A 57,671-nucleotide genomic window follows, 5' to 3' on the forward strand; every position below is an offset into this window, starting at 1 on the left:
GAAAGCACGCCGATCCGGTCGCAGATCAACATCAGCTCGCGCAAGTCGCTGGAGACCACCACCAGCGCCTTGCCCTGGCGGGTCAATTCGCCGAGCAGGTTGTAGATATCGAACTTGGCGCCGACGTCGATGCCACGGGTCGGCTCGTCGAACAGCAACACCGAGCAATCGCGCTCCAGCCAACGGCCGATGACGACTTTCTGCTGATTGCCGCCGGACAGCTCGGACACCAACTGTGCCGGACCGGAGCTGCGAATGCGCATGGCGTCGATCTGACGCTGGGCCAAAGCGTTTTCGCCATCGTTGTCGACAAAGCCCGCGCTGGAGATGCCAGGCATGTTGCCCAAGGCGATATTGGCGCCGATCGATTGGGTCAACAAAAGGCCTTCGCCCTTGCGGTCTTCGGTGATCAAGGCAATGCCATGACCGACCGCGTCCACTGGTGAACGGATACTGACGACCTGCTCCGGCGAACCCAAGGCAATCGTGCCACTGTCGGCGATATCGGCACCGAAGATCAGACGCAGCAACTCGGTGCGCCCCGCGCCGATCAAACCGGAAATCCCGAAAATCTCTCCAGCACGGACTTCGAACGACACGTCGCGAACCTTGTCGGCACGGCTCAGGCCCTTGACCGTCAACACCGGAGCGCCAATCTTGCGCGTCCCCATATCGATGTGTTCGCCGAGCTCGCGGCCGACCATCAGCGTGACCAGTTGCTCGCTGTTGTAGTTGGCCATCGGCTCGACACAGACCAGGTTGCCGTCGCGCAGCACGGCAATGCGTTGCGCGACTCGCGCCAGTTCTTCGAGGCGATGGGAGATGTAGATGATTGATACGCCGCGAGCCTGCAGGCGGGTGATCTGCTCGAACAGCATTTCGACTTCGCGGGCAGTGAGCATCGCGGTCGGCTCGTCGAGAATCAGCACATGACAATCGCCAATCAGGTTGCGGGCGATCTCGACCATTTGCTGGTGGCCGATGCCCAGTTCGCCGACCAGTGTATCCGGGTCAATGGCGTCGAGCCCGACATGAGCCATGGCCTCGATGGCAGCCTTGCGCAACTGCTTGCGACTGATCCACCCGCCCTTGCTGGGCAGGTTGTCGAGAAACAGGTTTTCCGCCACCGACAGGGTCGGCAGCAGATTGAGCTCCTGCATGACCATGCGGATACCCAGCGCTTCAGCCTGAGCCCGGCTACCCGGACGATAATCCTGCCCCTGAAACTGCATCTGGCCGGCGGTCGGCGTGACCAGCCCGCCAATAATTTTCGATAGCGTGCTTTTGCCTGCACCGTTCTCGCCGGTCAACGCCAGCACTTCCCCGCGCATGAGCGTCAGGTCGATGCCGGCCAGGACCGGTTGGGCGTAGGTCTTGCCGATACCGCTGACCGAGAGGACAGCGTTCGGAGCGCAAACTGACATAAAAACTCTCCATGCGCTCGTCCGCTGGACGAGCGCCGTTACGTCGCCAGAAGGCTACTTGGTGACCAGCTCTACCGGCGTTTCGATCACGCCATTGGCACCGCCGTCGACCTTCTCACCCTTGAGAATCTTCAATGCAGTCTCGATGCCGAACACAGCCTGTTTGGCCGCAAACTGGTCCGCGGTGGCCAGCACGCGACCATCCTTGAGCATCGGCTGGATGGCATTGATGTTGTCGTAGCCGACCACTTGCACCTTGCCGGCCTTGCCCGCGGCGCGCACGGCAGACACCGCGCCGACCGCCATGCTGTCGTTGCCGGCCAACAGGGCCTTGGTTTGCGGGTATTCGCTGAGAATCGACGCGGCGACCTTGTTGCCCTTGTCGATCTCCCAGTCACCGGATTGCAGGGACACGACCTTGATCTGCGCCGCCTCCATCGCATCCTTGAAACCTGCGGTTCGCTGCTGGGCATTGGTGGTGGTGGACACACCTTCGATGATGCCGACTTCGTCACCGGCCTTCAGCTGTTTGGCCAGGTAATCCCCCACCAGCCGTGCGCCCTTGCGGTTGTCCGGGCCTACGAACGGAACACTGATGTTTTTGCTTTTGACGACGGCTGGGTCCAGCTGGTTGTCGATGTTGATCACGGTGATGCCGGCATCGATGGCCTTCTTGATCACCGGGACCATGGCCTTGGAGTCTGCCGGTGCAATCACCAGTGCATTGACCTTGGCCAGGATCATCTGCTCGACGATGCGCGTCTGGCCTGCGGTGTCGGTTTCATCCTTGATGCCGTTGGAGATGAGCTCGAATTCGCCGGAGTGATCTTTCTGGTAGGCCTTGGCGCCGTCCTCCATGGTCAGGAAGAACTCGTTGGCCAGAGATTTCATGACCAGTGCGACTTTCGGCTTTTCAGCGGTTTCAGAAAAAGCCGAAGAGACAGGCAATGCAGCGGATGCGGCAGCCAGCATAGCGACAGCGAGAAGACGTCCAGCGAATGGCAGCTTCATGGGTTCACTCCGTTCTTATGATTATTGTGAGCAACGCTTGCGCTGGCGTAAGCTTCACGGCCCACCACGATGAAAAGCCATCATTGGAGCCGCGCAAACGTTTGCGTGAACCAAACTATGCGAACCCTGCCGATATTTGTCAACGACCTGAAAAGCGCTTTCACAGATGCGTGGCGAAAAAACGGCATTCAAATCATGCCGTGGTGTTGACCACCGATCCCATGCCGGACCCCTTGGCCAGCTCCTTGACCAGGCTCGCACTCACTTGCAGGATGGCGCCGTTGGTGTCGGCCACCTGCCCCTGAATGGCCGCTACCGCGGTGGTCTTGGCTTCCGGCGTCGGATAGGACGCCGCCTGGGCTTGCGCCAGTTGCTGCTGTTGCTCGCGCAATTGCTGCTGCAACTCCTTCAGACGCTTGAGCAAGACCTTCACCGCAACGCTGGTGTTATCGCTGGTTTCCGATTCGGCCTGTGCGCCGGCACTCTCCCCCAAACCGACCTGGCCCGTCTTATCCTGGGTGCCGTCGCTTTTATTTGCGCCCCGCGCTTGAGCAGCCGCATCAGCTGCTGCGTCGCTCAAGGCACGAAGGGTAGCGGCCGATTTGCCACCGATGGTGATGCCGGCGGCATTGGGAATGCCAACGGATAACGACATGTGAACTCCTGAAGTAAAAGATCCCTTGAGGGAGCATCGACCGGCGCGGGCGTTTCTTTAGTCGTTAGGGATGATTTGACCCGTTGAAATCTTAAACAAGATCGCGATCCGTTTCGGAGAGCCGAACGCGAAAGCTAAACATGTTCGGCATTCCGGACGCCCCGCCCCCGAAACCGCCCTGGACACAAACAGCAATACCGTTACAAATCATTAAGTTAAGTGTGTTTTTCGATTCAGAGTATTACTGGTACAGATCCTGCTCTTCCTCTCGCACCCCCGGCGTTCAGATTCGCCCGGGGCGTATCTAGATGAACCTGCATCTGCACCGTCTCACAACTAGAAGAGAAAAATAATGACATCTGCACTTAAGACCTTTGTTCCGGGCGCCTTGGCCCTCCTGCTGCTTCTGCCTACTGCCCTTCAGGCCAAAGAAGCCGAAACACAACAGAAACTGGCCAACGTGGTGATCCTCGCCACCGGTGGCACCATTGCCGGCGCAGGGGCCAGCGCCGCCAACAGCGCAACCTATCAAGCGGCGAAAGTCGGCATTGAACAGTTGATCGCCGGCGTTCCTGAACTGAGCCAATTGGCTAACGTTCGCGGCGAACAGGTCATGCAAATCGCCTCCGAAAGCATCACCAACGAAAACCTGCTGCAACTGGGTCGCCGCGTAGCCGAACTGGCCGACAGCAAAGACGTCGATGGCATCGTGATCACCCACGGCACCGACACCCTGGAAGAAACGGCGTACTTCCTGAACCTGGTGGAAAAAACCGAGAAGCCAATCATCGTCGTGGGCTCCATGCGCCCAGGCACCGCGATGTCCGCCGATGGCATGCTGAACCTGTACAACGCAGTGGCCGTGGCCAGCAGCAAAGACGCGCGGGGCAAAGGCGTGCTGGTGACCATGAACGATGAAATCCAGTCGGGTCGCGACGTCAGCAAAATGATCAACATCAAGACCGAAGCGTTTAAAAGCGCCTGGGGTCCGCTGGGCATGGTGGTAGAAGGCAAATCCTACTGGTTCCGCCTGCCAGCCAAGCGCCACACCATGGATTCCGAGTTCGACATCAAGACCATCAAGAGCCTGCCTGACGTCGAGATCGCCTACTCCTACGGCAACGTCAGCGATACCGCCTACAAGGCCCTGGCTCAATCGGGCGCCAAAGCCATCATCCACGCAGGCACCGGCAATGGCTCGGTATCGTCGCGGGTAGTTCCTACCCTGCAAGCCCTGCGCAAGGACGGCGTGCAGATCATTCGCTCCTCCCATGTCAACGCAGGTGGCTTTGTATTGCGCAACGCCGAACAGCCTGACGATAAATACGACTGGGTCGTGGCCCACGACCTGAACCCGCAAAAGGCGCGGATCCTGGCGATGGTCGCGTTGACCAAAACCAATGACAGCAAAGAACTGCAACGGATGTTCTGGGAGTACTGATTCGCCCTCGCCCGACCGGATCCGGTCGGGCACCCCGTGCGCCATTCGCCAGCCTTGGCGAGTGGCTGCCGCTGGAACTTACATAAAAACTCCCTTCGCCTTACGCCAAACGGAACAAATCGCTGTCAGAGGATTTTCTTGATTTTTAAGCAGTTGCGAAATGGCCTACAGTTAAATACTGTATGCACGTACAGCTTAATAAGGATAATTCCGTGGACACCACCTCTGCCTCTCCTGACACCTATGTACGCATGGGCCTGCGCGTTCAGAAAATCATCAACTCTCCCACCGCACAAAAGGCCAGGGCAGCGCTGATCTTCCGCCTGCCTGACGAACCAGTGGATGAATGGGAACGCTTGCTGGAAGAAATCGACGAAAACGACAACGTCACCCTCGCCTATCGCGACGATGGCGGCGTGCAGATTTTCTGGGTTGTGCCGAAGGAAGATTGAGTCGATGAGTGTCCGCTGGTTTGCTTTGCTGTTTCTGTTTTTTGTCGTGGGTGCGCAAGCCGACGCGCCGCGCACCTTCACCGAAGCGAAAAAGGTGGCCTGGAAGCTCTACGCGCCCCAATCCACCGAGTTTTACTGTGGCTGCAAATACACCGGCAACCGGGTGAACCTTGCCACCTGCGGTTATGTGCCCCGTAAAAATGCCAAACGCGCAGCCCGCATCGAGTGGGAGCATATTGTTCCGGCCTGGCAAATCGGTCATCAACGCCAGTGCTGGCAAGCGGGCGGTCGCAAGAACTGCACCCGCTACGACCCGGTTTACCAGAAGGCCGAGGCTGATTTGCACAACCTGGTGCCCAGCATTGGCGAGGTCAATGGCGATCGCAGTAACTTCAGCTTTGGCTGGTTGCCCGAGCAGTCGGGGCAATATGGTTCCTGCCTGACCCAGGTCGACTTCAAGGCCAAGAAAGTCATGCCCCGCCCTTCCATTCGCGGCATGATCGCCCGGACCTACTTCTACATGAGCAAGCAGTATGGCTTGCGCCTGTCGAAACAGGATCGGCAACTCTACGAAGCCTGGGACAAGACCTATCCGGTACAGGCCTGGGAGCGCCAACGCAATCAGAGCGTGGGTTGCGTCATGGGGCGCGGCAACGAGTTCGTCGGCCCGGTAGACATGAAGGCCTGCAGCTGAATCCAGAACAGGACACCTGAAACGACAAAGGCCTCGGGGCTAAACACCCGAGGCCTTTTTTGTTTCTTCAACGTCTGCACTACGTTATTGAGCGACTGGACGCTCAAGCACCAGCAATTCGATGTTCTGTTTCTTCGAGCGAGTGAGCGCCGCGCGGACTTCATCCTGTTTGGCTTCGGCCTCGGCTTTCGAGTTGAACGGCCCCATCAGGATTCGGGTATTGCCATTCTCCTTGACGACGCTGGACATGAAACTGTGCTCGATCAGCCAGCCACTCAGATCGCTGACCGCCTGAGGGGTTTCACCTCGCACTTCAAGATCCCATTGCGGACCGGACACTGGAGCGGGTACAGCAGCCATGGCCGGCTTGGGCTTCGGCGCATCCACACTGCTGCCCTCACCACATCCTGCCAGTGCCAATATCGCGATGACCAAAACCATTTTGCGCACGACGCTTCCCTCTAAATGCATAAAGCGGCGATTTTAACACCCATGAATACTTCAAGAGTGCCGTAAAATGGGCTCAAAACAACGAGAATGATGGTTACGGCCTCTGTATAGTTACGCCTTGGGAATTAATGCCGCATCTGCGCGTCAGAAAGAGGCACCCAAACCGCGAGACTTCGCACTAATCTATACATAACACCGACCTCTGCACTGTCCGAATCAGGTGCCCCACAAAGCAATCAAGGAGAAGACCATGCTGATACTCACCCGCAAAGTCGGTGAAAGCATAAACATAGGTGATGACATTACGATCACCATCCTGGGCGTAAGCGGCCAGCAAGTCAGGATCGGTATCAACGCCCCGAAGGACGTTGCAGTGCATCGTGAAGAAATTTACCAGCGCATTCAGGCCGGCCTGACCGCCCCGGAAAAGCCGCAATCCTGAATCCTGTTGCAGTCAGTAGCCAGCCCGTTCAGTCCGGAATCACGGCTGGCTAAAGATTCAGCATCCCATCGCCCTGCGCATTTACCCCCCCCCACCCCCTAGGGGCCGATACTAGCGGCAAGCTTTACCCTATTGCTGTCAGACTTTTCTGGTTTACCCCAGGGAAGGATGCGTTCGCTCCGTGGTTAACCAAGCATTACGCCCCGTGCCATGCCCGTCGCCGCTACTACCATCAGCAGTACCAACAGCGCCTCGATATGACTGATCCGTGCAAACAGCTTCGCACGGCCAGTATCGATCGTCACTTTACGGGCAAGCGCTATCCGCCATTTGATCAGCGTCACCATGGGTGCGATTTCCAGCAGCAAGATCAGGACGAACAGCGTCATCTTCAGATGAAACAGCGGTTGATGCAGGTAATAGTCCGTACCCTTCTCGTACCCGCCAAACGCTCGCATCCCCCCACTGATCAATAAAACGACAGCTGAAATACCCCAGATATTGTCCGCCATCAGAACACTGCGCACCTCTGTGGCCCCGTCGGCCAAACGCCGAAAAGCCGTGCCCCGAACCAACACCGCCCAGAATCCCAAGGCAAATGCCAGAAGATGAACCGCCGCCAGAAACCAGTGAGTCAGCATCGAGAAACTCCTGCCAGGTCGAAGTTGTATGAGCCAGTCAGTAGTAGCCCATGAAATGGCTGTGTGCACGGTGTTCGTCGACAATGCTCGAAACACAACATGACAGACCAACTAGACTCCACTGCGCCGGTATTGAGCGTCCGCGGCAGTGCCCGCCCCAACAGCAACTCACTCCCACCGCATTGAACTGAGTAAACAAAATCATGTGTGAATCATGTGATTCAAGCTCTGCTTCAAACACAACAGGCCGTCGTCGTTTTCTTCAACTTGCCGGATTGAGCGCAGGCGCCCTGCTGCTGACCGGCACACTGCCCGGCAAGATCATCCAGGCAGCCGAAAAAGCGTCAGCCCCACCCAAACCACAAAACGTAATCAGTCCCGACATGGCGTTGAAAAGACTGATGGAGGGCAATGCACGATATGTAGGCGGTACTTCCACAACGCACGATTTCAAGGCAGAGCGAGAGGCCCTGGTGTCCGGCCAGAATCCGTTCGTGGCCGTGCTGAGCTGCTCCGACTCGAGGATCGCCCCGGAATATGCGTTCGACACCGCGCGCGGCGATCTTTTCGCCATCCGCGTCGCGGGCAACTTCGTTACGCCGGAAGGCTTGGCCAGTCTTGAATACGGAGTTGCCGTACTAGGCGCCCCGCTGATTCTCGTACTAGGGCATGAGAGCTGCGGCGCCATCGAGGCCGGCATCAAGGCGGTCAAGGATCAGACGATTTTCCCCGGCCATATCCCGAAACTGACTGACGCACTCAAGTCGGCAGTCGAGGCAGTACTCAAGCAGCCCGGGAACTTGATGGAAAACGCCACCGTGCAAAACGTCAAAAACTCGGTCAACAGCCTGAAACAGGCCTCGCCATTGCTGACCGATGCGCAGAGCAAAGGCATGCTTAAGATCGTGGGCGGTATCTATCGCCTGGCGAGCGGCAAGGTAGAGTTGATCGTTTGATCCGCAACGCGCACGCCCCCAGCATCGGTGCATGACCTCGCATGCAAAGAGCCCAGCGCGACGGCTGGGCTCTGGTTATCTTCGGTTTTGCATCATTTTATCCGCTAGGGTTCTGGCCCTCTCGATCAACAGGTTCTGCCTGTCCTCGTGGGTAGCTCCACCCACAATCGGAGCAGTCAGATTGCTTTCGGCAATCAATGCAGCGCAGAAATATCGATCCCAGACAGCCGAGTCCACAGGTGCCTGCTTGCTCACTTGATCGGTGTTCATAGGCGGCTCCTTTTGATGAGGTCGCTTCGCTAGTTTACGCCTGAATGACAAAAAATCCGGGCCAACACTCACAGTGGCTCGCCATTCGTCGCCTGCCAGAACACCACGATGAATTCGCCCGTATCCGTGGCTTGAGGCTTGCTAAGATCGCGCGTAGCAGCGCCGGAATGACAGGATTCTGACGCCGCAGCCATTCAATCAATGCTTAAGGACTCCAGCGATACGCTTGGTCAGTCACCGGGAGATGTAACGTGTCAACGCTCAACGAAATCGCAATGAACCACGCGAGAATGGCCAAGGAAAAAGCAGGAAAGTCGACCGAACTGAGCGAGCGCCACCTCCAGATCGTAGGGAGCTTCGAAGTACCGTCCATTGAAGAACAGCAGAACATCCCACTGCACCTGATCGCTGGAGCACAGGAAAGCCACCATGGCCTCGCAGCGACCTTTGCCCTCTGACGTCTACTGAAGCTGGCGACGACCTGAACGATTTACTCGGTAATCATCCGGTATCCGTTCAGCAATCGTCGCGCCTAGATAACCCGACACTGCTTTTCTGATCCGGGCATCTCATCTTTCAAATACAGCGAAGTGATTGCCAGCTGGATGCAAGGTTCAGCAAATAACACGCAATGACTTGTGGATTGAAAATCCATGAACTAGACATAACTCCACAGTCAGCTTCCCTGAAAATCGATAATGATTCTTGGTACTAACAAGGGTTTTATGCTCCTTGCCATACGAGCAAAAAAACGAAGTCCTTCAGCGCATCGAAATTGTTAAGCCTGGCACTACAGCAGGCGCTGTCTGTAGCAGTGAGCATCCTTGGATAAAACAAAGTGCGTTATGCGAGCTCATGCCTTGAGCAAACACTAGCGCCTGATTCGCAGTTAGTTGATCCACTCACTTATCCGGCTTGACGAATGGAGATGCATGTTCATGAAAAACCCAATACCGAGAGCCCTTGGCGGTACGGTGATATTGCTGGCGTCATTCATATCCACTTTCACACACGCAGCAGATATCACTCCCGCTGAAATGAAGGCTATCGCCACGGAAGGCTACATCTACGGCCTGCCCATCGTGATGAACTATGCGATCATGTACGACTACGCCGTAGACAAAAACTCCGGACAGTTCAAGGCGCCGTTCAACCAGATTCATAGCCTGCACCATGTCGCGACTTACAAGGACACAGCTGTTATTTCACCAAACAGCGACACGCCCTATTCGATGATATTCATGGACCTGCGCAGCGAGCCGATGGTGTTATCGGTACCGGCGGTAGAGAAACCACGGTACTACTCGGTACAACTCATCGACGGCAGCACCTACAACTACGGTTACATCGGCAGCCGCGCCACCGGCAACGAAGCCGGCGACTACATGGTAGTCGGACCCGAATGGAAGGGCGCGACCCCACCGGGCATCAAGAAGGTGTTTCGTTCCGGCACGCAATTCCCCTTCGCGCTCTTTCGCACCCAACTCTTCAACCCGGATGACCTGCCGAACGTGGTAAAGGTCCAGTCAGGCTACAAGGCACAGCCGCTATCAGCCTTTCTCAAGCAACCTGCGCCGCCTGCCGCGCCGGCGATCGACTTCCCGAAGATCAACACGGACCTCGCAAAGACCGGTTTCTTCAAGTATCTCGACTTTGCCTTGCAGTACGCCCCGGCCGCACCGGATGAAGTGGCGATCCGGGCGAAACTTGCCCGGATCGGCATTGGCGCCGGCAAGGACTTCAACTTCCAGGATATGTCCGCCGAGCAAAAGGCCGCAGTGGTTCAGGGCATGCAGGCCGGGCACGCGCAGGTCGAGGAAGGGATCAAGAATCTCGGCACGAAGATCAATGGCTGGAACATTGTCGGTGCCGGCGGCGACAGCGCCTTCTACAACGGCGACTGGCTGAAGCGTGCTGCCGTCGCGCAAGCAGGCATTTATGCCAACGATGCCGAGGAAGCCACGTATCCGCTGTCCAAGACCCTGCCCAATGGCGAGCCGCTTGACGGCAGCAAGCACAGCTACACCATCACCCTTCCCGCCGGACAATTCCCGCCGGTCAACGCCTTCTGGTCAGTGACCATGTACGACGGCAAGACGCAACTGCTCACCAAGAACCCGATCAATCGCTACCTCATCAACTCGCCCATGCTGCCCGAGATGAAGAAGAATGCGGACGGCTCGTTGACGCTGTATATCCAGAAGGATTCGCCCGGCGCAGACAAGGAAAGCAACTGGCTGCCGGCACCGAATGATCTGATCTACCTGGTGATGCGGCTGTATTGGCCGAAGACAGAAGCGCCGTCCATCCTGCCGCCTGGCAAGGGAACCTGGAGTCCGCCCGAGATCGTCAAAGCCAATTGACCGGACGCAGGGTCATACGTCAATCATGACCCTGTCTAGCCCTGAAACAGGTGCAAACCTTATTCAGGACGGGACAACGTTCTGAAGAAATCCAAGAATCGAGTAGGAGGCGGGGTTGCCCCCGCCGTCCTCTCACACCACCGTACGTACGGTTCCGTATACGGCGGTTCCTGCCTACTGACAAACAACGTCAGCGAGCTTGGTTCCGTTGATGTGTCGCCTGCGGTATCTAAGCGCCCAGACCGGCCCTCGGAGCTTCCGGCTCCTACCTCCTAATGGTCTTGACCTCCGCTACGCGGAGTTTCTGCTTTACGCTCCAACAGAGATCACACCCGACTATCCACTCATGGCAGGTTCAGCCCTTCATTACTCCGGTTTCGAGCAACTACTACGGCCTCTGCTGACTTCTGTCGCCCATCCCGTCATCTCGCGACGCCGGTAGCACATGGCAGGCTAAACAGATCTCCCAGGGTAATTCGCGCGACCTTCCTGCTTATGCCTGTCGGATCTACGTCGCAGCGTTCCGTGCAAGTATCGGGCTTTGAAGATATTGGCCTTCTTACCCCGCTGCGCCGCCTCTATCCGCTTCCTGTTCGTCAGGCCAGCATTTTGCCTCGGGCTTCCTTCAGATTCGCAGTCACCCGCGACACCCTTGCCTCTGGCTAACACTTCCCCTTGCCGGGTGTGTAGAGGACTTTCACCTCCAAGTCACCAGCGTGGCCACCACAGCCAAGCTGGTTGCGCTTACGCGCAACGCGCCATGCCTGGCGCACCAACAAAAAAAGGCCCACCTTTCGGTGAGCCCTTCTAGACCGCCCAGCAGAGCGGATTTTGTTTGGTAGGCGCGATTGGACTCGAACCAACGACCCCCACCATGTCAAGGTGGTGCTCTAACCAACTGAGCTACGTGCCTGCTGTGAGGCGGCATTCTACGGAATTCCGGAGGGGTGTCAACACCTTTTTTCGAGCTAACCCTATGAATATGCAAAATATTTAATTTTGCCGGTACAAAGAAGATTTTCCGGGTGGCTGGCGGGCGATTTTCAACTCGGGTAGGATCAACGCACTCGTAAAATATATTAAACAGAGGCTGCCGGATGGCTAACACTCCCTACCCAGAATCCTACTACGCCGCATCGGCCAATGCGGTTCCACCGCGCCCGGCGTTGCAGGATGACGTGGAGACCGATGTCTGTGTGATTGGCGCCGGTTATACGGGGCTGTCCTCTGCCCTGTTTCTGCTGGAGAACGGCTTCAAGGTCACGGTGCTCGAAGCCGCCGGAGTGGGTTTCGGGGCGTCCGGGCGTAATGGCGGCCAGATCGTTAACAGCTATAGCCGCGATATCGATGTCATCGAGCGCACGGTCGGTCCCAAGCAGGCCCAATTGCTGGGGCAGATGGCGTTCGAGGGTGGGCGAATCATTCGTGAGCGGGTCGCCAGGTACAACATTCAGTGCGACTTGAAGGACGGAGGCGTGTTCGCCGCGATGACCGCCAAGCAGATGGGGCATCTCGAATCCCAGAAGCGCCTGTGGGAGCGTTTCGGGCACACCCAGCTTGAGTTGATGGATCAACGCCGCATCCGCGAGGTGGTTGCTTGCGATCAGTACGTCGGCGGGATGCTCGACATGAGTGGCGGCCACATCCATCCGCTTAACCTGGCACTGGGTGAAGCGGCGGCGGTCGAGTCCCTGGGTGGCACGATTTACGAGCAGTCGCCCGCTGTGCGCATCGTGCGCGGCGCGAATCCGGTGGTGCACACGCCGCAGGGTAAGGTCCGGGCCAAATTCATCATCGTCGCCGGTAACGCTTATCTGGGCAACCTGGTGCCGGAACTGGCCGCCAAGTCGATGCCTTGCGGCACACAGGTGATTACCACCGAGCCACTGGGCGAAGAACTGGCCAAGACCCTGTTGCCTCAGGATTATTGTGTCGAAGACTGCAATTACTTGCTCGACTACTACCGCCTCAGCGGCGACAAGCGCCTGATTTTCGGTGGTGGCGTGGTGTATGGCGCGCGGGATCCGGCGAACATCGAAGCAATCATTCGACCGAAGATGCTCAAGGCATTCCCGCAGCTCAAGGACGTGAAGATCGATTTCGCGTGGACGGGCAATTTCCTGCTGACCCTGTCGCGCCTGCCCCAGGTCGGACGCCTGGGCGACAACATCTACTATTCCCAGGGTTGTAGCGGCCACGGCGTGACCTACACGCATCTGGCGGGCAAGGTCCTGGCCGAAGCGCTACGCGGCCAGGCCGAGCGTTTTGATGCGTTTGCCGACCTGCCACACTACCCGTTCCCTGGCGGACAAATGCTGCGTACCCCGTTCGCGGCACTGGGCGCCTGGTATTACGGATTGCGGGACAGGTTCGGGTACTAAGCGGCACGCAATACATTGTGGGAGCGAGCCTGCTCGCGATATCGGTCTAGCAGCCAACGAATATGTTGGATGTTACGACCTCATCGCGAGCAAGCACGCTCCCACAAGTTTTTGGGGGGTTAGAGACGATCCCGCGCGATACCGCTGCGAATCCGCAGGATGTCCGCCAGCACCGCCAGGGCGATCTCTGCTGGCGTCTTGCTGCCCAGGTTCAGCCCGATCGGCGCGTGAATCCGCCCCAACTCGACCTCCCCCAGACCACCAATGCGCCGCAGGCGCTCGAAGCGCTTTTGCGAGGTCTGCATGGAGCCCATCACACCGATGTAAAACGCCTCGGTGCGAACAGCCTCCATCATCGCCAGGTCATCGATACGTGGATCATGGGTCAACGCCACCACCGCCGTATCGCTGTGACAGCCGCCGTCGGCGATGAACACCGACGGCAGTTGGCGACGAATCTCCACGTTTTCCAGCACGACGCCTTCCAGCACTTCGTCCCGCGGGTCACACAAAATCACCTCGAACCCAAGCCCCACGGCAAACTCCGCACAGGCCTGGGCGACACTGGAATACCCCGCCAGCAGCAAGCGCTGTGCCGCGCCGACGCGCACGCGCACCCGGTCGATCTCACGCTCGATACGCACACCCTGCTCACGGTCATCGAACAGGCTGCGCGCACCGCTTTGCAGGTCGACTTCGCGGATCAACCGACGCCGGCCCAACAGCGCCGACTCCAGTTCCCGCAGATGCGCTTGCACCTCGCAATCGCCATCAAGCTTCTCGACCAGCACGTCCAGCACCCCGCCGCATGGCAGGCTGACGCGCGAGCGTGGGTCGTCGCCTTCGCCGTAACGAACAACGTTGACCGGATCCAGAAACGCGCCCTCGGCGACGCGCTCCAGAAAGTCTTCCTCGACACAGCCACCGGACAACGAGCCAATCCAGTGCCCCTGCGTGTTCACCGCCAGCAGCGAACCCGGTGCGCGCGGTGCCGAGCCGTAAGTGGCCAGCACCGTACACAGCCAGATGCGCTGTCCGGCCGCCGACCACTCCAGCGCCCGGCGTATCACTTGCAGATCGAGATGCTGCATGTCAGTGGGCCTTGTGCTCGAGCGGCGGCGCATCGGCCCGCAACTTTTGCACGTCGTTCACTGCCAGGTCGCTCGGCTGACCGCCCCACCCCTGACGCAGGTAGTTCAGTAGATCCGTGAGTTGCTCGTCGCTCAATTTCGCGGCGAACCCTGGCATCGGTTGCATGTGTTCGAAACCGGAGAACTTCTGCTCACCGATACCGTCGTCGATCACCCGTACCAGGTTGCGCGGATCTTCCAGGCGCAGCGTGGTGTTGCCGCGCATGGCCACCGCGATGTGCGGCTTGCCCTCACCGCCCGGCGCATGGCAACCGGCGCAGACATTCAAATATTCCTGACGGCCGCGCTGGGCGCTCGGGCTCAGCTTGTCCAGCGGCACTTCGGTGAGCACTTTCGCCGCAGGCGGCTGATCGCCGAGCAGGAAAGTCGCCATCGCCGCCAGATCCGGATCGCTGAGGCCCTGGGTGCTGTTGTGGAACACCGGGAACATCTCGTTGAACATCGTGCCCTGGGCGCTCATGCCGTGCTTGAGGAACGAGCTCAGGTCCTGATGATTCCAGCCACGGGCCGCCAGGTCAGTGGCCAGCAGGCTCGGTGCCAGATAGCCATTGAGAATGCCACCGGTCATGCGCTTGTCCTGTTGCATCGCGCCAGGCAAGCCGCGTGGGGTGTGGCACTCGCCACAGTGACCCAGCACGTCGACCATGTATTGGCCGCGCTTCCAGGCTTCGCTCTTGCCTTCGGCAGGCTCCAGCTTCACGTCCTTGCCGTACATCATGTTCCAGGCCATCAGGCCCAGGCGCACGTTGAACGGGAAGCTCAGACTGGTGACCGGCGCAGCGCGCTCGATCGGCTCGACGGTTTTCAGGTAGGCATGAATCGCGTCGGAATCTGCTCGCGGCATCAGGTGATACGAGGTGTAGGGCATCGCCGGATACAGGTTCGCGCCATCGCGGCGCTTGCCTTCGGTCAGCGCGACAAAGAACTCGTCATCGCTGTACAGGCCGATGCCGTGCTCTTTGCTCGGGGTGATGTTGGTGCCGTAGATCGTGCCGAACGGCGACACGATCGGCAGGCCGCCCGCGTACGGCGCACCACCCGGTGCGGTATGACACGCCATGCAGTCGGCGGCGCGGGCGAGGTACTCGCCTTGCTTGGCCTGTGCATCATCCGCGTGAGCCGCCACCACAGGCGCAGCCAGACCAACCGCCAACGCCAGGCGGCTAAGTAGAAGCTTCATGCTTAACCCTCCTTGACCAGGCCGAGATCGGTCAGCACGTTGCGGGTGGCGCTGTAGTAGCGCACGTACCCGGTGCAACGGCAGATGTGATGACCCAGGCTGTCCTCGATGACTTTTTCCAGCTGGCTTTTGACGATGGGCTGACGCTGCAGTTTTTCCACCAGCACGGTTGCGGCATTGACGAAGCCCGGAGCGCAGTAGCTGCACTGGAAGGCGAATTCATCGACGAAACGCTGCTGGATCGGGTTCAGCTCGGTGACCTTGCCCTGCTCGTCGCGGGTCGCATGGCCTTCGATAGTCCGAACCTTCTTGCCTTCGAAATAGTGCGCGCCGGTGATGCAGGTGCGCACTTCTTCGCTGGTGCCGTCCGGGTTGTCGACGATCACCACGCAGGCGTGGCAGATGCCCTGGCCGCAGCCCAGGCGCGAGCCGGTGAGGTTCTTGTACTCGTGCAGGTAGTCGATCATCGGCAGGTCATCAGGGATGTCCACTGGGCCGACGGATTGACCGTTGAGGGTCAGTTGAAGCGGACGGTTAGCCATTGAGGGCCTCCTTGATGCGTGCAGAAGTGATAGGCAGGTCGCGGACACGTTTACCGATGGCATGGGCCACGGCGTTGCCGATGGCACCGACCACCGGGATCATCACCACCTCGGCGATACCCTTGGATGGGTCGCTTGGCGACAGTGGCGGCAGGATGTCCGCCGTCTGTTTCCACACTGCGACGTGACGCGCCATCGGCAGGCGGTAACGGTTGAAGTTCCAGTCACCCTCCCCCGGCCCGCCTTCGTACAGCGGCATCTCTTCCATCAGCGCATGGCCGATGCCCATGGCGATACCGCCTTCGAGCTGGCCCCTGACCAGTTCTTCCACCAGCACCCGACCGCACTCGACCCACGAGTGATGGTTGAGCACCGACACTTCGTTCGAACCCTTGTTGACCTTCACTTCCACCAGCGTCGCGACCGGGCTGTAGTAAGTCACCGCCGCGTTGTTCAGCTGGGTCGCCGGGTAGGCGATGCCCTGCCGATCCAGCAGATGGAAACCGGCGCTATTCATCTGCGCCTTCTTCGCCTTCGGTGCACCGTCGCCGTACTTCACCGCCAGGCCGTCGAGCGGCAAGCGCTCACGCACGCCGTCGATGCTGAACTCGGCCTCGGCCCAGCTCCAGCGGTTGAAACCGTGCACGGTGGCGCCACTCACCAGGCCACGCTCGTGAATGCGCTTGGCCAGCATGGCGAATGGCAGTGGCTCCATCCCGTTGGCCGTGAGCTTGCCGTCGACCCAATGGGCGTCTTCGCGGCGCACTACGTAAGGGTTGGCCTGACCTCCGTAAGGGCCTTGTCGCCAGATCTCCAGCGCCGCCGGCCACAGGCCGTGGTTGAACAGCACGCGCGCCGCTTCACGGGTGGCGTGGCTGAAGTAGTACGCCGAGTTGGTGGCCGACGAAGCCGAAGCGACCTTGCCGACCCAGCGTGGGTTGCGCAGGAAATTGTCCTGCTCGGCCTGGCTCATGATGTACGGGTTACCGCCACTGACCAGCTGCAACTCTTTCCATTCGGTTTCGCCGGTCTTCACTTCGTGCGCTGGAATACCAAGGAAGTCGGCCACGACCATGGCTTGCGAGGTGGACATGCCGGTGCCGATTTCGATACCGATGTGGCGCAGGCTGATGCGACCTTCGGCAGTGAATTCAATGCTGGCCATCGGCGCTTCGGAACCGGTGCCGAAGTCTTTCTGGCAGATGGCGAACCCCACCCCGTACCAGTTGTCCGGGTCGGCGGCTTCGCGTTGCTTCTTGATCGCCTCGCGGTTTTTCCAGGTGTCGTGGACGGCCGCCTTGTCGAGAATCTCGTGCAGGCGCAAGGCACCGGCCGGGATCGCACCCTGGGTGTTTTTCATGCCCGAGCGCAGTGCGTTTTTGCGGCGCAGTTCAATGGCATCGACACCCAGGCGACCGGCGATTTCATCGACCATCATCTCGGTCGCTGCCATGCTTTGCAGGGTGCCGTAGCCACGCATCGACCCGGCTTCAACGGCGCGGGAGTGATAGGCCGTGACCTGCAGATCGTTCTGCGGCATGTAGTAGATCGACTGTGCCGCCGTGGCGCCCACCGCTGCCACCGACGGGCTGTAGTTGATTCGCCCGCCACCGTCGACGCTCATCTCGGAGCGGAAAATCTTGAAGCTGTGGTCGTTCTTGTCCACCGCCAACTGGTAGCGGATGTCGAACGGGTGACGCTTGATGCCGCTCTGGAACTGCTCGTAGCGGTCGTTGGCCAGGCGCACCGGCACACCGGCGCCGTACAACGCGGCCAACGCTGCGTAGTAGACGAAAATGTTGTGGTCCTTGGAGCCGTAACCGACGGTGTAACCCGGGTGCATGTTCAGGTTGGCCAGGCCGAAACGCGACGGCGCGATCATCTTCGCGGTTTCGGTCGCCGCTTCCAGCGGACACTGGGTGGCAACGACGAAATGCAGGGTCTTGGTGGCCGGGTCGTACCAGCCGTTGCCGTTGTCCGGCTCCAGGGCGGCCGGCTCGATCGACGGGGTCTTGTAGCGCTCGTCGAACACCAGCCAGTTGTCCGGCGGCGTATCGATCTGCTGCTTCATGCGCTCGGCGTAGAACAACCCTCGCTCGGTCAGGTTGCCGTGCAGGTTCGGCTGGGAGTTCCACACCGGACGACGGTTTTTCAGCATCGGGAACAGGATCGAATCCTTGAGGCTGGCGAACTCGTCTTCGTCCGCCGAGGTCGCGCCGCCGACGCGCACGTAGCGGAAGCTGCCGTAAGGATCGCCTTCATAAAACGGCGCTTTATCGCCGTAGCGGATTGCCTTGTCATTGAATTTGAGTTGGTTCTTGGCCTGACGGAAGCGCTCGAAATCGTTCCAGATCAGGATCGCCACCGGGTGGCCGATGAACATCGGCACCTTGCCGGCCGGCAACAGCGGATCCGGGGCGTGCTCCTCAGGGAACACGATACCGTCCTTGACCAGGTCTTCGGCGGTGACGATGCGGTCCGGTTGCAACTCGACACCGAGCCACGACAGGTCGATGCCTGCAAAGATGTGGTCGGCCTTGATGGTTTTCAGCAGCATGGCGTGGCCTTGCTGCTGCGGCCAGCCCGGCATGTCCTTGGCGCGGATGTCGCGGGCAAAGACTTTGCTGCCGCAGACCTTGGACAAGGCATCGTTACGGGCGCGCGCCTTGCCATTGTTGCCGAGCCACTGCTCGGACGGCACGGTCACGCTGTTTTCCATCAAGGCGGCCAGCGCCTGGCTGCTCAATGGCGTGAGCGTCACGCTCACGCCCGCTACCAGCCCGCCCTGAAGGAACGAGCGCCGGGATATATCACGGTTGGACATGGATCATCCTCTGGGCGGTTATGGGGTCCGCCCTTCTGATTATGTACTGGAAAATCTCGAGTCTTGCAGAAGCCCCTTCTGACGATACAAAGGGCTGTTGTTGACAGTGCAAAGCTGACCGAAAGGTTAAGTTTATAGGCTTATGGCCTTACGGAAAACTAAAAACTGACCAGCAAATCAAAAAAACGCGACGATTCGACGCAGCACAGTAATAGTAGCCGTGAATCTCGGTAGCGCGAGGTCAGAGGTGCCGCTGAACGACGGCGTCGTCAGCACCCAATCGGCCAGTCCTGCAAAGAGGTGCGCAGAAAGGTCCGACTGGAAAAAGGCGAGAGGAGAAAAAACTGAATTCCAGATCGAGTAGGAGGCGGATTTACATCCGCCGTCCTCTCACACCACCGTACGTACGGTTCCGTATACGGCGGTTCAGGTTAAGCGGTTAAGCCGGGTTATCGTGTCCAGTATTGAGACCAGCCCGAGTCGATCCCAGAGTTTCTTCGGCAGCGCCTGATTCATATGGGGTGCTCCCGAATTCCACCAAGGGCCTCGACCGTTGAATGCTGAGTGACAAGCACGAGCTTCGTTGAGCCCTAGACGCATCAAGGGGAAACAGTCTTCTCTTGGAGAATATTCTGCGTTTCAGCATTCGACGAGACTCTGGCGCCTACTGGCGGCATAACCTGTTCGGCCCTTGGTGGCGGGGTTATTCGCCACTTACTACGGCCTCGGCTGACTTCTGCACGCTCATCCCGTCGCCTCTCGACGCTCGGTAGCACACTGGCAAACGTGCAGATCTCCCAGGGTAATTCGCGTGACCTTCCTGCTTATGCCTGTCGGATCTACGTCACAGCGTTCTGTGCAAGTATCGGGCTTTGAAGATGCTTGCCTTCTTACCCCGCTGCGCCGCCTCTATCCGCTTCCTGTTCGTCAGGCCAGCAGTTTGCCTCGGGCTTCCTTCAGATTCGCAGTCACCCGCGACACCCTTGCCTCTGGCTAACACTTCCCCTTGCCGGGTGTGTAGAGGACTTTCACCTCCAAGTCACCAGCGAGGCCACCACAGCCAAGCTGGTTGCGCTTACGCGCAACGCGCCATGCCTGGCGCACAAACAAAAAACCCCGATCTTTCGACCAGGGTCTTTGCTATCGACTCGAAGTAACCAGTGGTTTCTTCGTAGCTCCAAGGCGTTCAGTGGGCCTCGGGGCAGATATGGCGCAGCGGACGGGACTCGAACCCGCGACCCCCGGCGTGACAGGCCGGTATTCTAACCGACTGAACTACCGCTGCGTATCGCTTTGAGCTGACGCTCAATTAACTCGTCTGATTAAAAGCTCTGAGACTTTTCAATCTCTCTTTCAATCTCGAATCAGGGCGGACCTGACTCGGAAAATATGGCGCAGCGGACGGGACTCGAACCCGCGACCCCCGGCGTGACAGGCCGGTATTCTAACCGACTGAACTACCGCTGCGCGTCGGTGGAGGCATTTCAGCCTACCTCTTGCTTTCGCAAGTCTCTCGGAAGTGGTGGGTGATGACGGGATCGAACCGCCGACATTCTGCTTGTAAGGCAGACGCTCTCCCAGCTGAGCTAATCACCCGTTTGCATCTCCGAGGCCGCGAAATTTACGCAGGTAGCGAACCTAAGTCAATAGCAGGATTGAAGTTTTTTTCAAAAACAGCTTTTAGCGGCAAGCTTCAAGCTTCGAGTAAAAGCAAATACGCATACAGCAGGCATACCACCGTCACGCTTTAACTTGCAGCTTGAAGCGTGAAGCTGCCGTTCACTGCTCATAGATCATCTTCTTGGTCATGCCGCCATCGACCACGAATTCCTGGCCGGTTACAAACCCGGCGTTTCTCGACAGCAGCCAGGCCACCATCGCCGCGACGTCCTCGACCGTCCCTACCCTGCCCGCCGGATGCTGGGCATGATCGGCCTCGCTCAATGGCTCGGCACGTCGCACCGAAGGATCGCGCGCGTCGATCCAGCCAGGGCTGACGGCATTGACCCGGATCTCCGGACCTAGACTGATGGCCAACGCATGCGTCAGGGCCAACAAACCGCCCTTGCTCGCCGCATAGGCCTCTGTGTCGGGTTCCGACTGCCCCGCGCGGGTCGAGACCAGATTGACGATGGCACCGCTGTGAGCGCGCAGGTACGGCGCACAGTGCTTGGCCAGCAACATCGGCCCACTGAGGTTCACCGCCAACACCCGATTCCAGTGAGCCAGGTCGAGGCTTTCCAGGGTGATGTTGTGCGGATCGGCAACCGCTGCGTTGCATACCAGCGCATCCAGGCGCCCGAACTGGCCGAGCACCTCGGCCACGCCCAGCGCGACTTGCCCCTCGTTGGAGACATCCATGGCGATGAACCAGGCGTTGTCGCCCAGCACTTTCGCCACTTTCGAACCGCGCTCCCGATTCAGGTCCGTCAACACGACTTGCCAGCCTTCGCTGATCAGCCAGGCCGAGATCCCCAGGCCGATGCCCCGCGCAGCTCCGGTCACCAGCGCTACGCGGCCATTTGAGCCAGTGGTCGGTGTAGACAACTCGATCACAACGCAGCCAGACCGCGTGCCAGATCGGCTTGCAAGTCCGCCACGTCTTCCAGGCCGACCGCTACGCGGATCAGGCTGTCACGAATGCCCGCCGCTTCCCGCTCCTGCGGCGCCAGGCGACCATGGGAGGTGGTGCTCGGATGGGTGATGGTGGTCTTGCTGTCGCCCAGGTTGGCGGTGATCGATATCAGGCGCGTGGCATCGATAAAGCGCCAGGCGCCCTCTTTGCCGCCCTTGACCTCAAAACTGACGACCGCACCGAAGCCCTTCTGCTGACGCAGCGCCAGCTCGTGCTGCGGATGGCTCTTGAGGCCGGCGTAGTGGACTTTCTCGATGCCTTCCTGCTGCTCCAGCCACTCGGCCAGTTGCTGGGCGTTGGCGCAATGGGCCTTCATCCGCAGGTTCAGGGTTTCCAAGCCTTTGAGGAAGATCCAGGCATTGAACGGGCTCAGGGTCGGACCGGCGGTACGCAGGAATCCAACCACTTCTTTCATCTGCTCGCTACGACCGGCGACCACGCCACCCATGCAACGACCCTGGCCGTCGATGAACTTGGTGGCCGAGTGCACGACGATGTCCGCGCCCATTTTCAGCGGCTGCTGCAAGGCCGGGGTGCAGAAGCAGTTGTCGACCACCAGCATCGCGCCTTTGGCGTGGGCGATTTTCGACAGCTCGGCGATGTCGACCAACTCGGCCAGCGGGTTGGACGGCGACTCGACAAACAGCAATTTGGTGTCGGCCTTGATTGCCGCATCCCAGCCGGACAAGTCCGCCAGGGCCACGTAATCGACTTCAATGCCAAAACGCTTGAAGTATTTCTCGAACAGGCTGATGGTCGAGCCGAACACGCTGCGCGACACCAGCACATGATCACCGGCGCTGCACAGGCTCATCACCACGGCCATGATCGCGGCCATGCCGGTGGCAGTCGCCACGGCCTGCTCAGCGCTTTCCAGGGCGGCAATGCGCTCTTCGAAGGCGCGTACGGTCGGGTTGGTGTAGCGCGAGTAAACGTTGCCCGGCACTTCGCCAGCGAAGCGCGCAGCGGCGTCGGCGGCGGTACGGAACACGTAGCTGGAAGTGAAGAACATCGGATCACCGTGTTCGCCTTCCGGCGTGCGGTGCTGACCGGCGCGTACGGCCAGGGTATCGAACGCTACGCCTTCTAGGTCGCTGTCCAGCCGACCGGCATCCCAATCCTGACTCATGCTGTCACTCCTTTCCCTATTCTCGTAAATTAAAAGCCAGATACAAAACCGGCCCCTCAGGGCCGGTAACTACTCAGTTGTTGTACAGATCGATGATCGCACTGACTGCCTGCGTCTTGACCTTGGAGGCATCGTTGCGCGCCTGCTCGATCTTGTTCAGGTAAGCCTCGTCGACGTCGCCGGTGACGTACTGGCCGTCGAACACCGCGCAATCGAACTTTTCGATCTTGATCTTGCCGCCACCGACCGCTTCGATCAAGTCAGGCAGGTCCTGATAGATCAGCCAGTCGGCGCCGATCAGGTCAGCCACGTCCTGGGTCGAACGGTTGTGGGCGATCAGCTCGTGAGCGCTCGGCATGTCGATGCCGTAGACGTTCGGGTAGCGAACCGCTGGTGCCGCGGAGCAGAAGTAGACGTTCTTGGCGCCGGCTTCGCGGGCCATCTGGATGATCTGCTTGCACGTGGTGCCGCGAACGATGGAGTCGTCCACCAGCATCACGTTCTTGCCGCGGAATTCCAGTTCGATGGCGTTGAGCTTCTGGCGTACGGATTTTTTCCGCGCGGCCTGGCCCGGCATGATGAAGGTCCGGCCGATGTAGCGGTTCTTCACGAAGCCTTCGCGGAACTTCACGCCCAGGTGGTTCGCCAGTTCCAGCGCGGCGGTGCGACTGGTGTCCGGAATCGGGATGACCACGTCGATGTCGTGATCCGGACGCTCGCGCAGAATCTTCTCGGCCAGTTTCTCACCCATGCGCAGGCGGGCCTTGTAGACCGACACGCCGTCGATGATCGAATCCGGACGCGCCAGGTAGACGTGTTCGAAGATGCACGGCGTCAGGGACGGGTTGGTCGCGCACTGACGGGTGTACAGCTTGCCCTCTTCAGTGATGTAGACCGCTTCGCCCGGCGCCAGGTCGCGAATCAGGGTGAAGCCGAGCACGTCCAGGGAAACACTTTCCGAGGCGATCATGTACTCGACGCCTTCGTCGGTGTGACGCTGGCCGAAGACGATCGGACGGATACCGTGCGGGTCGCGGAAGCCGACGATGCCGTAGCCGGTGATCATCGCCACGACGGCATAACCACCGACGCAACGGTTGTGCACGTCGGTGACGGCGGCGAAAACGTCTTCTTCGGTCGGCTGCAACTTGCCGCGCTGGGCCAGTTCGTGCGCGAACACGTTGAGCAGCACTTCCGAATCGGAGTTGGTGTTGACGTGGCGCAGGTCAGATTCGTAAATCTCCTTGGCCAGTTGTTCAACGTTGGTCAGGTTACCGTTGTGCGCCAAGGTGATGCCGTAAGGCGAGTTGACGTAAAACGGTTGAGCTTCGGCCGACGTCGAGCTGCCCGCGGTTGGATAACGCACATGGCCAATACCCATGTGACCGACCAGGCGCTGCATGTGACGCTGATGGAACACGTCACGTACCAGGCCGTTGTCCTTGCGCAGGAATAACCGGCCATCATGGCTGGTCACGATACCGGCAGCGTCCTGGCCGCGGTGCTGGAGGACGGTTAGCGCGTCATACAGCGCCTGATTGACGTTCGACTTACCGACGATACCGACGATGCCACACATGCGACGCAACCCCTACTTAATGGATCTGAACTGAGCACTACTCACTGAGGCGTTTTGGCCATCGGCAAGAGTTGCTCCTTGAACGGAATATCAGCGGGTACGCTGATTCCGCTGGCAAGCCACTGACTACTCCACCCGAGGATCAGGTTTTTGGACCAGTCTGCAACCAATAGAAATTTTGGCACGAGCTGTGACTCTTTCCACCACCCGTCCTGCTGTACCGGCCCCAGGCTCAACAGCCCGACGGCGATGACCACCAGCAACCCGCCACGCGCGGCGCCGAAGGCCATCCCGAGGAATCGGTCGGTCCCGGAGAGCCCGGTGACGCGAACCAGTTCGCCGATAAGATAATTGATCATTGCGCCTACGATTAAAGTGGCGACAAACATGATGGCACAGCCCGTGATTATACGTGCCGATGGCGTTTGAATGTACCCGCCGAGGTACTCGGACAGTGAGCCACCGAACATCCAGGCTACGACTCCTGCGATGATCCAGGTCAGCAGCGACAGTGCTTCTTTGACGAAGCCGCGGCTCAGACTGATCAATGCGGAGATGGCGACGATTGCTACGATCGCCCAGTCAACCCAGGTAAATGGCACAGTGCAGCCTACAGACGGATAAGGCGGCGCATTTTAGCAGAGCCCATGCTTATCGGTAAGCTGCGATTGTCAGTGCATTTCATATCGAGGCGATAGTTTTAGCCACGTTCCGGCTGAAAGCGCACCACAAACCCCTTGAGGTTCTGCTGGCGGTTCAGCAAGTCACGCAGCCGGTCGGCTTCAGCGCGCTCGATCAACGGCCCGACAAACACCCGGTTTTTGCCGTCGGCGGTACGGATGTAGGCGTTGTAGCCCTGGCTGCGCAGGGTTTTCTGAAGCTTTTCCGCGCTTTCACGGCTCGACAGGCTGGCCAGCTGCACCGACCAGCTGACAGACAAACCATTGGCATCGACACGGCTTTGCGTGGTGTCCGGCTTGCCCGGTGCCGCGGTGATCGGCTGGGCAGGCGCCGTTGCAGGTTTAGCCGCCAAAGCCGGGACCGGCGCAGGTGCAGCCGGCTTGGCTGCTGGCGCTGGAGCAACGGGTGCAACTGGTGCAACTGGTGCAGTTGGCACCGCCGATTCCTGCTGGGCGATTTCGTCATCGCTCGGCACAGGTTCCTGAGGCAGCGTTTGTGGTTCAGGCACCACCACCGGCTCGACCTGTACCTGGGGCATCGCTGGCGCCTGCGGAGCCGCAGGCGCTTCGACCGTCACCTGGCGCTGTTCGTCCTGGCGGGAAAACAGCATCGGCAGAAAAATCACCGCCAGCGCGACCAATACCAGGGCGCCAACCATGCGCTGTTTGTATGCCTTATCCAGCAATGCCATTTGCCGCTTCCTCCGTGGAGCGCCGGGCCAGCCATTCAAGGGCCTCGGCGACACAATAAAATGATCCGAACAACAGGATTTCGTCGTCGTTCGAGGCCTGCGCGCATTGCCCTTCCAGGGCGGCCGCTACGCTGCCGTATGATGTAACCGACGCACCAAGACCTTGCAACGCATCGTGCAAATCCGCAACCGGACGCGCCCGAGGCGAATCCAGGGGTGCAACGGCCCAGTGCTGGACACTAGCATTCAATTCGCCGACAACACCACCCAGGTCTTTGTCCGACAGCAGCCCGAACACCGCCAGACGCTTGCCGACCGGCGGGCGACTGGCCAGGCGACGAGCCAGATACTCCGCCGCATGGGGGTTGTGCCCCACATCCAGCAATAGATTCAAGCGCTTGCCTTGCCACTCGAACTCACGGCGATCCAGACGACCGACCACCTTCGTTGCCCGCAGCGCCTCGATAATCTGCGCATCCACCCAAGGCAAGCCGAGCAGCAGGTACGCCTGCAACGCCAGCGCAGCGTTTTCCATCGGCAGATCGAGCAGTGGGAGGTCGCGCAGTTCAATCGCGCGCCCTTGCCTATCGACACCGCGCCATTGCCAGTTGTGATCGGTCACACCGAGGTCAAAATCGCGCCCACGCAGGAAAAACGGGCAATTGAGCTCGCGCGCCTTGTCCAGCAGAGGTTGTGGAGGATTCAGATCGCCACAGAGCGCAGGCGCGCCCTTACGGAAAATACCGGCCTTCTCGAAGGCCACGGACTCTCGGGTATCACCCAGGTAATCCGCATGATCGACGCCGATGCTGGTGACCAGCGCCATGTCGGCGTCCACCACGTTGACCGTATCCAGACGACCGCCCAGACCGACTTCCAGCACCACCGCATCGAGCCCGGAGCGCTGGAACAGCCAGAATGCCGCCAGGGTGCCCATTTCGAAGTACGTCAGGGAAGTGTCGCCGCGCCCGGCCTCTACCGCGACAAAGGCCTCGCACAGCTCGGTATCAGTGGCTTCGACACCATCGACCGTTACCCGCTCGTTGTAACGCAGCAGGTGCGGGGAGTTGTAAACCCCCACTTTCAAGCCCTGGGCCCGCAGCAAGGACGCCACGAACGCACAGGTGGAACCCTTGCCGTTGGTCCCGGTGACCGTGATCACCCGAGGCGCCGGCTTGCCCAGTCCCATGCGGGACGCTACCTGCTGCGACCGCTCCAGGCCCATGTCGATGGCCGAAGGGTGCAACTGCTCAAGGTAGGCGAGCCATTCGCCAAGGGTACGTTGGGTCATAGGCTGGCAGGTACCGGTGGAACCACGATCGGCTCGATAGGTGCAGCCACGAACTTCGGCGTCGGCTGGCCCATCATTTGCGCCAGCAGGTTGCCCAGGCGTGGACGCAGTTCCTGACGGTCGATGATCATGTCGATGGCACCGTGCTCCAGCAGGAACTCGCTGCGCTGGAAGCCTTCCGGCAGTTTTTCACGCACGGTCTGCTCGATCACGCGCGGACCGGCAAAACCGATCAACGCCTTCGGCTCGCCGACAATCACGTCGCCCAGCATCGCCAGACTGGCGGAAACGCCGCCGTAGACCGGATCGGTCAACACGGAAATGAACGGGATGCCTTCTTCGCGCAGACGAGCCAGCACCGCGGAGGTCTTGGCCATTTGCATCAGGGAAATCAGCGCTTCCTGCATCCGCGCACCGCCGGAAGCGGCGAAGCAGATCATCGGGCAACGTTTTTCCAGGGCGTAGTTGGCGGCGCGAACGAAACGCTCACCGACGATGGCGCCCATCGAACCGCCCATGAAGGAAAACTCAAACGCCGAAACCACCACCGGCATGCCCAGCAAAGTACCGCTCATGGAAACCAGCGCGTCTTTTTCGCCGGTCTGCTTTTGTGCAGCGGTCAGGCGGTCCTTGTACTTCTTGCCGTCGCGGAACTTCAGACGGTCAACCGGCTCCAGGTCCGCACCCAGCTCGGCACGGCCTTCAACATCGAGGAAGATGTCGATACGGGCACGGGCGCCGATACGCATGTGATGGTTGCACTTGGGGCAAACGTCCAGGGTCTTTTCCAGCTCCGGACGATACAGCACAGCCTCGCAAGACGGGCATTTGTGCCAAAGACCTTCAGGCACCGAGCTCTTCTTGACCTCGGAACGCATGATCGAAGGGATCAGTTTGTCTACTAACCAGTTGCTCATGCTTTCTTTCTCCAGTACCGGCGGCCCGAACGCTCTGGTTCGCGGCCCCGTGTATGCCCTAGCGCTAAATTCATGTGTGCGAAGAGGGTTGATGGACTGCCACGGTCAGCGCGAAACATGACCTGCGTGCAACCACAAACCCTCGGATCTGCCTGCTGTGTGCAGTGCATCCGCTTTGTACAGTGCAGTGGACGGCGGCAGTCTGCCAGCCGTCACATCAACAGGTGCTACCGCGTACCGCTTTGATAAATGCCTGAACCTTGGCGTGATCCTTGATGCCCTTGCTCGCCTCTACCCCGCCGCTGACATCCACGGCATAAGGCCGAACGCGGGCTATCGCTTCGGCGACGTTTTCCGGCGTCAGACCGCCCGCCAGAATGATCGGCTTGCTCAAGCCTTGCGGTATCAATGACCAGTCAAATGCCTCCCCGGTTCCTCCGGGAACGCCTTCGACATAGGTATCGAGCAGGATTGCGCTGGCACTGGCATAAGCATCGCAAGCCGCGGCGATGTCATCTCCCGCCTTGACCCGCAGCGCCTTGATGTACGGACGGTGCCAGCCTTCGCACTCGGCCGCGCTTTCATCGCCGTGAAATTGCAGCAAGTCCAGGGGTACCGCGTCGAGCAGCTCACCTAACTCGCAACGGCTCGCATTGACGAACAGTCCCACGGTGGTCACGAATGGCGGCAGCGCCTTGATGATCGAGCGCGCCTGCTGGAACGTCACCGCACGGGGGCTTTTGGCGTAGAACACGAATCCGATGGCATCCGCCCCGGCCTCGATGGCTGCCAACGCATCCTCTATGCGGGTAATCCCACAGATCTTGCTGCGAACGGCTGACATGTCGACACAACTCCAAGACAAATCCGGGAAAGTCCCGGATGGTAACAAAAGCATTCGAGGGCGTCAGCCGCCAAGTTCCGAGAAGCCGGTCAGGAAGTGTGGACCGATGTAACGCTCGGGCAATTGGAACTCGTCACGGTACTCGACCTGAACCAGATACAAACCGAAGGGATGCGCGGTCACGCCACCGGTGCGTCGAATCCGGCTCTCCAGCACCTCTTTCATCCACTCCACCGGACGCTCTCCGGCACCAATGGTCATCAGCACACCAGCGATGTTGCGCACCATGTGATGCAGGAAGGCGCTGGCGCGAATATCCAGCACGATCATCTTGCCGTGACGGGTGACACGCAGGTGATGCAGTTCTTTGATCGGCGACTTGGCCTGGCACTGGCCGGCGCGAAATGCACTGAAATCATGGGTGCCGAGCAGGTACTGGGCCGCCTCGGCCATGCGTTCGACGTCCAGCGGACGGTGGTTCCAGGTCACTTCTTCGTTCAGGTGCGCCGGGCGAATCTGATCGTTGTAGATCACGTAGCGATAACGCCGGGCAATGGCCTTGAACCGCGCATGGAAATGCGCCGGCATGACCTTGGCCCAACTGACACTGACGTCGTGGGGCAAGTTGATGTTGGCGCCCATGGTCCAGGCCTTCATCGAACGATCGACCCGGGTGTCGAAATGCACCACCTGTCCGCAGGCATGCACCCCGGCGTCGGTACGCCCGGCGCACATCAGCGAAACGGGTGAGTCGGCGACTTTGGACAAGGCGTTTTCGAGGGTTTCCTGCACGGTAAGCACCCCGGACGCCTGGCGCTGCCAGCCGCGGTAGCGCGAGCCTTTGTATTCGACGCCCAGCGCGATCCGGAAAAAGCCGTCGGCTGCCATTTCGGCGGCCGGGTTATCTATATTTGCCAAGGAGGGACAGCCTGATGATGTACCAAAGGCCGGTATTATAAGGCCGCCGGGCGGGGATGCCAGAGGGATCTCCACTGACTGTTCCGGCCTCATCGCGGGCAAGCCCGCTCCCACAGGGTTCTGTGGCGCTCGCAAAGTCTGCGAAGGGGCCACTGCAGACGACATCAACTCATCGACCAAACAAAAACGGCAGCCTCAATAGGCTGCCGCTTTTTTACAATCTACCGATCACTCAAGCCAGGCGCGAAAGCATTTCCTCGGCTTCACTCTTCTGCTCGGCACTGCCTTCGCTTACCACCTCATTGAGGATGTCACGAGCACCGTCGCTGTCGCCCATGTCGATATAGGCCTGAGCCAGATCGAGCTTGGTAGCGGCTTCGTCAGTGCCCGAGAGGAAGTCGAAGTCATCATCGCTATCCAGCGCGGCATCAGCTTCGGTAAAGGTCGGCTCGCCGATGCTGTTGGACAGGCTCTCCAGTTCGGCGTTGACATCATCCAGCTCGGCCGCGAACGCATCCGGTGCGCCCATTTCGTCGGCCAGCGACAGATCGAAATCGGCCGGCAATTCCAGGTCATCCAGCGCGACCTCAGGAACAGCCGGGGTTGCGGCAACCGGGAAATCCTTCACGCCCTCATCCAGATCCAGCAGGAAATCGTCTTCAGCCAACATTGCCGGTGACGGTTGCGCACCGAGATCCAGGTCAAGGTCGAAGTCCGACAGATCGTCGAGGCTTTCCTTGATTTCATTCTGCTGCTGCAACACCGACTCAAAACTCAGATCGTCGTCCAGCGGGAACTCTTCCAGGTCTGCCAGCGCCGCCACTTCAGGTTCCGGTGCAGGGACAGGCGCAGGCGCCACAGGTGTAATCGCGTCCAGATCATCCAGGCTCAGGTCGAAGGCGCTGTCGAGGTCATCCTCGAACGGCATTGGCTCTGGCTCTGGCTCTGACGCCGGCGCTTGCGGCTCATCGAGCAACAGGTCCTTGACGTATTGCGCGTCCAGCTCGGCTGCAACGGCGGCTGCGGCGATGCCACCGGCAGCCACCAGTGCCATGGCCGGGAAGCGGCTTTTGAGCTTTTCAACCTGGGCGAAGTTGTCGCCATTGGCCACCAACTGACGCTCCTGGCCGACGAACGCATCGCGGTCGCCTTGCTGGCCGTAGACTTCCATCAGTTTCAAGCGCAAGTCGCTGCGCTTGGGCTCTTGCTTGACGCCGTCCTCCAGCAACGCGGCAGCCTGGTTCAGGCGACCAGCATTGATGTGCGCTTGAGCCTGGCCCAGCACGTCGTCGGAACGCTCGGCAGCGGGCGCCACCAATGGCGCGGCGATCGGCGTGGTCATCACCACCGGAGCAACCACCGGCGCTGGCGCGGGAGCAGGCGCCGGGGCATTCGCCAGCTTCACGCTCGGCGGCGGAACTTCCAGGCCATCGAAGCTGCTTTCCGGCAAGTCGAGATCGGCCGAGAACGGCTGCTCCTCGGCCAGGGCACGAGCCATGCGCAGATGCTTCTCGGCTTCTTGCTGGGCTTTGCGGCGACGGGCCAGCAACAGCAGCAAGAGCAGCAGAATTACCGCACCGCCACCCACCAGGCCCAGCAGCACCGGATTGGTCAGCAATTCATTGAATTTCTGATCGTCGGATGCCGCTGGTGTCGCTTCAACGGGCTTCTCGGCCACCGCCGGAGTTGCCTCGGAGGCAGGCGCAGCGGCAACCGGTGCAGGCGCTGCGGCCGGGTTGGCAGCCAGCTCGGCCGACATTGCCGGTGCTGTCGCAGCCGCTGGTGCAGCCGCAGAACCCTCGGTTTGCAACTTGGCCAGTTGATTGTTCTTCAGCTCGATCAGGCGCTGCAGCTTGTCCACCTGACTTTGCAGGTCGGCCATGCGGCTTTTCAGTTCGGCGTTATCACGACGACTGGTGTCGAGGCTTTCCTGGGTCACCGCCAGCTTGTTGCTGAGGGCCTTGGCATCTCCGGCAGCCCCTTTGCCAGGGTTCTTGCCGGATTCGGCAGACACCAGGCTCAGTTTGTCGGTGGCCGCTTGCGCCGGAGCAACATCGGTGCGAGCGCGATTGGTGGCGTCAAGCTGTTGCTGCCCTGCCCCGGGTTTCGCCACATAACGGCGACCCTGGCGCCAGGCCTTGTTCTGTGCGGCCACTTCGGCAATGGCCTTGGTTTGCGGCAGGCCGGTGCTCTGTGCCTGATCCGGCATGCGCAGCACCTGGCCGGTTTTCAGGCGGTTGATGTTGCCATCAATGAAGGCGTCCGGGTTCAGCGCCTGGATAGCCAGCATGGTTTGCTGGATCGAACCGCCATTACGTGCCTTCGCGGCGATTTCCCACAGGGTATCGCGCGGCGTGGTGGTGTATTGGGACGGCTTGGTCGCACCAGTGACGGGCGCGGCAACCGTTGAGGTCGGTTGCGCAGCCGCTTCAGCGGTTTGCGGCGAGAATTTGGACGGATCGAGCAGCACACTGTAGTCGCGCAGCAAACGGCCGTTCGGCCACATGACCTGAACCAGGAATTTCACCATGGGTTCGGAGAGTGGCTTGCTGGAGGTCACGCGCAGGATGCTTTTGCCGCTGGCGTTGAGCACCGGGGTGAAGGTCAAGTCGTTGAGAAACGCCTGACGGTCGACACCGGCCTTGGCGAAATCGTCTGGTGAGGCCAGGCTCGGCACCACTTCGGCGGCGGTGAGATCCTTGACATCGAGCAGCTCGATTTCCGCCACCAACGGCTGGTTGAGCGTCGATTTCAAGGTCAACTCCCCGAGCCCGAGGGCATGCGCCATACCGGAGGACAGCGCCGAGGCGGCCGCTATTGCTAACACCAGTTTGCGAACTTGAACCATTAGCTCATCCTTAGTTTGAACATTCCTCGGCCAGCGAGAAGGTATTGATAGCCGCTGCCGTAAGGCATTGCGCGCAACGGCGAGGGTCGTCGCGCGCGGTCATTTCATTGATGCCCGGCAAAGCCCCGCAGAGTGGCTCGCCTTCAGCACCCCGGCAAGCATAGGCTCGCGGGGAATCATTCGACAAATTGTTGCAAAGTATCTTTTACAGCAGGTCTTTTATCAACAACTCGGCCAGCTGCACAGCGTTGAGCGCCGCGCCTTTGCGTACGTTATCTGACGTCAGCCACAGATTAAGTTCCGACGGGTCGTCAATACCCAGGCGAACCCGACCAACGTAGACCACATCCTGACCTACCGCATCGCCCACCGGAGTCGGGTAATCGCCGGCTTCCACCAGCTCGATGCCGGGTGCGTCTTCCAGGGCCGCATTGACTTTCCCCAGGTCGATTTCACTCGCGGACTGCAGGGTCACGCTATAGCTATCGCCAAAAAACACCGGGGCTTGAATGCAAGTGACGGAAATCTTCAATGAAGGCAGCGCCATGACCTGACGCAGCTCACGCACCAGGCGTTTTTCCAGCAACGTATGACCTTGCTCATCCGGCTTGCCGACCTGGGCCAAAAGGTTGAAGGCCATCTGCCGATCAAAGAATTTCGGCTCCAGTGGACGCACATTCAGCAGCTCGGCGGTCTGCCGGGCGAGCTCGGTCACGGCTTCGCGGCCCTGGGCCGATACCGCAAGGCTCGCGGTCAGGCTGACGCGCTGCAAATCAAGCAAACCCATCAGGGGCGCGAGCACCACTGCCAGGGTGGTGGCCGACGGGCTTGGGCTGCTGACCTGAAAGGGCTTTTTCAAGCCGGCCAACACCTGGGCGTTGGCCTCAGGCACGACCTGTGGCGCCTTTTCAGCTGCCAGGGCACCGGAGAGATCGATCACCGAGCAACCGGCATCGGTCGCGCGGGAAGCGAAACTCAACGAAACCGCCGGGCCGGCGGCAAAGAATGCTAATTGCACCTTGCTGAAGTCGAACTCATCGACTTCCCGCACCCGCACGTTCTTGCCGCGAAACGGCACCGAACTGCCGGCCGATTCGCTGCTGGCCAACAGGTGAAGAGTGCCGATCGGGAAATCGCGTTCTTCGAGAATCTGCACGAGTGTTTCGCCGACAGTACCGGTGGCGCCGATCACGGCAATATCAATGGTCTGGCTCATGGGTTTTACCTCTGGCGAAACGGGGGGAGCGGCACTTTACCGGGTGGGTGAGATACAGGCAATTCTGCCGGGTCTTGCGGTGACCGCGAAGAGGCCGGTATGGGCAACCAATAAACTTCAGACTGTCAGGGATAAAAAAACCCGCGCCTCTTTCAAGGCGCGGGTTCTTTCTTTGCATCAACCAATCAACGCTCGAGCAGGATCCGCAGCATGCGACGCAGCGGTTCGGCCGCGCCCCACAGCAACTGGTCGCCGACGGTAAACGCGCCGATAAATTGCGAACCCATGTTCAGTTTACGCAGACGGCCAACCGGAATGTTCAGGGTGCCGGTGACCTTGTTCGGGCTCAGCTCCTGGATGCTGGTTTCGCGACTGTTCGGTACCAGCTTGACCCAAGGGTTGTGCTGGCTGATCAGCCCTTCGATATCAGCGATCGGTACGTCTTTGTTCAGCTTGATGGTCAGTGCCTGGCTGTGGCAGCGCATGGCGCCGATGCGCACGCAGATGCCATCGACCGGAATCGGGCTCTTGAAGCGACCGAGGATCTTGTTGGTCTCGGCCTGAGCTTTCCACTCTTCACGGCTCTGACCGTTCGGCAGTTCCTTGTCGATCCACGGGATCAGGCTGCCGGCCAGCGGTACGCCGAAGTTTTCGGTCGGGTACGCGTCGCTGCGCATGGCTTCGGCCACACGACGGTCGATGTCGAGGATCGCGCTGGCCGGATCAGCCAGTTGATCGGCAACAGCGGCGTGGGTCGCGCCCATTTGCTTGATCAGTTCACGCATGTTCTGCGCGCCGGCACCGGAGGCCGCCTGATAGGTCATGGCGCTCATCCACTCCACCAGGCCAGCCTCGAACAGGCCACCAAGGCCCATCAGCATCAGGCTGACGGTGCAGTTGCCGCCGATGTAGTTCTTGGTGCCCGCATCCAGCTGCTGGTCGATCACCTTGCGGTTGACCGGATCCAGAACGATCACCGCGTCATCCTGCATGCGCAGGCTGGAAGCGGCGTCGATCCAGTAACCCTGCCAGCCGGCTTCACGCAGCTTGGGGAAGACTTCGCTGGTGTAGTCGCCACCCTGGCAGGTCAGAATCACGTCGAGGGTTTTCAGCTCTTCAATGCTGTAAGCGTCCTTGAGCGGAGCAATGTCCTTGCCCACGGACGGGCCTTGGCCACCGACATTGGAAGTGGTGAAAAACACCGGCTCGATAAGATCGAAATCCTGCTCTTCCAGCATCCGCTGCATGAGCACGGAACCGACCATGCCGCGCCAACCGATCAGACCTACACGTTTCATCGCAACTACACCTTCTTGAAATGTGGGCCGCTACCTTGTCTTGAATTTGGCAGCGGGCCCGAGAGATTACAGATTCCGCAGCGCGGCGACTACTGCGTCACCCATTTCCTGCGTACCGACTTTAGTGCAACCGGCCGACCAGATGTCACCGGTGCGCAAGCCCTGATCCAGCACCAGGCTGACGGCTTTCTCGATGGCATCGGCCGCGGCCTGCTGGTTGAAGCTGTAGCGCAGCATCATCGACACCGACAAAATGGTCGCCAACGGGTTGGCAATGCCCTTGCCCGCGATGTCCGGAGCCGAACCGTGGCACGGCTCGTACATGCCCTTGTTGTTGGTGTCCAGGGACGCCGACGGCAGCATGCCGATGGAACCGGTGAGCATCGAGGCCTGGTCGGACAGGATGTCGCCGAACATGTTGTCGGTGACGATCACGTCGAACTGCTTCGGTGCGCGCACCAGTTGCATCGCGGCGTTGTCGACGTACATGTGGCTCAGTTCGACTTCAGGATAATCCTTGGCCACTTGTTCGACCACTTCACGCCACAGTTGGCTGGAGGCCAGTACGTTGGCCTTGTCCACTGAGCACAGCTTCTTGCCACGGACCATGGCCATGTCGAAACCGACACGGGCGATGCGGCGGATTTCGCTTTCGCTGTACGGCAGGGTGTCGTAGGACTGACGCTCGCCGTTTTCCAGAGTGCGGGTGCCGCGTGGCGCGCCGAAGTAGATGCCGCCGGTCAGTTCGCGAACGATCAGGATGTCCAGCCCGGAAACGATTTCCGGCTTCAGGCTGGAAGCCTCGGCCAACTGCGGGTACAGGATCGCCGGACGCAGGTTACCGAACAGGCCCAGTTGCGCACGGATCTTCAGCAGGCCACGCTCAGGGCGGATGTCACGTTCGATGGCATCCCATTTCGGACCGCCAACGGCGCCCAGCAACACGGCGTCGGCCGCGCGGGCACGTTCCAGGGTCTCGTCGGCCAACGGCACGCCGTGCTTGTCGATGGCTGCACCACCGATCACGTCGTGGCTCAGCTCGAAACCCAGGGAGAACTTGTCGCTGGCCAATTCCAGCACCTTGACCGCTTCGGCCATGATTTCCGGGCCAATACCGTCACCTGGGAGAATCAGAATCTGCTTGCTCATGCTTTCCTCATGTCATCAGTCGGTGCGCCCTTGGACGCACCCGGAAAAATTCTATCGCTCAGCCATCAGCACCAGTACATCGGTGCTGAACGAACCATCGGCCTCAATCTCAAAATATTCGCGTACTTCATTGCCCATCGACTGCTGCAACTCGCGGATCGCCGCGCGCATCACTTCAGGCGTGCGCATGCGCTCGACCCAGCTGTTGTACTCCAGGCGCAGGCGCTGACGAGTGGTACTGCGGGTGTGCAGCCCCGCCTCGCTGACCTGGCGCAACCACTCGCCGGCGGAATAATCGCGCACATGGCTGGTGTCGCGCAGCACTTCGACGCTTTGCAGGTAAGTGTCGAACAGCGGGCTACCCGGTGACAACACGTCGACGAACGCCGCCACACCGCCCGGCTTAAGGACTCGACGCACCTCACGCAGGGCCACGCCCAGATCACTCCAATGGTGCGCCGAATAGCGGCTGAAGACGAAATCGAATTCGCCATCAGCGAACGGCAGGCGCTCAGCGGCACCGTTGACCGTGGTCACGTTGCTCAAGCCACGATCGGCAGCGGCAGCGGTCACCACGTCGAGCATTTGCTGCGACAGGTCGTAGGCCACCACTTCTTTCACCAAAGAGGCTACGTGAAAACTCACGTGACCGGCACCGCAACCCAGGTCCAGGACCCGGGCATCACCCCGCCCTGCCAGCTCGGCCTGTAGCAGCGCGAATTCAGTGCCTTGAGCGTGTACGGCGCTGCTCAGGTAGGCCGAGGCCTGTTCACCGAATTGTTTCTGGACTACCTGGCTGTGTCGGGCGGTGCTGGTCATGGGGACTTCCTTTTGGGGGTGAGTCTTGGGGTGTCTGTTCTGGCCTCATCGCGAGCAAGCTCGCTCCCACAGGTTTTGTTTACGCCGCAAATCCAATGTGGGAGCGAGCCTGCTCGCGATGGCGTCATTACGCCTTACGCAAAATCAAGCGTCGCGAAACAACCAAGGCTGGCTCGCACGATGCTTGGCTTCAAACGTCGCAATCGCATCGCCGTCCTGCAAGGTCAGGCCGATATCGTCCAGGCCGTTGAGCAGGCAGTGTTTGCGGAAGGCATCGATTTCGAAGCTCAACACCTTGCCGTCAGGGCGGGTCACGGTCTGGGCTTGCAGATCGACCTGCAACTGGTAGCCCGGATTGGCCTCGACCTGCTGGAACAGTTCGTCGACTTCGGCATCACTCAAGATGATCGGCAGCAAGCCGTTCTTGAAGCTGTTGTTGAAGAAGATGTCGGCATAGCTCGGCGCGATGATGCTGCGGAAACCGTATTCTTCCAGGGCCCACGGCGCGTGTTCACGGCTGGAGCCGCAACCGAAGTTCTCACGGGCCAGCAACACGCTGGCGCCCTGGTAACGTTCAGCGTTGAGGACGAAGTCCTTGTTCAGCGGACGCTTTGAGTTGTCCTGGTAAGGCTGGCCCACATCCAGGTAGCGCCATTCATCGAACAGGTTCGGGCCAAAGCCCGTGCGTTTGATCGACTTCAGGAATTGTTTCGGAATGATCTGATCGGTGTCGACGTTGGCACGATCCAAAGGCGCGACAAGTCCAGTGTGCTGGGTAAAAGCTTTCATGCTGCGCTCCTTTAGATCAATTCACGGACGTCGATGAAACGACCGTTCACAGCGGCGGCGGCGGCCATGGCCGGGCTGACGAGGTGGGTACGACCACCGGCGCCCTGACGGCCTTCGAAGTTACGGTTGGAGGTCGAGGCGCAATGCTCGCCGGACTCCAAGCGGTCCGGGTTCATCGCCAGGCACATCGAGCAACCCGGCTCGCGCCATTCGAAACCGGCTTCGAGGAAAATCTTGTCCAGGCCTTCCGATTCAGCCTGGGCTTTGACCAGACCCGAGCCCGGCACCACGATGGCCTGCTTGATGGTCGAGGCCACTTTGCGGCCCTTGGCGATTACCGCCGCAGCGCGCAAGTCTTCGATCCGCGAGTTGGTGCAGGAACCGATGAACACGCGGTCGAGCTGAATGTCGGTGATCGCCTGGTTGGCGGTCAAACCCATGTATTTCAAGGCGCGCTCGATGGAGCCGCGCTTGACCAGGTCCATTTCCTTCGCAGGATCCGGCACGTTCTGGTCCACCGCCAACACCATCTCAGGCGAAGTGCCCCAGCTGACTTGCGGCTTGATCTGGGTGGCGTCGAGTTCGACAACAGTATCGAACTTGGCGTCGGCATCAGACACCAGGTCTTTCCAGGCTTCGACGGCCAGGTCCCATTCCGCGCCTTTCGGAGCAAATGGACGGCCCTTGACGTAAGCAACGGTCTTTTCGTCCGCGGCCACCAGGCCTACGCGAGCGCCGGCCTCGATGGACATGTTGCAGATGGTCATGCGGCCTTCGACGGACAGATCGCGAATCGCGCTGCCGGCGAATTCGATGGCGTGGCCGTTACCGCCGGCGGTGCCGATCTTGCCGATCACGGCGAGCACGATGTCTTTGGCGGTCACGCCGAACGGCAATTGGCCTTCGACGCGCACCAGCATGTTTTTCATTTTTTTGGCGACCAGGCACTGGGTGGCGAGCACATGCTCGACCTCGGAGGTGCCGATACCGTGAGCCAATGCGCCGAATGCGCCGTGGGTCGAGGTGTGGGAGTCGCCGCAGACCACGGTCATGCCCGGCAAGGTTGCGCCCTGCTCCGGGCCGATGACGTGGACGATGCCCTGGCGAACGTCGTTCATCTTGAACTCGACGATGCCGTATTCATCGCAGTTGTCGTCGAGGGTCTGGACTTGCAGGCGCGAGACCTGGTCAACGATGGCGTCGATGCCGCCCTTGCGCTCCGGCGTGGTCGGTACGTTGTGGTCCGGGGTCGCGATGTTGGCATCGATGCGCCATGGCTTGCGCCCGGCCAGACGCAGGCCTTCGAAGGCTTGCGGCGAGGTCACTTCGTGGATGATGTGACGATCGATGTAGATCAGCGCAGAGCCATCGTCGCGCTGCTTGACCAAATGCGAATCCCAGAGCTTGTCGTAGAGCGTTTTGCCGGCCATCAGACGGTTCCTCATCAGCTTGTTTCTATGCCCCGGGTCTTGAAGTGCTCAATAACCCTTTGGCTTGTGAGGCTGATCCTATGGGGTTACATTAAATAACTCAAATTCATATTTTTTATGCTTTGGATAACCAACTGGAATACAACCATGGACCTGGCCAACCTCAATGCTTTTATTGCCATCGCCGAGACCGGAAGCTTCTCCGGCGCCGGTGAACGGCTGCACCTGACCCAGCCCGCGATCAGCAAACGTATCGCCGGGCTGGAGCAGCAATTGAAGGTGCGGTTGTTCGACCGCCTGGGGCGTGAAGTGAGCCTGACCGAGGCCGGGCGCGCCCTGCTGCCGCGGGCCTACCAGATACTCAATGTCCTTGATGATACGCGCCGTGCCTTGACCAACCTCACCGGCGAAGTGACCGGCCGTCTGACCCTGGCCACCAGTCACCACATCGGCCTGCACCGTTTGCCACCATTATTGAGGGAGTTCACCCGACGATACCCACAGGTAGCGCTGGATATTCAGTTCCTCGATTCGGAAGTGGCCTACGAGGAAATTCTCCATGGCCGCGCCGAACTGGCGGTCATCACCCTGGCGCCGGAACCCCACGCGCTGGTCAAGGCCACCCCGGTGTGGGACGACCCGCTGGATTTCGTGGTTGCCCCGGAGCATTCGTTGCTCAATAACGGCAAGGTCAGCCTGGCGGACATCGCCCGACACCCGGCGGTTTTCCCCGGCGGCAACACCTTTACCCACCACATCGTGCAGCGGCTGTTTGAAGCCCAGGGCCTGACGCCAAACATCGCCATGAGCACCAACTACCTGGAAACCATCAAGATGATGGTATCGATCGGCCTGGCCTGGAGCGTTTTGCCGCGCACCATGCTCGATGACCAGGTGGCGCGCATACCTTTGCCGGGCATACAGCTCACTCGCCAGCTAGGCTATATCCTGCACACGGAAAGGACACTGTCGAACGCCGCGCGGGCTTTCATGGCCCTGCTGGATGCTCAACTCGATCCGCCAGGGACTCAAGGCTAAGTTGTGCTACTCCTATAGAGCCGCGAATTCCCGTGCCAAACGCCCATTCAGCCTAAGGCTTGCCAATGCCCAAATCTGTTGATCGTATTCCGCCTATGCCGCGTATACAGGCACTTGACCCGAAAAACTCCGAACAGAGCTGGGAAAGTGCCTCGCAACTGTTGGCCGCGCTCAACGGCGCGCGCCTGGGTGCCTGGTATTGGGACATCGAGCGCGGGCAGATCAGCTGGTCCCGGGGTACGCAGGCGTTGTTTGGGTTCGATCCCCGCAAACCATTGCCATCGGATCTGGAATACCTCGACCTGCTGCCTCCGGAAGATCGCGCGAAAACCGTTCGTGCGTTCCACGCGGTCATCGCTGGCGCGCCGCTGGAGCAAATGATGCATCACCGCATCCGCTGGCCCGATGGCAGCCTGCACTGGCTGGAGATCAGCGGCAGCCTGTTGCCGGACAAGCACGGCCGGCCACGGATGATCGGTGTGATCCGCGAAATTACCCACCAGCGCCAGCGCGAACAGGCGTTGAGCAGCTCGGAAAAACGCTTCGCCACCCTGTTCCACCTGTGCCCGAACATGGTCCTGCTGACCCGCCAGGACGACGGCCTGATCTCCGAAGCCAACCAGTATTTCGAAAGCCTGTTCGGCTGGCCGGTGCAAGACGCGATCGGCCGCACCACCCTGGAGCTGGGCCTGTGGGTGCATCCCGAGCAACGGGACGACCTGGTCAAGGCCACCAAAGCCAAAGGCGACCTGGTCAGCATGGAAGTGCAGTTTCGCGCCAGCAATGGCCAGATCCACGACGGCATCCTCAGCGCGCAAAAGGTCGAGCTCGAAGGCCAGCCCTATCTACTGAGCACCTTCCTTGACACCACCGAACGCAAAGTCGCCGAACAGGCCCTCAAGGACAGCCAGGAACGCCTCGACCTGGCCCTGGATTCGGCGCAACTCGGCACCTGGGACTGGCACATTCCCAGCGGCATGCTCTACGGATCGGCACGGGCCGCCCAACTCCACGGCCTGGACGCCAAACCCTTTCACGAGTCCTTCGACGAGTTCTTCGAAGGTGTGCCCGGCGAAGAGCGCGACACCATGCGCGACGCGTACCGCAGCCTGCGTGAAGGCCCGGCCGGCAACTATCAATTGACCTACCGCGTGCAATTGCCCGACGGCAGCTCGCGCTACCTCGAAAGCCGTGCCCGCCTCTACCGCGATGAAAACGGCGTGCCGGTGCGCATGGCCGGTACATTGCTCGACATCACCGACCAGGTCGAGCGCGAACAACGGCTGGTGGCCTCCGAAGAAAAATTCGCCACGCTGTTCCAGGTCAGCCCCGATCCGATCTGCGTCACCCACCAGGACACCGGCCAGTTCATTGAAATCAACTCCAGCTTCACCCAGACCTTCGGCTGGAGCACCGCCGATGTGATCGGCCGCAGCGCCGACGAAATTGGCCTGTGGGACGCTTCGGCGAAAAGCCTGCGACGGATCGAACAAGTGATCCGCGAACAAGGCCTGAACAACGTGGCCATTCTCGTCCAGCACAAGGACGGACAGGTCCTGACTTGCGTGATTTCCAGCCGCCAGATCAGCGTCGGCGACCAGGCCTGCATCGTCACCACGCTGCGCGATATCACCCAGCAACAGCGCTCGGAAGCGGCGCTCAAGGCCAGTGAAGAGAAATTCGCCAAGGCCTTCCACTCCAGCCCCGACGCCATCACTATCACCGAGCGCGACACCGGGCGCTATCTGGAGGTTAACGACGGCTTCTGCCGCCTGACCGGCTACCGCGCCGAGGAAGTGGTGGGCCGCACGGTGTACCAGGTCGGGATCTGGGCGGAAGAAAAACAACGCTCGGCGCTACTGGCCGAATTGCAGATCAAGGGCCGGGTTCATCACCAGGAAATGCTCGGGCGCAACAAGCGCGGCGAACTGCTCACCGTCGAAGTCTCAGTGGAACCAATCACCCTCAATGAAACCGCCTGCCTGCTGCTGACCGCGCGCGACGTCAGCCTGCTGAAAAACGCCGAAGCGCAGATCCGCCACCTGGCCTACCACGACCCACTGACCAACCTGCCCAACCGCGCCTTGCTGATGGACCGCCTGAGCCAGCAGATTGCCCTGCTCAAACGGCATAACCTGCGCGGCGCGCTGATGTTCCTCGACCTCGACCACTTCAAGCACATCAACGACTCCCTCGGGCACCCGGTGGGCGATACCGTGCTGAAAATCATCACCGCGCGCCTGGAGGCCAGCGTGCGCATGGAAGACACCGTCGCGCGCCTGGGCGGAGACGAATTCGTGGTGTTGCTCAGCGGCCTCGAAGGCTCGCGCAGCGAGGTCAGCGACCAGGTTCGCGAAGTGGCCGACACCATCCGCGAGCTGCTGTCCGAACCGATGTTCCTCGATGGCCAGCGCCTGCAAGTGACACCCAGCATCGGCATTGCGCTGATCCCCGATCACGGTTCGACCCCGACCGACCTGCTCAAGCGCGCCGACATCGCGCTTTATCGCGCCAAGGACTCGGGGCGCAATACCGCGCAGATGTACCACAACACCATGCAGAAGGCCGCGAGCGAACGCCTGCGCATGGAGACTGACCTGCGCCTGGCGCTTTCCCGGGGCGAGTTTCGCGTGCACTACCAACCTCAGGTCGACGCCCGGGGCGACCGCATCGTCGGCGCCGAGGCCTTGGTACGCTGGAATCATCCGGAGCTCGGCGCGCAGTCACCCACCGAGTTCATCAAGGTGCTGGAAGACAGCGGACTGATTCTGGAGGTCGGCACCTGGATCCTCGACGAAGCCTGTCAGGCCTTCAAACAGTTGATCGACGACGGCCTGGTGAATCCGTACAAATTCAGCCTGTGCGTGAACATCAGCCCGCGCCAGTTCCGCCAGAACGACTTCGTCGAACGAATTGAAAACAGCCTGACCAGCTATGGCCTGCCCTGCTCCCTGTTGAAGCTGGAAATCACCGAAGGCATCGTCATCCAGAACCTGGAAGACACCATCAGCAAAATGCGCCGCCTGAAAAAACTCGGTGTGAGCTTCGCCATGGACGACTTCGGCACCGGCTATTCCTCGCTGACCTACCTCAAGCGCTTGCCGGTCGACACCCTGAAAATCGACCAGTCGTTCATCCGTGACGCCACCAGCGACCCGAACGACGCCGAGATCATCCGCGCCATCGTCGCCATGGCCCGCAGCCTGGATTTGAAAGTGATTGCTGAAGGGGTGGAAACGGCGGAGCAGCTTGAGTTCCTGCAGGGGTTGGAGTGCCACTTCTATCAAGGGTATTTGCACAGCCAGCCGTTGCCGGTTGAGGAGTTTCAAAAACTATTGAAATAACACCCCCTTGTAGGAGCGAGCTTGCTCGCGATGTACGCTAACGATTACGCGTGCTGATTGGAAAAACGCGGCTCCATCACCCTAATCGTCGTACGACCGTTGAAAAAAGCCATTCATCCCCATTTCCTACACGCATCTCGGAAACATCCTATTTACGTTTATTTCTCCGGCGCTGACCCTGTGCGCCGCACGTTGCCATGCCTCGATTTTCACTCGAGAGCCGGCACCATGTGCTTGCTGGCGGGCCCTTTGGAGCGGCTCGCTCAAGTCGCGAAAAAACAGGAGTTGATGCAATGGCCAAGGGATATTTCATTCGCAAGGGCGATAAGACCAGCTGCGGCGGCGAGGTGCTGGAGGGCGATACCCGCATCACGATGTTTGGCTTCGCCCATGCCCGCGAAGGGGACCGGGTGTCTTGCGGCAAGAGCAGCGAATTCTTTCAAATCCAGGGTGGTGTCTCGTTCATTGACAGTCACGGCAGGCCCGTAGCCGGCACGTTGGACAGTGTCAGCAGTTGTCCCTGCAAAGCCACGCTGCAGCATTCGATTACGATAACCAGCTATATCTCTCAGGCTACTCCAGCGCCCCCCACAGCCAGGGCCGTCCCTCAACCCGCGACTCCTCCTGCCCCTGCCAATCCGGTCGCGCCTCGCCAGTCCGGGCCTGCTTCGGCAGCGAAGACTGCCACGCCGACCTTCAGCGAACGGCCGGGAACGGCCTGCGAGAACCTCTGGCGCGGCTACCAGCAACGGGTCGAAAACGTCGTGGCGCCGGGTGGCAGGCTGATCACCGACCCGAAAGCGCGCAACAAGGCAATCAACGCAGCGTACGCGCAGTTGTGGCGTCATGATCAGCGCTTCCAGTGGGCGGGGCTGGCGGCCTTTGCCTCCAAGCAGGTGGGCTGCGGCCTGCTGCACGCGGCCGAGTCGATCGACAAGATGCAGGCTGAAGAAGAGACGATGCAGCAGTTGAGGGACAGCTCCCGAAAAGGGCTGGCCGGATTGCTCAACCCCAGTGAGCGTGAAAAGCGGGCGGCAATAAGGGAGTTTGAACAGCGCCAACGGGACTATGAACAGGCCAACCGTGACAACCCGGTGTGGGGTTTTACTCATTGGGGGGTTGATAGTGCGTTGCCCCTTGCGCAACGGATGTACCGGTTTGTGCACGAGATGTTGGCCATGGGTAATACCACGCTGTTCCTGGATGTGTATCCGTTGCATGTGTTTTATGCGGAGCGGGGGTTAGAGGCGCTCAAGGTTTGTCTAGAATCACGTAGCAACATTTACGGGCATGGCCAACATCCGGTGTTGTGGCCGGTTGGGCAGGAAACGCTGAAGTTCGGAGCGGACCACAAGGAAATCCTCCAAGCCTTTGAGGCAATTGATGCTGGCAACATCGCCAAAAGTGTTGAACATCTTGCCAAGCACGAACAGCAGAATATCCTGCAGCCGGCGATGTACGACGACAGCGGTCTGAAATGGTTACTGCGCGGCAACCATGCCTCCTACGTCACCAACTTTCCTTCCGGCGCCGCTCAAGCCATCGAGTTGACCCTGGCCAGCCAATGTCGTCCTGTCGAGGACGGACGCACCATCGGTTTTGGCAACAGCCTCATTGCCAACCTGGCTGATATCAACCAGCGCATGGCCTTTGTGCTCAAGGCTGCGGCGCAATTTGACGATCTGCTGCATAGTGACCAGCGCGACCAGATTGAACAGTCGATTCGCGAAATCGCCTGGGGTGGGGGCGTACGATGAAATTGATGCATCGTGTGGGTTGGCGACGTGGAGTGTTGGTACTGGCCGTCGCGACCCTCCTGACAGCAGCGGCGGTTCAAGTCCTGTCGGATGAGCCAGAAATTGCGTTGATGATTGGCGAGCCTTGGGAAGATATGCGCCAGCGCTCCAGCGCAAGCATTGGCCCAGCAATCCCGGGACGCTCATGGTTCAGCATGCCGAGTTCCGATGCGCGTCTGCGTTTCATTGATCCCCAATACGGTTTTGTTACCCCATTGGCCCGCTTTTTCACCATCGGTTTCGATGATGAGTTGATCGACGGTGTCCGCATATCCCCACAAGTCGAACCACTGTTGCTCGACGACACCCTCAAGGTCGTACTGGACCTACAGGAGCAATGGCGCGACGCTGGCTGGACACCCATTAAGCTCGCTTACTTCCCATCATTCGCCGACACCCCTCAGTGGCGAGCCCAATTACGGGACGTGAGCAAAGGCGGCAAAACTTATTGGCATGCGGGCAACCAATATCAAGTGATGCTGGTAGTCGGACGTTTCAAGGACAAAAAGCGCCCCACGGAAGAACGCTACCTCATCACGCTGGCACTGGCCACGCCATGGACTAACCCTTGATCCGGCTTCACAGGTTGGCATCTACACTCATCTTCCATATCCCCTGTCACTGGCTGAGACCCCATCAACGTGCCCAGCATCTACCAGATCAAACCTGCCTTCCAAAATCTCCTGCGCCCACTGGTCCAACGGTTGTTCGACAACGGCACCACCGCCAACCAGATCACGCTGCTGGCGGGTATTGGCTCGGTGCTGGTGGGCGCGGTGATCGCCGGTTTCGTGCATCACCCCTGGGTGTTCGTGCTGGTACCGGTCTGGATGATCGTGCGCATGGCGCTCAACGCCATCGACGGCATGCTGGCTCGGGAGTTCGGCCAACAGTCGCGCCTGGGCGCCTACCTCAATGAGCTTTGCGATATTGCCGCCGACTGTGCCCTGATCCTGCCTTTTGCCCTGCTGCCGGACGTCAGCCTGTGGCTGGTGCTGCTGGTGACCCTGCTCGCGTTGTTCAGCGAGTACAGCGGCGTGCTGGGGCCGATGGTCGGTGCCTCGCGGCGCTACGACGGGCCCATGGGCAAGAGTGATCGGGCTTTCGTGCTGGGGGTTGTGGCCGCCGGTATCGCGGTGGGCTGGATCAACGCCTTCTGGATCAATGGGGTGTTCACGATCATTGCAGTTCTGTTGCTTTGCACACTGGTCAACCGGGTCCGCCAGGGCCTCAAGGAAGTACAACAAGACGGCTCTTCAGCCTAAGGAATTGGCAATGCGCGAAGCTCGCCAACAAACATTCACCACCGATGATGGTGTGGATCTGTTCTACCGATACTGGCCAGGCAATCCTGCACCGGACGAACCACGCAAGGCCGTGCTGTTGTTTCATCGCGGCCATGAGCACTCCGGGCGCATTGCCCACCTGGTGGATGAACTGGACCTGCCCGGCTACGACTTCTTTGCCTGGGATGCCCGCGGCCATGGCCTTTCGCCGGGCGCTCGCGGCGACAGCCCGGGCTTTGCCACCAGCGTGCGCGACGTGCAGACCTTCTGCGAGCACCTGAAGACGACTTACCAGATCGACGAGGAAAATCTCGCGGTGATCGCCCAGAGCGTCGGCGCGGTAATTGTGGCCACCTGGGCCCACGACTACGCGCCGCGCATACGCTCGCTGGTACTGGCGTCGCCGGCGTTCAAGGTCAAGCTCTATGTGCCTTTCGCCCGCCAGGGGCTGGCGCTGATGCGCAAGTGGCGCGGCAACTTTTTCGTCAACAGCTACGTCAAGGCGCGCTTTCTCAGTCATGACCCGCAACGCGTTGCCAGTTACGACAACGACCCGCTGATCACCAAGGCCATTTCCGTGAATGTCTTGCTCGGTCTCTACGAAGCTGCCGAGCGGGTCGTAGCCGATGCGCAGGCGATTCAGGTACCGGTTCAGTTGCTGATTTCCGCTGCCGATTTCGTCGTGCATCGCCAACCACAGGAACAGTTCTTCGATCGCCTGGGCAGCCTGAACAAGGAAAAACATGTGCTGCCGGGGTTCTTCCACGACACCTTGGGCGAAAAAAATCGCGGCCCCGCCGTCGCCAGTGCACGCCGCTTCATCCTGCAGAACTTCTCACAACCAGGCGCCCGCCCTTCCCTGCTGGCCGCCGATCGGCTGGGCCTGACCTGCGCCGAATCCGAATCGCTGGCCGCGCCGCTGCCACACAACTCTCTGCGTGATCTGTACTGGCGTATGACTCGCGCCAGCATGCGCCTGGGCAGTCAGTTGTCGTCGGGGATCAAGCTGGGGTTCGACACCGGGTTCGACTCCGGCAGCACCCTCGACTACGTCTACCGCAATACCCCCACCGGCACATCCGGTCTCGGCCGCCTGGTCGACCGCAATTACCTGGACTCCATCGGCTGGCGCGGCATTCGCCAGCGCAAGCTGCATGTCGAAGAGCTGCTGCGCCTGGCCATGCAGCAATTGCGCAACGAGGGACGCGAGGTGCGCATCGTCGATATCGCCGCCGGCCACGGGCGCTACATTCTCGAAGCCTTGCAGGGCGTCAGCCCGCTGCCCGAATCAATTCTGTTGCGCGACTACAGCGACATCAATGTGCGCGACGGCAGTGCGCTGATCCGCGAAAAAGGCCTGGAAGGGATCGCTCGATTCGTCAAGGGCGATGCCTTCGACCGCGCAGACCTGGCCGCACTGGCCCCCAAGCCGACCCTGGCAGTGGTATCCGGTTTGTACGAATTGTTCGCCGACAATCAAATGGTCAGCGCTTCCCTCGCCGGGCTGGCCGAAGCCGTCGAGCCCGGTGGCTATCTGGTCTATACCGGTCAACCCTGGCATCCACAGCTGGAACTGATCGCCCGCGCCCTGACCAGCCACCGCGAAGGTCAGGCCTGGGTCATGCGCCGCCGCACCCAGGCGGAAATGGACCAACTGGTGGGGGCCGCCGGCTTTCGCAGGATCGACCTGCGCGTCGATGAGTGGGGCATCTTCAGCGTGGCCCTCGCGCAACGGGTGTCGTGATGTTGTTAACTGCAACGACAGTACGTGAGCCTGGCTTGCTCAAACCGGCGGTGCTCTGGCTATTGCTGCTGGCGCCGCTGTTTTTCGGCACTTATGGTTTCGCCACCTGGGTCACCACTCAGCGCGACGATGTCGGCAGCCTGGTGTTCGGCTGGGAAAGCCATATGCCTTTCTGGGCCTGGACCATTGTCCCGTACTGGTCCATCGATCTGTTGTACGGCTTGTCCCTGCTGCTGCCGCGCAGCCGCGAAGAACTGAAACGTCATGCCTTGCGCCTGCTGACAGCGCAGGTGATTGCCGTCAGTTGCTTTCTGATCTGGCCGCTGCGCTTCACTTTCGCCCGGCCTGAACTGGATGGCGTGTTTGGCTGGCTGTTCGATGTCCTCGCCGGCTTTGACAAGCCGTTCAATCAGGCGCCATCGCTGCACATCGCCTTGCTGGTGATCCTGTGGGCCTGCTATCAGCGGCACTTGCAGGGCATCTGGCGCACGGTGATGCATGGCTGGTTCGCCCTGATCGGGATCTCGGTACTGACCACTTATCAGCACCACTTCATCGATCTGCCCACCGGGGCCTTGCTCGGCTGGCTGTGTGTCTGGTTGTGGCCGCTGGAGGGTTCCTCCGTCCTGCAAACCGCGCGTCTGGCGCCACGGGGGAAACGCTGGAAACTGGCACTGTTTTACCTGCTGGGGGCGGCGACTTTCACTGTCCCGGCTTTTTCCTTGGGGGGAATCTGGCTGTGGTTGCTCTGGCCGGCGCTGGCGCTGCTGCTGGTGGCGCTCAATTACACCGTGCTGGGCGCGGGCGGCTTTCAAAAACGTGCCAATGGACGCCTGTCAGCCGCCGCCCGCTGGCTACTGGCCCCCTATCTGGCCGCGGCCTGGCTCAACTCGCGCCTGTGGACCCGCAAGAATCCGGATCCTGACCTGGTACTCGACAACGTCTGGCTCGGGCGCATACCGACTCGTCAGGAACTCGAAGACAGCGCCTTTACTGCAGTGGTCGACCTGTGTGCCGAACTCTCGCTCAACCCGGGTTCCGTCACCTACCGCTCATTGCCTGTCCTGGATCTGACGGTACTCAATGCCGCGCAATGCGAGGAAGCCGCGCAGTCCATCGAAAGCCTGCGTCAGCAAGGGCCATTGCTGGTCAGCTGTGCCCTGGGCTACTCGCGCAGCGCCACCGCAGTGGCCGCCTGGTTGCTGCATACCGGGCGAGCCGTCAGTGTCGAAGAAGCCGTTGTGCTGATCCAGCGCGCACGCCCGGGGATTGTCCTCGGTGCTCGCCACCGCCAAGTGCTGGAACAACTATCGCAAAACAGAGAGGTCAGCCGTGTCCATTGATATGCAGTTATATGTGACAGCCAGTCTGTTGCGTCGTGGTAGCTCACTGGATCGACTTTCCAGCGGGCTTACCCTGTTGGGCGCCTTGCTCGGCCTGAGCCAGTCTCTCCTGGACGACCAGAGGTTCTGGAGCGCGACCTGCAGCTGTGGGTTGCTGTTGCTCGGCCTGGGGCAAAAATACTGGGCGCTGCGGGTGGCTTTCGATGCCGATCTGTTCCAACGCCTTGCCGAGCGAGCTGAAAACCTTCCCGAGCACACGCTGGTCCTGGATCAAGCCCTGACAACGCTGAATCTGCAGCCCGCCGAGCATGGCGGCCGCCCCTGGAGCGAACGTATCTTCGGCGCCCTGAAGCTGTTGCGCCGCCAGGCGCTGCTGGTGGCGGCACAGGTGCTGTTGACCCTGTTTTTCATCCTGGCCGACCCTTGGCTGAACTTTGCCGGATAAGGAGTTCTCATGCTGGAACCCGTGGTTGCCACCCTCATCACCTCTGCCGCGCGCCTCCTGACCGGCGCCCGCAGCCTGTGGCTCGGTTGCGCGCCGCAAACAGTGCAACGCATCTACTTTGCCAACCACAGCAGCCATGGCGATTTCGTGCTGCTGTGGGCATCGCTGCCGCCGACCTTGCGCGACATCACCCGACCGGTCGCCGGCGCCGACTACTGGCTCAAAAGCCCCCTGCGCCGGTACATCATCAACCGGGTGTTCAATGGCGTGCTGATTGACCGCGAGCGCAAGGACAATGCCGAGAACCCGTTGCAACCGATGCTCGATGCCCTGGCAAACGGTGATTCGCTGATCATCTTCCCCGAAGGCACGCGCAATCCCGAAGACGGCCTGCTGCCGTTCAAAAGCGGGCTGTACCACCTGGCGAAACAGTACCCACAGGCGCAATTGATCCCGGTGTGGATCGCCAATCTCAACCGCGTCATGCCCAAGGGGCGCGTGCTGCCGCTACCGCTGCTGTGCACCATCAGCTTTGGCGCCGCGCTGACCGTGGGCGAAGAGGAAAGCAAGGCGCAGTTTCTCGAGCGCAGTCGCGAAGCGCTGCTGAACCTGGCCGGGGAGCATGCCTGACATGGACAGACAGACCTTGATGTTGTTCGCAGGTATCGGCGCGTTTCTGCTGCTGGCCTCGCTGATCGGTTTCGTACTCAAGCGACGCACCCGGGGCACTGCCAACCCGGTGATCGACAACCTCAACGCCCGCATCAACGCCTGGTGGGTGATGGTGTTGGTGATCGGGGTTGCCTTCTGGCTCGGCACCACCGCGGTGATCCTGCTGTTCTACATGGTGTCGTTCTACGCCCTGCGCGAATTCATGACCCTCACGCCGACCCGTGGCAGCGACTACCCGGCCCTGGTGGCGGCGTTCTACCTGGCGCTGCCATTGCAATACCTGTTGATTTACTACGATTGGTACGGGCTGTTTTCGATCTTCATCCCGGTCTACGTGTTTTTGCTGCTACCGATCCTCGCATCCCTGGGCGGCGACAGCACACACTTCCTCGAGCGCGCCTCGAAGGTCCAGTGGGGTCTGATGATCGCGGTGTTCTGCGTGTCCCACGTGCCCGCGCTGCTGACCCTGGACATCGCCGGCTATGAAGGTCGTAACCTGCTGTTGATCGCCTACCTGGTGATCGTGGTGCAGATGTCAGATGTGCTGCAATACGTGTGCGGCAAGCTGTTCGGCAAACGCAAGATCGCGCCAAAACTGTCGCCGTCGAAAACCGTGGAAGGCTTTGTCGGCGGCATTCTGCTGGCCTCGCTGATCGGCTGCGCCTTGTGGTGGATCACCCCCTTCACGGCCTGGCAGTCACTGTTCATCGCCCTGCTGATCAACTTGCTGGGGTTCGCCGGCGGCATCGTGATGTCGGCGATCAAACGCGACCGGGGCGTGAAGGATTGGGGGCACATGATCGAAGGCCACGGCGGCATGCTCGACCGGCTGGACTCGGTGTGTTTTGCCGCACCTATCTTCTTTCATCTGGTGCGCTACGGCTGGACTTGAACGCAAAAAGGGTTCTTCACGCAATCCAGGGAAACACCGATAACGCAACATCTGTAGGAGCCGGCTTGCCGGCGATGGATTCAAATGCGCCGCGTTTATCCAGGTCACACGCGTTAGTTAACGACCATCGCCACGATGCGGCGACCCGACAAGCTGGCTCCTACAGGAGACCGCGTGATCTCCAAGCCAGAGAACGTAAAAAAAAGACCCCGACAAGTCGGGGTCTTTTTTGTTTTAGCCGGCCGTTTGATCAATCTCAACACCCGGCATCAGGCTCGACTCAATGTTGCAGAGCCGGTTTCTGCGTCCCGTTGATCGGGATGCGCTTGGCTTTCGCCTCTTCCGGAATCACCCGCAGCAGGTCGATGCTCAACAGACCGTTGCTCAGGTCGGCAGCCTTGATCTCGATGTGGTCCGCCAGACGGAAGGACAGCTTGAACGCACGCTGGGCAATGCCCTGGTGCAGGAAGGTCACGCCCTCGTTAGCGTCACGCTTGCCACCACTGATGGTCAGCACACCCTTCTCGACTTGCAGTTCCAGGTCATCTTCCTGGAAACCGGCGGCGGCTACGACGATGCGGTATTGATCGTCACCGTGTTTTTCCACGTTGTAGGGTGGGTAGGTGCTGCCTGGCTCATTGCGCAGGGCGGTTTCGAACAGGTCGTTGAAACGGTCGAAACCTACCGAGGAACGGAACAGTGGGGCCAGGGAAAATGCAGTACTCATGGTTCAAATCTCCTGAAAACAATCAGCAAGTTTTTTTGTCTCCGCGACCCGAATTCGGCATCGCGTAACCCTTAGATAGGGACCGCTGATTGCATTTCAAGAGATTATTTTCTGTTTTTTTTAGAGAACTTCAGGCCGCTTCCGCCACCGGCAGCCCCAGCAAGCGCGAGACGTTATCTAGTTCGGTCTCACGCCGCAGGACGGTAAAGAGCTCCACCGCCTCGGGATAATTGCGGGTCAGCATCGCCAGCCATTGCTTCAGGCGACCCGGCGACTGGCGTGGCGTCATCTGCGCCTTGGCTTGCAGCCAGAAGTCCTGGATCAGCGGCAGCAGCTCGGCCCAGGTCATCTCGACCACTTCTTCACCGGCCCGAGCCGCGGCGATCTGCCGGGCGAGATCCGGACGCGAAACCAGGCCGCGACCGAGCATGATGTCTTCCACGCCGCTGATCTCGCGGCAACGCCGCCAGTCTTCGACGCTCCAGATGTCGCCATTGGCGAACACCGGCACCTTGACCACGTCCTGCACCCGCGGAATCCACTCCCAGTGCGCCGGCGGCTTGTAGCCGTCGACCTTGGTCCGCGCGTGCACCACGATATGCTCGGCGCCGCCTTCGGCCAGGGCCGTGGCACACACCAGCGAACCGTCCGGGCTGTCGAAACCCAGGCGCATCTTGGCGGTGACCGGAATGTGCGCGGGGACGGCACGACGGACAGTTTCGACAATCTGGTTGAGCAGCTCGGGTTCCTTGAGCAATACCGCGCCACCACGGGATTTGTTGACGGTCTTGGCCGGACAGCCGAAGTTCAGGTCGATCACTTCGGAACCCAGCTCGCAGGCCAGTGCGGCATTTTCCGCCAGGCACACAGGATCGGAACCGAGCAATTGCACACGCAGCGGCACACCGGAGGCTGTCCGGGCACCGTTGAGCAACTCCGGGCCGAACTTGTGGAAATAGGCAGGTGTGAGCAACTGGTCGTTTACCCGAATGAACTCGGTCACGCACCAGTCAATACCACCCACGCGGGTCAGCACATCGCGCAGGATGTCGTCGACCAACCCCTCCATGGGCGCCAAAGCAATTTGCATGAAAAACACACTCGAGGAAAAACGTGCGGCAGTTTACTGGATTATCGAGCGAAAGACTTGCGCATACCTTTGTGGCGAGGGAGCTTGCTCCCGCTGGAGCGCGAAGCGGTCCCCCTGCAAATGAAGAGTGCTGCGCACTCTAACGGGAGCAAGCTCCCTCGCCACAGGGCCGTGTCAGGCCGGGATTTGCAACGCCGGACCATAGCCCTCGATGAACTCCGTCGGCATGCGCTTGGGCTTGCCGGTAGACAGCTCGATGCAAACGAACGTGGTCTGCGCGCGCAATAGCGTGGTGTTGTCGCTGGGGCGGATCAACTGGAAGTGCCGGGTCATTTTCAGGCGCTGATCCCAATCGACGATCCAGGTCGCCAATTGCAACTCATCGTCCTCATAGGCTGCCGCCAGGTAATCGATCTCGTGACGCACCACCGCCATCGCCCGGTCCAGCCGCCGATATTCGACCAGGTCCAGGCCAAGGCGCTGGGAGTGGCGCCAGGCACAGCGTTCGAGCCAGGTCACGTAGACCGCGTTGTTCGCGTGCCCCAACCCGTCAATGTCCTCGGCGCTCACTTGCAGATCAATGATGAACGGCGTTTCCCGATCCCAGCCCATGCCCGACTCCCTGGTCAGATAATTTCGACCGGGGCAGTGTAACGGAAGCTCAGGCGGATTGGCGTGATTGCAGACTGCGCCCGGCCAGCAGTGATAACACGCCATCGATCACCCGCGGGTCGGCCAGCACTCGCTGATGACCTCCGTCCTTCAAACGCAACAAGCGGCTGTCGAACCAGGCTTCGTGAATCAGCTGGGATTCCTTCACCGAGACAAGGTTGTCGTCTTCGGCGTGGACAATCAGACCGGGCATGTCGAGCTGATAGTGTGCGACATCCAGCGTCGCGGCTCGCATGCCGACGTCTTGCTCGACCTGGCGAATGAACGCCGAGCGGGCCTTCGGTGGCAGCCCGACATAGCGGGCAAAACCACGCAACACGCCGAGAATTCGCGCCGGAGCGGCAATGGAGACCAGGGTTTCGGTGCGCAAGCCCAACTGGACCGCGAGCATCGCACTGGCGCCGCCCATGGAGTGACCGATGACCGCTTGCAGGGGTGGCAGTTCGGCGGCTGCTTCAAGCATGGCGCGGGCGAACAGCACCACATTCGCCTCACTGCCCGGTGAGCGACCGTGGGCCGGACCATCCAGGGCCACGACCGAGTAACCGGCATCGACCAGTGCGGTGATGAGGCTGGCAAACTGCGTCGGCCGTCCTTCCCAACCATGCATCAGCAATACTGCCGGGCCCTGGCCCCAGCGCAAGGCCGAGAGGCCGAATCGCAGGGTGATCCGCTCGGACTTCGCCAACAGCGGCAGCTCCCAGTCACGCAGCGGCAGATCCCGTGGCGTCATGAACGCCTGTCGCATTTTGCTTGCGACCAGTTTCGGGGCAAACCAGCCCAAGGTGCCATTAACGCCACGAACCCACTTTAACGCGCTCATCGCATTCTCCTCAGGCCGCAGCCTTCAGGTCAACGCACTGCCGATTTGGCGGCGCGCAGTAATCGATCGGACAACTCTCCCGGCCCCAGCGCCCGCGCCAGAGCCAGCCCACCCACCATCAAGGCCATGTCGGCCAGGGCTTTTTCGGTTTCCTCAGGGCTGGCCGCCAACTGCGCGACCATCAATTCCACATGCTCATTGAGCGCGACACGAAACGCTTCCGGCAGCCGCCCCAGTTCGCCGACCGATGCCGGGATCGGACAGGCTGATTCGGAGGAATCACGGTGCTTGCGCGACAGATAAAACGCTGCCACCAGCGCGCGGCGCTCTTCGCCGGTCAACTGCGCATCCATGTCGGCAATCAGGTCACGGCGGTGACCGAGCAATTGCCTGAACGCCTCGAGCATCATCGCGTCCTTGCTTTCGAAGTGGGCGTAGAAGCCGCCGACCGTCAGGCCCGCCGCGCCCATCACTTCGCCCACACTTGGCTCGGCCGGGCCGCGCTGAATCAGCGCTGCGCTGGCAGCCTTGAGGATGCGTTCGCGGGTTTGAGCTTTTTTATCGTTCATCGTTGCCTCCGAATATTACGATTGAAATATTATTCTCATAATAAATTTTAGCAAGTCATGGGGGTGACCGCTGGTCTGAAGAACAGTTTTTTTGGAAATGGGGGAATTTGGCCAAACGCCAGACAAACAAAAGGGCCATTCAATAATTGAATGACCCTTATAAAATCCCGCAGAGCGGGTAATCGTGGCGTCCCCTAGGGGACTCGAACCCCTGTTACCGCCGTGAAAGGGCGGTGTCCTAGGCCACTAGACGAAGGGGACACAAACCCTTCTATACAACTGATCAGTGCTGAGTGCTGATCGATTCAAGGCCGGTGTGGCCAGACCTTGAACTGTAAAATTGGTGGAGCTAAGCGGGATCGAACCGCTGACCTCCTGCATGCCATGCAGGCGCTCTCCCAGCTGAGCTATAGCCCCGGATTTTTCGCCTCGCGGCGGAGCGACATCTTGCAACATCGCTTCTGTAAAACTGGCGTCCCCTAGGGGACTCGAACCCCTGTTACCGCCGTGAAAGGGCGGTGTCCTAGGCCACTAGACGAAGGGGACGCAAACCCTTCTATACAACTGATCAACGCTGAGTGCTGATCGCTTCAAGACCGGTGTGGCCAAGCCTTGAAGTGTAAATTGGTGGAGCTAGACGGGATCGAACCGTCGACCTCTTGCATGCCATGCAAGCGCTCTCCCAGCTGAGCTATAGCCCCTCATCGTTGATGTCATCGCTGAGGACGGGGCGAATCTTAAGGGCGTATCGAAAGCCTGTCAAACTTATTTTTCAAAAAATTTAAAATTTTTTGCCGACATAACAACCACTTACCGCCCTCGCCCCATAAGTTCGGGGGAAAACGCCGGAGGACAGGAACAAAAGATCCCGGCCTCCGACGGCTACCGCAGAGTCAGGCGTGCTCAGGCGATAGCGCCCAACAGCTTTTCCCACTCCTTGTTTTCTTTCTTCGACACGCCGCCCAGCAGGTCAATGGCCTGGCGCAGACGGAAACGGGTCAGGTCCGGCCCGAGGATTTCCATCGCATCGAGCACCGACACCGAGCTGGCCTGGCCGGTGATCGCAGCGAACATCAGCGGCATGGCATCACGCAGCTTCAGCTCCAGGGATTCGACCACCGCCTGAATGGTCGCGGTGATGCTGTCCTTCTCCCACTGACGCAGGCTTTCGAGCTTCCACAGGATCAACTGCATCAACTGACGAACCTGATCGCCCGAGAGTTTCTTGGATTCGAACAGCTTGGCATCGGGGTTCACGCCACCGGCAAAGAAGAACCCGGCCAGGGGTGCCACCTGGCTGAAGGTTTCGACCCGGCCCTGCACGTGCGGCGCGATCTTCATCATGTATTCGGAATTGAACGCCCACTTCTGCACCCGCGTGGCGAACTCTTCCACCGGCAGGTCGCGCAGCCACTGGCCGTTGAGCCACGACAGCTTCTCGATGTCGAAGATCGGCCCGCCCAGGGACACGCGCTTGAGATCGAAGTTGTCGACCATTTCCTGCAGCGAGAACTTCTCGCGCTCGTCCGGCATCGACCAGCCCATGCGGCCCAGGTAGTTGAGCATCGCTTCGGGCATGAAGCCCATGCGCTCGTAGAAGGTCACCGAGGTCGGGTTCTTGCGCTTGGACAGCTTGCTCTTGTCCGGGTTACGCAGCAGCGGCATGTAGCACAGCTCCGGTTGTTCCCAGCCGAAGTATTCGTACAGCAGGATCAGCTTCGGTGCCGATGGCAGCCATTCTTCGCCACGCAATACGTGGGTGATGCCCATCAGGTGGTCGTCGACCACGTTGGCCAGGAAGTAGGTCGGCAGGCCGTCGGTCTTCATCAGGACTTGCATATCCATGCGGTCCCACGGGATTTCAACGTCGCCGCGCAGCATGTCCGGCACCACGCAGACGCCTTCGCTCGGTACTTTCATCCGGATGACATGGGGCTCACCAGCCGCCAGGCGACGGTCGACTTCTTCCTTGGACAGCAGCAGCGCACGGCCGTCGTAACGCGGGGTTTCACCGCGGGCCATCTGCTCGGCGCGCATCTGGTCCAGCTCTTCGGCGGTGCAGAAGCACGGGAAGGCATGGCCCATCTCGACCAGTTGCTGGCAATACTTCTGATAAATA

General features: G+C 60.2%; 50 protein-coding genes, 8 tRNA genes and 1 pseudogene (2 of these 59 cut by a window edge). 18 read left to right on the forward strand and 41 right to left on the reverse strand.

Annotated features, from left to right (window positions below; translation table 11 throughout):
• The 3 genes from KGA96_RS15595 to KGA96_RS15605 form a co-directional block, all read right to left on the reverse strand.
• A protein-coding gene (locus KGA96_RS15595) for a sugar ABC transporter ATP-binding protein (RefSeq protein WP_223513512.1) crosses the window boundary here: on the reverse strand, positions 1-1,424 show its 5' portion. Its footprint begins 130 nt before the window's first position; the window shows 1,424 of its 1,554 coding nt (coding positions 1-1,424); it begins with the start codon at positions 1,422-1,424; its stop codon lies off the left edge, out of view.
• Positions 1,425-1,478: 54 nt separating this feature from the next.
• Positions 1,479-2,435 carry a sugar ABC transporter substrate-binding protein gene (locus KGA96_RS15600; RefSeq protein ID WP_223513515.1) on the reverse strand — a complete coding sequence of 319 codons (957 nt, stop codon included), beginning with the start codon at positions 2,433-2,435 and terminating at the stop codon, positions 1,479-1,481.
• A gap of 193 nt (positions 2,436-2,628) precedes the next feature.
• Entirely contained in the window at positions 2,629-3,090 is a 462-nt protein-coding gene (locus tag KGA96_RS15605) for a hypothetical protein (protein ID WP_223513516.1), read from the reverse strand.
• 352 nt (positions 3,091-3,442) lie between these two features.
• Between KGA96_RS15605 and KGA96_RS15610 the strand changes: the two genes are divergently transcribed.
• The 3 genes from KGA96_RS15610 (at position 3,443) to KGA96_RS15620 (ending at position 5,677) form a co-directional block, all read left to right on the forward strand.
• Positions 3,443-4,531 (forward strand): asparaginase, encoded by a 1,089-nt coding sequence (locus KGA96_RS15610; protein ID WP_046041594.1) that lies wholly within the window; start codon positions 3,443-3,445, stop codon positions 4,529-4,531.
• Between the two features lie 182 nt (positions 4,532-4,713).
• Positions 4,714-4,983, forward strand: a complete 270-nt coding sequence (locus KGA96_RS15615) for a DUF1654 domain-containing protein (RefSeq protein ID WP_046041595.1) — start codon at positions 4,714-4,716, stop codon at positions 4,981-4,983.
• A 4-nt stretch (positions 4,984-4,987) separates the two neighbouring features.
• On the forward strand, positions 4,988-5,677 hold the full coding sequence (locus KGA96_RS15620; RefSeq protein ID WP_223513518.1) for an endonuclease: 690 nt from the start codon (positions 4,988-4,990) through the stop codon (positions 5,675-5,677).
• 84 nt (positions 5,678-5,761) lie between these two features.
• Here the strand turns inward: KGA96_RS15620 and KGA96_RS15625 are convergent, their stop codons facing one another.
• Positions 5,762-6,127 carry an SPOR domain-containing protein gene (locus KGA96_RS15625; protein WP_223466166.1) on the reverse strand — a complete coding sequence of 122 codons (366 nt, stop codon included), beginning with the start codon at positions 6,125-6,127 and terminating at the stop codon, positions 5,762-5,764.
• A gap of 250 nt (positions 6,128-6,377) precedes the next feature.
• Here KGA96_RS15625 and csrA point away from each other — a divergent pair, with 250 nt between their 5' ends.
• Positions 6,378-6,569 (forward strand): carbon storage regulator CsrA, encoded by a 192-nt coding sequence (gene csrA / locus KGA96_RS15630; protein ID WP_007975691.1) that lies wholly within the window; start codon positions 6,378-6,380, stop codon positions 6,567-6,569.
• 185 nt (positions 6,570-6,754) lie between these two features.
• Here the strand turns inward: csrA and KGA96_RS15635 are convergent, their stop codons facing one another.
• Positions 6,755-7,210, reverse strand: coding sequence for a DUF2214 family protein (locus tag KGA96_RS15635; protein WP_223513520.1), 456 nt, complete (start codon positions 7,208-7,210; stop codon positions 6,755-6,757).
• A 203-nt stretch (positions 7,211-7,413) separates the two neighbouring features.
• On the opposite strand from KGA96_RS15635, the gene KGA96_RS15640 reads away from it, so the two are divergent.
• Positions 7,414-8,166: a carbonic anhydrase gene (locus KGA96_RS15640; protein WP_223466164.1), complete on the forward strand. Its 753-nt coding sequence runs from the start codon at positions 7,414-7,416 to the stop codon at positions 8,164-8,166.
• Positions 8,167-8,241: 75 nt separating this feature from the next.
• Here the strand turns inward: KGA96_RS15640 and KGA96_RS15645 are convergent, their stop codons facing one another.
• Complete coding sequence (locus tag KGA96_RS15645; RefSeq protein WP_046041600.1) at positions 8,242-8,436, reverse strand: hypothetical protein; 195 nt, start codon at positions 8,434-8,436, stop codon at positions 8,242-8,244.
• A gap of 251 nt (positions 8,437-8,687) precedes the next feature.
• Here KGA96_RS15645 and KGA96_RS15650 point away from each other — a divergent pair, with 251 nt between their 5' ends.
• Positions 8,688-8,894: a hypothetical protein gene (locus KGA96_RS15650; RefSeq protein ID WP_046041601.1), complete on the forward strand. Its 207-nt coding sequence runs from the start codon at positions 8,688-8,690 to the stop codon at positions 8,892-8,894.
• Between the two features lie 480 nt (positions 8,895-9,374).
• Entirely contained in the window at positions 9,375-10,799 is a 1,425-nt protein-coding gene (locus KGA96_RS15655; RefSeq protein WP_223513571.1) for a DUF1254 domain-containing protein, read from the forward strand.
• A gap of 836 nt (positions 10,800-11,635) precedes the next feature.
• Here KGA96_RS15655 and KGA96_RS15660 read toward each other — a convergent pair.
• A tRNA-Val gene (locus KGA96_RS15660) sits at positions 11,636-11,712 on the reverse strand.
• Between the two features lie 184 nt (positions 11,713-11,896).
• Between KGA96_RS15660 and KGA96_RS15665 the strand changes: the two genes are divergently transcribed.
• Positions 11,897-13,180, forward strand: coding sequence for an NAD(P)/FAD-dependent oxidoreductase (locus KGA96_RS15665; protein WP_223513522.1), 1,284 nt, complete (start codon positions 11,897-11,899; stop codon positions 13,178-13,180).
• Between the two features lie 119 nt (positions 13,181-13,299).
• Here KGA96_RS15665 and KGA96_RS15670 read toward each other — a convergent pair whose 3' ends face one another.
• From KGA96_RS15670 to leuC, 24 genes and pseudogenes are all read right to left on the reverse strand, one after another.
• The gene (locus tag KGA96_RS15670) at positions 13,300-14,271 is read right to left on the reverse strand and encodes an XdhC family protein (protein WP_046041603.1); all 972 of its coding nucleotides are present in this window, start codon (positions 14,269-14,271) and stop codon (positions 13,300-13,302) included.
• A gap of 1 nt (position 14,272) precedes the next feature.
• Positions 14,273-15,511, reverse strand: a complete 1,239-nt coding sequence (locus KGA96_RS15675) for a cytochrome c (RefSeq protein WP_046041604.1) — start codon at positions 15,509-15,511, stop codon at positions 14,273-14,275.
• A 2-nt stretch (positions 15,512-15,513) separates the two neighbouring features.
• A complete protein-coding gene (locus tag KGA96_RS15680; protein WP_007982256.1) occupies positions 15,514-16,053 on the reverse strand; it encodes a (2Fe-2S)-binding protein in 540 nt (179 codons plus the stop codon).
• Positions 16,046-18,877, reverse strand: coding sequence for a xanthine dehydrogenase family protein molybdopterin-binding subunit (locus tag KGA96_RS15685; protein WP_223513523.1), 2,832 nt, complete (start codon positions 18,875-18,877; stop codon positions 16,046-16,048). Before KGA96_RS15685 ends, KGA96_RS15680 begins: the two co-directional genes overlap by 8 nt.
• A 426-nt stretch (positions 18,878-19,303) precedes the next feature.
• Positions 19,304-19,480, reverse strand: a pseudogene (locus KGA96_RS15690) (group II intron reverse transcriptase/maturase); the annotation flags it as partial.
• A 605-nt stretch (positions 19,481-20,085) separates the two neighbouring features.
• Positions 20,086-20,162 (reverse strand) — tRNA-Asp (locus KGA96_RS15695).
• 105 nt (positions 20,163-20,267) lie between these two features.
• A tRNA-Asp gene (locus tag KGA96_RS15700) sits at positions 20,268-20,344 on the reverse strand.
• A gap of 53 nt (positions 20,345-20,397) precedes the next feature.
• Positions 20,398-20,473: transfer RNA gene (locus tag KGA96_RS15705), tRNA-Val, on the reverse strand.
• Positions 20,474-20,656: 183 nt separating this feature from the next.
• Complete coding sequence (locus tag KGA96_RS15710; RefSeq protein ID WP_046038189.1) at positions 20,657-21,433, reverse strand: SDR family oxidoreductase; 777 nt, start codon at positions 21,431-21,433, stop codon at positions 20,657-20,659.
• Complete coding sequence (locus tag KGA96_RS15715; RefSeq protein ID WP_223513525.1) at positions 21,430-22,641, reverse strand: O-succinylhomoserine sulfhydrylase; 1,212 nt, start codon at positions 22,639-22,641, stop codon at positions 21,430-21,432. Before KGA96_RS15715 ends, KGA96_RS15710 begins: the two co-directional genes overlap by 4 nt.
• Before the next feature lie 73 nt (positions 22,642-22,714).
• Positions 22,715-24,220: an amidophosphoribosyltransferase gene (gene purF, locus KGA96_RS15720; RefSeq protein WP_046038187.1), complete on the reverse strand. Its 1,506-nt coding sequence runs from the start codon at positions 24,218-24,220 to the stop codon at positions 22,715-22,717.
• 41 nt (positions 24,221-24,261) lie between these two features.
• A complete protein-coding gene (locus tag KGA96_RS15725; RefSeq protein WP_007975669.1) occupies positions 24,262-24,822 on the reverse strand; it encodes a CvpA family protein in 561 nt (186 codons plus the stop codon).
• 98 nt (positions 24,823-24,920) lie between these two features.
• A complete protein-coding gene (locus tag KGA96_RS15730) occupies positions 24,921-25,592 on the reverse strand; it encodes an SPOR domain-containing protein (RefSeq protein ID WP_223464700.1) in 672 nt (223 codons plus the stop codon).
• Positions 25,576-26,883 carry a bifunctional tetrahydrofolate synthase/dihydrofolate synthase gene (gene folC, locus KGA96_RS15735; protein WP_223464702.1) on the reverse strand — a complete coding sequence of 436 codons (1,308 nt, stop codon included), beginning with the start codon at positions 26,881-26,883 and terminating at the stop codon, positions 25,576-25,578. Before folC ends, KGA96_RS15730 begins: the two co-directional genes overlap by 17 nt.
• Positions 26,880-27,800, reverse strand: a complete 921-nt coding sequence (gene accD / locus KGA96_RS15740) for an acetyl-CoA carboxylase, carboxyltransferase subunit beta (RefSeq protein ID WP_046038184.1) — start codon at positions 27,798-27,800, stop codon at positions 26,880-26,882. The genes folC and accD overlap by 4 nt, the downstream gene beginning before the upstream one ends.
• Positions 27,801-28,017: 217 nt before the next feature.
• Entirely contained in the window at positions 28,018-28,644 is a 627-nt protein-coding gene (locus KGA96_RS15745) for a phosphoribosylanthranilate isomerase (protein ID WP_046038183.1), read from the reverse strand.
• A 63-nt stretch (positions 28,645-28,707) separates the two neighbouring features.
• A complete protein-coding gene (gene truA / locus KGA96_RS15750; RefSeq protein WP_223513574.1) occupies positions 28,708-29,532 on the reverse strand; it encodes a tRNA pseudouridine(38-40) synthase TruA in 825 nt (274 codons plus the stop codon).
• A gap of 262 nt (positions 29,533-29,794) precedes the next feature.
• Positions 29,795-32,410: a FimV/HubP family polar landmark protein gene (locus KGA96_RS15755; RefSeq protein ID WP_223513527.1), complete on the reverse strand. Its 2,616-nt coding sequence runs from the start codon at positions 32,408-32,410 to the stop codon at positions 29,795-29,797.
• 205 nt (positions 32,411-32,615) lie between these two features.
• The gene (locus tag KGA96_RS15760; protein ID WP_223464704.1) at positions 32,616-33,626 is read right to left on the reverse strand and encodes an aspartate-semialdehyde dehydrogenase; all 1,011 of its coding nucleotides are present in this window, start codon (positions 33,624-33,626) and stop codon (positions 32,616-32,618) included.
• 185 nt (positions 33,627-33,811) lie between these two features.
• On the reverse strand, positions 33,812-34,924 hold the full coding sequence (gene asd, locus KGA96_RS15765) for an aspartate-semialdehyde dehydrogenase (protein ID WP_223464706.1): 1,113 nt from the start codon (positions 34,922-34,924) through the stop codon (positions 33,812-33,814).
• 66 nt (positions 34,925-34,990) lie between these two features.
• Positions 34,991-36,073, reverse strand: a complete 1,083-nt coding sequence (gene leuB, locus KGA96_RS15770) for a 3-isopropylmalate dehydrogenase (RefSeq protein WP_046038178.1) — start codon at positions 36,071-36,073, stop codon at positions 34,991-34,993.
• A gap of 51 nt (positions 36,074-36,124) precedes the next feature.
• Positions 36,125-36,892, reverse strand: a complete 768-nt coding sequence (locus tag KGA96_RS15775) for a class I SAM-dependent methyltransferase (protein ID WP_046038177.1) — start codon at positions 36,890-36,892, stop codon at positions 36,125-36,127.
• Between the two features lie 144 nt (positions 36,893-37,036).
• Positions 37,037-37,681 (reverse strand): 3-isopropylmalate dehydratase small subunit, encoded by a 645-nt coding sequence (gene leuD / locus KGA96_RS15780; protein ID WP_103395076.1) that lies wholly within the window; start codon positions 37,679-37,681, stop codon positions 37,037-37,039.
• 11 nt (positions 37,682-37,692) lie between these two features.
• Positions 37,693-39,111 carry a 3-isopropylmalate dehydratase large subunit gene (gene leuC / locus KGA96_RS15785; protein WP_046038175.1) on the reverse strand — a complete coding sequence of 473 codons (1,419 nt, stop codon included), beginning with the start codon at positions 39,109-39,111 and terminating at the stop codon, positions 37,693-37,695.
• A gap of 147 nt (positions 39,112-39,258) precedes the next feature.
• On the opposite strand from leuC, the gene KGA96_RS15790 reads away from it, so the two are divergent.
• The 10 genes from KGA96_RS15790 to KGA96_RS15835 all read left to right on the forward strand — a co-directional run bounded on the left by KGA96_RS15790 (position 39,259) and on the right by KGA96_RS15835 (position 51,671).
• Complete coding sequence (locus tag KGA96_RS15790; protein ID WP_046038174.1) at positions 39,259-40,149, forward strand: LysR family transcriptional regulator; 891 nt, start codon at positions 39,259-39,261, stop codon at positions 40,147-40,149.
• Positions 40,150-40,214: 65 nt separating this feature from the next.
• Positions 40,215-43,493: a PAS domain S-box protein gene (locus KGA96_RS15795; RefSeq protein WP_046038173.1), complete on the forward strand. Its 3,279-nt coding sequence runs from the start codon at positions 40,215-40,217 to the stop codon at positions 43,491-43,493.
• A gap of 293 nt (positions 43,494-43,786) precedes the next feature.
• Positions 43,787-45,250, forward strand: coding sequence for a PAAR domain-containing protein (locus tag KGA96_RS15800; protein ID WP_223513530.1), 1,464 nt, complete (start codon positions 43,787-43,789; stop codon positions 45,248-45,250).
• Positions 45,247-45,861 (forward strand): hypothetical protein, encoded by a 615-nt coding sequence (locus KGA96_RS15805; RefSeq protein WP_223513533.1) that lies wholly within the window; start codon positions 45,247-45,249, stop codon positions 45,859-45,861. Before KGA96_RS15800 ends, KGA96_RS15805 begins: the two co-directional genes overlap by 4 nt.
• A gap of 69 nt (positions 45,862-45,930) precedes the next feature.
• Positions 45,931-46,554: a CDP-alcohol phosphatidyltransferase family protein gene (locus KGA96_RS15810; RefSeq protein ID WP_223513536.1), complete on the forward strand. Its 624-nt coding sequence runs from the start codon at positions 45,931-45,933 to the stop codon at positions 46,552-46,554.
• Positions 46,555-46,564: 10 nt separating this feature from the next.
• The gene (locus KGA96_RS15815) at positions 46,565-48,319 is read left to right on the forward strand and encodes a bifunctional alpha/beta hydrolase/class I SAM-dependent methyltransferase (RefSeq protein ID WP_223513539.1); all 1,755 of its coding nucleotides are present in this window, start codon (positions 46,565-46,567) and stop codon (positions 48,317-48,319) included.
• Complete coding sequence (locus KGA96_RS15820) at positions 48,319-49,662, forward strand: phosphatase PAP2/dual specificity phosphatase family protein (protein WP_223513542.1); 1,344 nt, start codon at positions 48,319-48,321, stop codon at positions 49,660-49,662. The genes KGA96_RS15815 and KGA96_RS15820 overlap by 1 nt, the downstream gene beginning before the upstream one ends.
• Positions 49,652-50,107, forward strand: coding sequence for a hypothetical protein (locus tag KGA96_RS15825; protein WP_223513545.1), 456 nt, complete (start codon positions 49,652-49,654; stop codon positions 50,105-50,107). Before KGA96_RS15820 ends, KGA96_RS15825 begins: the two co-directional genes overlap by 11 nt.
• A gap of 9 nt (positions 50,108-50,116) precedes the next feature.
• A complete protein-coding gene (locus KGA96_RS15830; protein WP_223513548.1) occupies positions 50,117-50,737 on the forward strand; it encodes a lysophospholipid acyltransferase family protein in 621 nt (206 codons plus the stop codon).
• Between the two features lies 1 nt (position 50,738).
• Positions 50,739-51,671 carry a phosphatidate cytidylyltransferase gene (locus tag KGA96_RS15835; protein WP_223513552.1) on the forward strand — a complete coding sequence of 311 codons (933 nt, stop codon included), beginning with the start codon at positions 50,739-50,741 and terminating at the stop codon, positions 51,669-51,671.
• A 280-nt stretch (positions 51,672-51,951) separates the two neighbouring features.
• On the opposite strand, the gene KGA96_RS15840 is transcribed toward KGA96_RS15835, so the two are convergent.
• From KGA96_RS15840 to gltX, 10 genes are all read right to left on the reverse strand, one after another.
• On the reverse strand, positions 51,952-52,398 hold the full coding sequence (locus KGA96_RS15840) for an Hsp20 family protein (RefSeq protein ID WP_090454216.1): 447 nt from the start codon (positions 52,396-52,398) through the stop codon (positions 51,952-51,954).
• A gap of 130 nt (positions 52,399-52,528) precedes the next feature.
• Positions 52,529-53,488: a tRNA dihydrouridine synthase gene (locus KGA96_RS15845; RefSeq protein ID WP_223513554.1), complete on the reverse strand. Its 960-nt coding sequence runs from the start codon at positions 53,486-53,488 to the stop codon at positions 52,529-52,531.
• Positions 53,489-53,662: 174 nt separating this feature from the next.
• On the reverse strand, positions 53,663-54,100 hold the full coding sequence (locus tag KGA96_RS15850) for an acyl-CoA thioesterase (RefSeq protein ID WP_046038171.1): 438 nt from the start codon (positions 54,098-54,100) through the stop codon (positions 53,663-53,665).
• Between the two features lie 49 nt (positions 54,101-54,149).
• Positions 54,150-54,983, reverse strand: coding sequence for an alpha/beta fold hydrolase (locus KGA96_RS15855; RefSeq protein ID WP_046038170.1), 834 nt, complete (start codon positions 54,981-54,983; stop codon positions 54,150-54,152).
• A 29-nt stretch (positions 54,984-55,012) separates the two neighbouring features.
• Positions 55,013-55,552 (reverse strand): TetR/AcrR family transcriptional regulator, encoded by a 540-nt coding sequence (locus tag KGA96_RS15860; protein WP_008050839.1) that lies wholly within the window; start codon positions 55,550-55,552, stop codon positions 55,013-55,015.
• A 185-nt stretch (positions 55,553-55,737) separates the two neighbouring features.
• Positions 55,738-55,813: transfer RNA gene (locus KGA96_RS15865), tRNA-Glu, on the reverse strand.
• Between the two features lie 80 nt (positions 55,814-55,893).
• Positions 55,894-55,969: transfer RNA gene (locus KGA96_RS15870), tRNA-Ala, on the reverse strand.
• A 53-nt stretch (positions 55,970-56,022) separates the two neighbouring features.
• Positions 56,023-56,098, reverse strand: a tRNA-Glu gene (locus tag KGA96_RS15875).
• 79 nt (positions 56,099-56,177) lie between these two features.
• Positions 56,178-56,253: transfer RNA gene (locus KGA96_RS15880), tRNA-Ala, on the reverse strand.
• A gap of 202 nt (positions 56,254-56,455) precedes the next feature.
• Positions 56,456-57,671, reverse strand: the 3' portion of a protein-coding gene (gltX, locus tag KGA96_RS15885) for a glutamate--tRNA ligase (RefSeq protein WP_046038169.1). Its footprint extends 266 nt past the window's final position; 1,216 of the gene's 1,482 nt are visible here — the last part of the coding sequence; its start codon lies beyond the right edge, outside the window; it ends in the stop codon at positions 56,456-56,458.

This window comes from Pseudomonas sp. GL-R-26 (genome assembly GCF_019947365.1).
In the GTDB taxonomy this organism is placed as follows: domain Bacteria; phylum Pseudomonadota; class Gammaproteobacteria; order Pseudomonadales; family Pseudomonadaceae; genus Aquipseudomonas.

Bases quoted from the DNA above. Each gene is read 5' to 3' on its own strand.
- KGA96_RS15665 (WP_223513522.1), top strand. From the start codon at position 11,897: ATGGCTAACACTCCCTACCCAGAATCCTACTACGCCGCATCGGCCAAT.
- folC (WP_223464702.1), bottom strand. From the start codon at position 26,883: ATGACCCAACGTACCCTTGGCGAATGGCTCGCCTACCTTGAGCAGTTG.
- leuC (WP_046038175.1), bottom strand. From the start codon at position 39,111: ATGGCCGGCAAAACGCTCTACGACAAGCTCTGGGATTCGCATTTGGTC.
- leuB (WP_046038178.1), bottom strand. From the start codon at position 36,073: ATGAGCAAGCAGATTCTGATTCTCCCAGGTGACGGTATTGGCCCGGAA.
- KGA96_RS15640 (WP_223466164.1), top strand. From the start codon at position 7,414: ATGTGTGAATCATGTGATTCAAGCTCTGCTTCAAACACAACAGGCCGT.
- KGA96_RS15730 (WP_223464700.1), bottom strand. From the start codon at position 25,592: ATGGCATTGCTGGATAAGGCATACAAACAGCGCATGGTTGGCGCCCTG.
- KGA96_RS15745 (WP_046038183.1), bottom strand. From the start codon at position 28,644: ATGTCAGCCGTTCGCAGCAAGATCTGTGGGATTACCCGCATAGAGGAT.
- KGA96_RS15795 (WP_046038173.1), top strand. From the start codon at position 40,215: ATGCCCAAATCTGTTGATCGTATTCCGCCTATGCCGCGTATACAGGCA.
- KGA96_RS15715 (WP_223513525.1), bottom strand. From the start codon at position 22,641: ATGAGTCAGGATTGGGATGCCGGTCGGCTGGACAGCGACCTAGAAGGC.
- KGA96_RS15635 (WP_223513520.1), bottom strand. From the start codon at position 7,210: ATGCTGACTCACTGGTTTCTGGCGGCGGTTCATCTTCTGGCATTTGCC.
- KGA96_RS15830 (WP_223513548.1), top strand. From the start codon at position 50,117: ATGCTGGAACCCGTGGTTGCCACCCTCATCACCTCTGCCGCGCGCCTC.
- KGA96_RS15855 (WP_046038170.1), bottom strand. From the start codon at position 54,983: ATGAGCGCGTTAAAGTGGGTTCGTGGCGTTAATGGCACCTTGGGCTGG.
- KGA96_RS15800 (WP_223513530.1), top strand. From the start codon at position 43,787: ATGGCCAAGGGATATTTCATTCGCAAGGGCGATAAGACCAGCTGCGGC.
- KGA96_RS15790 (WP_046038174.1), top strand. From the start codon at position 39,259: ATGGACCTGGCCAACCTCAATGCTTTTATTGCCATCGCCGAGACCGGA.
- KGA96_RS15775 (WP_046038177.1), bottom strand. From the start codon at position 36,892: ATGACCAGCACCGCCCGACACAGCCAGGTAGTCCAGAAACAATTCGGT.
- KGA96_RS15605 (WP_223513516.1), bottom strand. From the start codon at position 3,090: ATGTCGTTATCCGTTGGCATTCCCAATGCCGCCGGCATCACCATCGGT.
- KGA96_RS15615 (WP_046041595.1), top strand. From the start codon at position 4,714: ATGCACGTACAGCTTAATAAGGATAATTCCGTGGACACCACCTCTGCC.
- KGA96_RS15620 (WP_223513518.1), top strand. From the start codon at position 4,988: ATGAGTGTCCGCTGGTTTGCTTTGCTGTTTCTGTTTTTTGTCGTGGGT.
- KGA96_RS15840 (WP_090454216.1), bottom strand. From the start codon at position 52,398: ATGAGTACTGCATTTTCCCTGGCCCCACTGTTCCGTTCCTCGGTAGGT.
- KGA96_RS15680 (WP_007982256.1), bottom strand. From the start codon at position 16,053: ATGGCTAACCGTCCGCTTCAACTGACCCTCAACGGTCAATCCGTCGGC.
- KGA96_RS15845 (WP_223513554.1), bottom strand. From the start codon at position 53,488: ATGCAAATTGCTTTGGCGCCCATGGAGGGGTTGGTCGACGACATCCTG.
- KGA96_RS15860 (WP_008050839.1), bottom strand. From the start codon at position 55,552: ATGAACGATAAAAAAGCTCAAACCCGCGAACGCATCCTCAAGGCTGCC.
- truA (WP_223513574.1), bottom strand. From the start codon at position 29,532: ATGGCAGCCGACGGCTTTTTCCGGATCGCGCTGGGCGTCGAATACAAA.
- KGA96_RS15675 (WP_046041604.1), bottom strand. From the start codon at position 15,511: ATGAAGCTTCTACTTAGCCGCCTGGCGTTGGCGGTTGGTCTGGCTGCG.
- csrA (WP_007975691.1), top strand. From the start codon at position 6,378: ATGCTGATACTCACCCGCAAAGTCGGTGAAAGCATAAACATAGGTGAT.
- accD (WP_046038184.1), bottom strand. From the start codon at position 27,800: ATGAGCAACTGGTTAGTAGACAAACTGATCCCTTCGATCATGCGTTCC.
- KGA96_RS15820 (WP_223513542.1), top strand. From the start codon at position 48,319: ATGTTGTTAACTGCAACGACAGTACGTGAGCCTGGCTTGCTCAAACCG.
- KGA96_RS15610 (WP_046041594.1), top strand. From the start codon at position 3,443: ATGACATCTGCACTTAAGACCTTTGTTCCGGGCGCCTTGGCCCTCCTG.
- KGA96_RS15655 (WP_223513571.1), top strand. From the start codon at position 9,375: ATGAAAAACCCAATACCGAGAGCCCTTGGCGGTACGGTGATATTGCTG.
- KGA96_RS15805 (WP_223513533.1), top strand. From the start codon at position 45,247: ATGAAATTGATGCATCGTGTGGGTTGGCGACGTGGAGTGTTGGTACTG.
- KGA96_RS15850 (WP_046038171.1), bottom strand. From the start codon at position 54,100: ATGGGCTGGGATCGGGAAACGCCGTTCATCATTGATCTGCAAGTGAGC.
- KGA96_RS15755 (WP_223513527.1), bottom strand. From the start codon at position 32,410: ATGGTTCAAGTTCGCAAACTGGTGTTAGCAATAGCGGCCGCCTCGGCG.
- purF (WP_046038187.1), bottom strand. From the start codon at position 24,220: ATGTGTGGCATCGTCGGTATCGTCGGTAAGTCGAACGTCAATCAGGCG.
- KGA96_RS15835 (WP_223513552.1), top strand. From the start codon at position 50,739: ATGGACAGACAGACCTTGATGTTGTTCGCAGGTATCGGCGCGTTTCTG.
- asd (WP_223464706.1), bottom strand. From the start codon at position 34,924: ATGAAACGTGTAGGTCTGATCGGTTGGCGCGGCATGGTCGGTTCCGTG.
- KGA96_RS15685 (WP_223513523.1), bottom strand. From the start codon at position 18,877: ATGTCCAACCGTGATATATCCCGGCGCTCGTTCCTTCAGGGCGGGCTG.
- KGA96_RS15760 (WP_223464704.1), bottom strand. From the start codon at position 33,626: ATGAGCCAGACCATTGATATTGCCGTGATCGGCGCCACCGGTACTGTC.
- KGA96_RS15815 (WP_223513539.1), top strand. From the start codon at position 46,565: ATGCGCGAAGCTCGCCAACAAACATTCACCACCGATGATGGTGTGGAT.
- KGA96_RS15670 (WP_046041603.1), bottom strand. From the start codon at position 14,271: ATGCAGCATCTCGATCTGCAAGTGATACGCCGGGCGCTGGAGTGGTCG.
- KGA96_RS15645 (WP_046041600.1), bottom strand. From the start codon at position 8,436: ATGAACACCGATCAAGTGAGCAAGCAGGCACCTGTGGACTCGGCTGTC.
- KGA96_RS15600 (WP_223513515.1), bottom strand. From the start codon at position 2,435: ATGAAGCTGCCATTCGCTGGACGTCTTCTCGCTGTCGCTATGCTGGCT.
- leuD (WP_103395076.1), bottom strand. From the start codon at position 37,681: ATGAAAGCTTTTACCCAGCACACTGGACTTGTCGCGCCTTTGGATCGT.